The 57,671-nt window shown below is 67.4% G+C and carries 51 protein-coding genes (1 of these 51 cut by a window edge); 32 read left to right on the forward strand and 19 right to left on the reverse strand.

The genetic code is table 11. The features are described 5' to 3' along the window. The 3 genes from metE to G6034_RS06335 form a co-directional block, all read left to right on the forward strand. Window positions 1-1,494: the 3' portion of a 5-methyltetrahydropteroyltriglutamate--homocysteine S-methyltransferase gene (gene metE / locus G6034_RS06325; RefSeq protein WP_176634256.1), read on the forward strand. Its footprint begins 822 nt before the window's first position; 1,494 of the gene's 2,316 nt are visible here — the last part of the coding sequence; its start codon lies beyond the left edge, outside the window; it ends in the stop codon at window positions 1,492-1,494. Between the two features lie 291 nt (window positions 1,495-1,785). Further along, window positions 1,786-3,366 (forward strand): HNH endonuclease, encoded by a 1,581-nt coding sequence (locus G6034_RS06330; RefSeq protein WP_246295361.1) that lies wholly within the window; start codon window positions 1,786-1,788, stop codon window positions 3,364-3,366. Between the two features lie 9 nt (window positions 3,367-3,375). Then, window positions 3,376-4,935 (forward strand): aldehyde dehydrogenase family protein, encoded by a 1,560-nt coding sequence (locus G6034_RS06335; RefSeq protein ID WP_176634258.1) that lies wholly within the window; start codon window positions 3,376-3,378, stop codon window positions 4,933-4,935. On the opposite strand, the gene G6034_RS06340 is transcribed toward G6034_RS06335, so the two are convergent. Further along, on the reverse strand, window positions 4,932-5,069 hold the full coding sequence (locus tag G6034_RS06340) for a hypothetical protein (protein ID WP_176634259.1): 138 nt from the start codon (window positions 5,067-5,069) through the stop codon (window positions 4,932-4,934). The genes G6034_RS06335 and G6034_RS06340 overlap by 4 nt on opposite strands. A 14-nt stretch (window positions 5,070-5,083) precedes the next feature. Further along, window positions 5,084-6,016 carry a LysR substrate-binding domain-containing protein gene (locus G6034_RS06345; protein WP_176634260.1) on the reverse strand — a complete coding sequence of 311 codons (933 nt, stop codon included), beginning with the start codon at window positions 6,014-6,016 and terminating at the stop codon, window positions 5,084-5,086. A gap of 488 nt (window positions 6,017-6,504) precedes the next feature. Here G6034_RS06345 and nrdH point away from each other — a divergent pair, with 488 nt between their 5' ends. From nrdH to G6034_RS06375, 6 genes are all read left to right on the forward strand, one after another. After that, window positions 6,505-6,759, forward strand: a complete 255-nt coding sequence (gene nrdH, locus G6034_RS06350) for a glutaredoxin-like protein NrdH (RefSeq protein ID WP_176634261.1) — start codon at window positions 6,505-6,507, stop codon at window positions 6,757-6,759. Between the two features lie 125 nt (window positions 6,760-6,884). Further along, the gene (nrdI, locus tag G6034_RS06355) at window positions 6,885-7,361 is read left to right on the forward strand and encodes a class Ib ribonucleoside-diphosphate reductase assembly flavoprotein NrdI (RefSeq protein WP_176634262.1); all 477 of its coding nucleotides are present in this window, start codon (window positions 6,885-6,887) and stop codon (window positions 7,359-7,361) included. A gap of 14 nt (window positions 7,362-7,375) precedes the next feature. After that, on the forward strand, window positions 7,376-9,496 hold the full coding sequence (gene nrdE / locus G6034_RS06360; protein ID WP_176634345.1) for a class 1b ribonucleoside-diphosphate reductase subunit alpha: 2,121 nt from the start codon (window positions 7,376-7,378) through the stop codon (window positions 9,494-9,496). A gap of 17 nt (window positions 9,497-9,513) precedes the next feature. Further along, window positions 9,514-10,299: an NUMOD3 domain-containing DNA-binding protein gene (locus G6034_RS06365; protein WP_176634263.1), complete on the forward strand. Its 786-nt coding sequence runs from the start codon at window positions 9,514-9,516 to the stop codon at window positions 10,297-10,299. Between the two features lie 5 nt (window positions 10,300-10,304). Further along, entirely contained in the window at window positions 10,305-11,282 is a 978-nt protein-coding gene (gene nrdF, locus G6034_RS06370; RefSeq protein WP_176634264.1) for a class 1b ribonucleoside-diphosphate reductase subunit beta, read from the forward strand. A 3-nt stretch (window positions 11,283-11,285) separates the two neighbouring features. After that, window positions 11,286-11,828 carry an NUDIX domain-containing protein gene (locus G6034_RS06375; protein ID WP_218063648.1) on the forward strand — a complete coding sequence of 181 codons (543 nt, stop codon included), beginning with the start codon at window positions 11,286-11,288 and terminating at the stop codon, window positions 11,826-11,828. Here the strand turns inward: G6034_RS06375 and G6034_RS06380 are convergent. The 3 genes from G6034_RS06380 to G6034_RS06390 all read right to left on the reverse strand — a co-directional run bounded on the left by G6034_RS06380 (window position 11,818) and on the right by G6034_RS06390 (window position 15,097). Next, window positions 11,818-12,030 carry a hypothetical protein gene (locus G6034_RS06380; RefSeq protein ID WP_176634265.1) on the reverse strand — a complete coding sequence of 71 codons (213 nt, stop codon included), beginning with the start codon at window positions 12,028-12,030 and terminating at the stop codon, window positions 11,818-11,820. The genes G6034_RS06375 and G6034_RS06380 overlap by 11 nt on opposite strands. A 144-nt stretch (window positions 12,031-12,174) precedes the next feature. Beyond that, window positions 12,175-13,806 (reverse strand): AMP-binding protein, encoded by a 1,632-nt coding sequence (locus G6034_RS06385; RefSeq protein ID WP_176634266.1) that lies wholly within the window; start codon window positions 13,804-13,806, stop codon window positions 12,175-12,177. 40 nt (window positions 13,807-13,846) lie between these two features. Beyond that, window positions 13,847-15,097, reverse strand: a complete 1,251-nt coding sequence (locus G6034_RS06390; protein ID WP_176634267.1) for an FAD-dependent oxidoreductase — start codon at window positions 15,095-15,097, stop codon at window positions 13,847-13,849. A gap of 217 nt (window positions 15,098-15,314) precedes the next feature. On the opposite strand from G6034_RS06390, the gene G6034_RS06395 reads away from it, so the two are divergent. Genes G6034_RS06395 through G6034_RS06410 form a run of 4 tightly spaced genes read left to right on the forward strand, consistent with a single transcriptional unit; the run spans window position 15,315 to window position 17,794 of the window. Next, entirely contained in the window at window positions 15,315-15,668 is a 354-nt protein-coding gene (locus G6034_RS06395) for a DUF4262 domain-containing protein (RefSeq protein WP_246295363.1), read from the forward strand. Between the two features lie 43 nt (window positions 15,669-15,711). Beyond that, entirely contained in the window at window positions 15,712-16,257 is a 546-nt protein-coding gene (locus G6034_RS06400; RefSeq protein ID WP_246295354.1) for a DedA family protein, read from the forward strand. A gap of 20 nt (window positions 16,258-16,277) precedes the next feature. After that, window positions 16,278-17,090 (forward strand): thioesterase family protein, encoded by an 813-nt coding sequence (locus G6034_RS06405; protein WP_176634269.1) that lies wholly within the window; start codon window positions 16,278-16,280, stop codon window positions 17,088-17,090. Further along, a complete protein-coding gene (locus G6034_RS06410; protein WP_176634270.1) occupies window positions 17,087-17,794 on the forward strand; it encodes a lipoyl protein ligase domain-containing protein in 708 nt (235 codons plus the stop codon). Before G6034_RS06405 ends, G6034_RS06410 begins: the two co-directional genes overlap by 4 nt. Window positions 17,795-17,814: 20 nt before the next feature. On the opposite strand, the gene G6034_RS06415 is transcribed toward G6034_RS06410, so the two are convergent. The 3 genes from G6034_RS06415 to G6034_RS06425 all read right to left on the reverse strand — a co-directional run bounded on the left by G6034_RS06415 (window position 17,815) and on the right by G6034_RS06425 (window position 19,905). Then, window positions 17,815-18,423, reverse strand: coding sequence for an MBL fold metallo-hydrolase (locus G6034_RS06415; RefSeq protein ID WP_176634271.1), 609 nt, complete (start codon window positions 18,421-18,423; stop codon window positions 17,815-17,817). Further along, complete coding sequence (locus G6034_RS06420; RefSeq protein WP_176634272.1) at window positions 18,423-19,508, reverse strand: S-(hydroxymethyl)mycothiol dehydrogenase; 1,086 nt, start codon at window positions 19,506-19,508, stop codon at window positions 18,423-18,425. The genes G6034_RS06415 and G6034_RS06420 overlap by 1 nt, the downstream gene beginning before the upstream one ends. Before the next feature lie 139 nt (window positions 19,509-19,647). Then, window positions 19,648-19,905: a mycoredoxin gene (locus G6034_RS06425; protein ID WP_343037958.1), complete on the reverse strand. Its 258-nt coding sequence runs from the start codon at window positions 19,903-19,905 to the stop codon at window positions 19,648-19,650. A gap of 130 nt (window positions 19,906-20,035) precedes the next feature. Between G6034_RS06425 and G6034_RS06430 the strand changes: the two genes are divergently transcribed. After that, window positions 20,036-20,755, forward strand: a complete 720-nt coding sequence (locus tag G6034_RS06430) for an SOS response-associated peptidase (RefSeq protein ID WP_176634273.1) — start codon at window positions 20,036-20,038, stop codon at window positions 20,753-20,755. Window positions 20,756-20,869: 114 nt separating this feature from the next. Here G6034_RS06430 and G6034_RS06435 read toward each other — a convergent pair whose 3' ends face one another. Continuing rightward, complete coding sequence (locus G6034_RS06435) at window positions 20,870-21,514, reverse strand: hypothetical protein (protein ID WP_176634274.1); 645 nt, start codon at window positions 21,512-21,514, stop codon at window positions 20,870-20,872. Between the two features lie 13 nt (window positions 21,515-21,527). Then, complete coding sequence (locus G6034_RS06440) at window positions 21,528-22,856, reverse strand: LCP family glycopolymer transferase (protein ID WP_176634275.1); 1,329 nt, start codon at window positions 22,854-22,856, stop codon at window positions 21,528-21,530. 297 nt (window positions 22,857-23,153) lie between these two features. Between G6034_RS06440 and G6034_RS06445 the strand changes: the two genes are divergently transcribed. Next, window positions 23,154-24,050 (forward strand): class II glutamine amidotransferase, encoded by an 897-nt coding sequence (locus tag G6034_RS06445; RefSeq protein WP_176634276.1) that lies wholly within the window; start codon window positions 23,154-23,156, stop codon window positions 24,048-24,050. A gap of 44 nt (window positions 24,051-24,094) precedes the next feature. Here the strand turns inward: G6034_RS06445 and G6034_RS06450 are convergent, their stop codons facing one another. Together G6034_RS06450 and G6034_RS06455 are read right to left on the reverse strand one after the other, a co-directional pair. After that, the gene (locus G6034_RS06450; RefSeq protein WP_176634277.1) at window positions 24,095-24,526 is read right to left on the reverse strand and encodes a VOC family protein; all 432 of its coding nucleotides are present in this window, start codon (window positions 24,524-24,526) and stop codon (window positions 24,095-24,097) included. Between the two features lie 15 nt (window positions 24,527-24,541). Next, complete coding sequence (locus G6034_RS06455) at window positions 24,542-25,048, reverse strand: GNAT family N-acetyltransferase (RefSeq protein ID WP_176634278.1); 507 nt, start codon at window positions 25,046-25,048, stop codon at window positions 24,542-24,544. Window positions 25,049-25,320: 272 nt separating this feature from the next. Here G6034_RS06455 and G6034_RS06460 point away from each other — a divergent pair, with 272 nt between their 5' ends. The 6 genes from G6034_RS06460 (at window position 25,321) to pdxS (ending at window position 33,701) form a co-directional block, all read left to right on the forward strand. After that, window positions 25,321-25,662 (forward strand): DUF6504 family protein, encoded by a 342-nt coding sequence (locus tag G6034_RS06460; RefSeq protein ID WP_176634279.1) that lies wholly within the window; start codon window positions 25,321-25,323, stop codon window positions 25,660-25,662. After that, window positions 25,655-29,320, forward strand: a complete 3,666-nt coding sequence (locus G6034_RS06465) for a DNA polymerase III subunit alpha (protein WP_176634280.1) — start codon at window positions 25,655-25,657, stop codon at window positions 29,318-29,320. The genes G6034_RS06460 and G6034_RS06465 overlap by 8 nt, the downstream gene beginning before the upstream one ends. A gap of 149 nt (window positions 29,321-29,469) precedes the next feature. Further along, entirely contained in the window at window positions 29,470-31,479 is a 2,010-nt protein-coding gene (thrS, locus tag G6034_RS06470) for a threonine--tRNA ligase (RefSeq protein ID WP_176634281.1), read from the forward strand. Further along, entirely contained in the window at window positions 31,476-32,036 is a 561-nt protein-coding gene (locus G6034_RS06475; protein WP_176634282.1) for an HIT domain-containing protein, read from the forward strand. The genes thrS and G6034_RS06475 overlap by 4 nt, the downstream gene beginning before the upstream one ends. Before the next feature lie 29 nt (window positions 32,037-32,065). Next, window positions 32,066-32,692 carry a phosphatidylinositol phosphate synthase gene (gene pgsA, locus G6034_RS06480; protein WP_176634283.1) on the forward strand — a complete coding sequence of 209 codons (627 nt, stop codon included), beginning with the start codon at window positions 32,066-32,068 and terminating at the stop codon, window positions 32,690-32,692. 106 nt (window positions 32,693-32,798) lie between these two features. Then, window positions 32,799-33,701, forward strand: a complete 903-nt coding sequence (pdxS, locus tag G6034_RS06485) for a pyridoxal 5'-phosphate synthase lyase subunit PdxS (protein ID WP_176634284.1) — start codon at window positions 32,799-32,801, stop codon at window positions 33,699-33,701. A gap of 137 nt (window positions 33,702-33,838) precedes the next feature. On the opposite strand, the gene G6034_RS20275 is transcribed toward pdxS, so the two are convergent. The 3 genes from G6034_RS20275 to asnB all read right to left on the reverse strand — a co-directional run bounded on the left by G6034_RS20275 (window position 33,839) and on the right by asnB (window position 39,343). Further along, window positions 33,839-34,537 carry a GNAT family N-acetyltransferase gene (locus tag G6034_RS20275; RefSeq protein WP_176634285.1) on the reverse strand — a complete coding sequence of 233 codons (699 nt, stop codon included), beginning with the start codon at window positions 34,535-34,537 and terminating at the stop codon, window positions 33,839-33,841. A gap of 3 nt (window positions 34,538-34,540) precedes the next feature. After that, a complete protein-coding gene (locus tag G6034_RS06495; RefSeq protein ID WP_176634286.1) occupies window positions 34,541-36,565 on the reverse strand; it encodes a M3 family metallopeptidase in 2,025 nt (674 codons plus the stop codon). A 93-nt stretch (window positions 36,566-36,658) separates the two neighbouring features. After that, window positions 36,659-39,343 (reverse strand): asparagine synthase (glutamine-hydrolyzing), encoded by a 2,685-nt coding sequence (asnB, locus tag G6034_RS06500; RefSeq protein ID WP_176634287.1) that lies wholly within the window; start codon window positions 39,341-39,343, stop codon window positions 36,659-36,661. A 141-nt stretch (window positions 39,344-39,484) separates the two neighbouring features. Between asnB and pdxT the strand changes: the two genes are divergently transcribed. The 9 genes from pdxT to G6034_RS06545 all read left to right on the forward strand — a co-directional run bounded on the left by pdxT (window position 39,485) and on the right by G6034_RS06545 (window position 49,334). Continuing rightward, a complete protein-coding gene (gene pdxT, locus G6034_RS06505; RefSeq protein ID WP_425485469.1) occupies window positions 39,485-40,183 on the forward strand; it encodes a pyridoxal 5'-phosphate synthase glutaminase subunit PdxT in 699 nt (232 codons plus the stop codon). 2 nt (window positions 40,184-40,185) lie between these two features. Then, window positions 40,186-40,941, forward strand: coding sequence for a YebC/PmpR family DNA-binding transcriptional regulator (locus G6034_RS06510; protein ID WP_176634289.1), 756 nt, complete (start codon window positions 40,186-40,188; stop codon window positions 40,939-40,941). Between the two features lie 3 nt (window positions 40,942-40,944). Further along, window positions 40,945-41,532, forward strand: coding sequence for a crossover junction endodeoxyribonuclease RuvC (ruvC, locus tag G6034_RS06515; protein WP_176634349.1), 588 nt, complete (start codon window positions 40,945-40,947; stop codon window positions 41,530-41,532). A gap of 59 nt (window positions 41,533-41,591) precedes the next feature. Continuing rightward, on the forward strand, window positions 41,592-42,230 hold the full coding sequence (gene ruvA / locus G6034_RS06520) for a Holliday junction branch migration protein RuvA (protein WP_176634290.1): 639 nt from the start codon (window positions 41,592-41,594) through the stop codon (window positions 42,228-42,230). A 42-nt stretch (window positions 42,231-42,272) separates the two neighbouring features. Beyond that, window positions 42,273-43,355, forward strand: coding sequence for a Holliday junction branch migration DNA helicase RuvB (gene ruvB, locus G6034_RS06525; protein ID WP_425485470.1), 1,083 nt, complete (start codon window positions 42,273-42,275; stop codon window positions 43,353-43,355). A 150-nt stretch (window positions 43,356-43,505) separates the two neighbouring features. Further along, window positions 43,506-43,955: a preprotein translocase subunit YajC gene (locus G6034_RS06530; protein WP_343037960.1), complete on the forward strand. Its 450-nt coding sequence runs from the start codon at window positions 43,506-43,508 to the stop codon at window positions 43,953-43,955. A gap of 90 nt (window positions 43,956-44,045) precedes the next feature. After that, window positions 44,046-45,815: a protein translocase subunit SecD gene (gene secD / locus G6034_RS06535; protein ID WP_176634292.1), complete on the forward strand. Its 1,770-nt coding sequence runs from the start codon at window positions 44,046-44,048 to the stop codon at window positions 45,813-45,815. Beyond that, complete coding sequence (gene secF / locus G6034_RS06540; RefSeq protein ID WP_176634293.1) at window positions 45,815-46,807, forward strand: protein translocase subunit SecF; 993 nt, start codon at window positions 45,815-45,817, stop codon at window positions 46,805-46,807. Before secD ends, secF begins: the two co-directional genes overlap by 1 nt. Before the next feature lie 262 nt (window positions 46,808-47,069). Further along, a complete protein-coding gene (locus tag G6034_RS06545; protein ID WP_343037967.1) occupies window positions 47,070-49,334 on the forward strand; it encodes a RelA/SpoT family protein in 2,265 nt (754 codons plus the stop codon). A gap of 58 nt (window positions 49,335-49,392) precedes the next feature. On the opposite strand, the gene G6034_RS06550 is transcribed toward G6034_RS06545, so the two are convergent. From G6034_RS06550 to G6034_RS06560, 3 genes are all read right to left on the reverse strand, one after another. Beyond that, complete coding sequence (locus G6034_RS06550; RefSeq protein ID WP_176634295.1) at window positions 49,393-49,968, reverse strand: hypothetical protein; 576 nt, start codon at window positions 49,966-49,968, stop codon at window positions 49,393-49,395. A gap of 93 nt (window positions 49,969-50,061) precedes the next feature. After that, window positions 50,062-51,792, reverse strand: a complete 1,731-nt coding sequence (locus G6034_RS06555) for a DUF349 domain-containing protein (protein WP_176634296.1) — start codon at window positions 51,790-51,792, stop codon at window positions 50,062-50,064. A 124-nt stretch (window positions 51,793-51,916) separates the two neighbouring features. Then, complete coding sequence (locus G6034_RS06560) at window positions 51,917-52,717, reverse strand: peptidylprolyl isomerase (protein ID WP_176634297.1); 801 nt, start codon at window positions 52,715-52,717, stop codon at window positions 51,917-51,919. 249 nt (window positions 52,718-52,966) lie between these two features. On the opposite strand from G6034_RS06560, the gene hisS reads away from it, so the two are divergent. Both hisS and aspS read left to right on the forward strand, forming a co-directional pair. Next, complete coding sequence (gene hisS, locus G6034_RS06565) at window positions 52,967-54,316, forward strand: histidine--tRNA ligase (protein WP_176634298.1); 1,350 nt, start codon at window positions 52,967-52,969, stop codon at window positions 54,314-54,316. Between the two features lie 142 nt (window positions 54,317-54,458). Then, window positions 54,459-56,258: an aspartate--tRNA ligase gene (gene aspS, locus G6034_RS06570; RefSeq protein WP_176634299.1), complete on the forward strand. Its 1,800-nt coding sequence runs from the start codon at window positions 54,459-54,461 to the stop codon at window positions 56,256-56,258. 94 nt (window positions 56,259-56,352) lie between these two features. Here aspS and G6034_RS06575 read toward each other — a convergent pair whose 3' ends face one another. Next, window positions 56,353-57,639: a hypothetical protein gene (locus tag G6034_RS06575; protein ID WP_218063651.1), complete on the reverse strand. Its 1,287-nt coding sequence runs from the start codon at window positions 57,637-57,639 to the stop codon at window positions 56,353-56,355. Window positions 57,640-57,671: the final 32 nt, after the last annotated feature.

The raw sequence follows: 57,671 nt of genomic DNA on the forward strand, positions 1-57,671 counted from the left end.
GAGGCCCTCCACATCGACGCCTTCAAGGGTGCCGTCCCGTCCGCCGAGGAACTGGCCCTGCTGGCCGGCAAGACCGTGGTGGCGGGCGTGGTTGACGGGCACAACATCTGGCGCAACGACCTCGCCGAGTCCGCCGCCCGCCTGGACGCGCTGAAGGCCGCCGGCCTGGACGTGGCCGTCTCCACCTCCACCTCGACCCAACACGTCCCGCACGACGTGGACGAGGAAACGCAGCTTTCGGCGGAACTGCGCAGCTGGCTGGCGTTCGCCGACCAAAAGGTCGGCGAAGTGGTGACACTGGCCGCCTACGTGGGGGACCCGGCGTCGGCCGCCGGCGCCATTGCCGAGGCCTCCGCAGTCATCGCCTCCCGCGCGGCGGCAGCCGGTGTCAAACGCCCCGAGGTGCGTGCCCGCCTCGCGGCCCTGACCACCGCGGACTTCAACCGCTCCGACTACGCGGTGCGCGAGGCCGCGCAGGAGCAGTCCCTGCACCTGCCGCCCCTGCCCACCACCACGATTGGCTCCTTCCCCCAGACCAGCGAGATCCGCGGCGCGCGCGCCCGCGCCAACAAGGGCGCCATCACCGGCGAGGCCTACACGCAGTTGATGAAGGATGAGATCAAGCGCGTGGTGGACCTGCAGGAAGAGCTCGGCTTTGACGTGCTGGTGCATGGCGAGCCCGAGCGCAACGACATGGTCCAGTACTTTGCCGAAAACCTCGAAGGCTTTGACGTCACGGTGCACGGCTGGGTGCAGTCATACGGCAGCCGGTGCACGCGCCCGTCCATACTCTGGGGCGACGTCACCCGCGAGCAGGCCATCACCGTGGAGTGGGCGGCCTTTGCGCAGTCGCTGACGCAGAAGCCCATGAAGGGCATGCTGACGGGGCCGGTGACGATCCTGGCGTGGAGCTTTGTCCGCGACGACCAGCCGCTGGGCGAGACCGCCAACCAGGTGGCGCTGGCCCTGCGGGACGAGATCGCGGACCTGGAGGCCGCCGGGATCAAGGTCATCCAGGTGGACGAGCCCGCCCTGCGCGAGCTGCTGCCGCTGCGCCGCGCCGCCCAGCCCGCCTACCTGGACTGGTCCGTGAACTCCTTCCGCCTCGCCACGGCCGGCGCCGCCGACGGCACCCAGGTCCACACGCACCTGTGCTACTCCGAGTTCGGCGTGGTCATCGACGCCATTGACGGCCTGGACGCCGACGTCACCTCCATCGAGGCCGCCCGCTCCCGCATGGAGGTTGTCAACGACCTCGAAAGCCACGGCTTCGGCCGCGGGGTGGGCCCGGGCGTGTACGACATCCACAGCCCCCGCGTCCCCGGCCAGGCCGAGGTCTCCGAACTGCTCGGCAAGGCCGTCAAGCACGTTCCCGCCCGCCAGCTCTGGGTCAACCCGGACTGCGGCCTGAAGACCCGCGGATACGCCGAGACCGAGGAGTCCCTGCGCAACCTGGTGGCCGCCACCAAGGAAGTGCGCGCCCAGCTGGTGTAGCGTCCGGGCCTTTGGCCTTGGGCCCTGGGGCCTTGGGTCCTTTGCCTGAAGTGCGACGGCGGTCCCCGCCCCTCCCGCGGGAGGCGGGGACCGCCGTCGCACTTTAAGCCGACCCAGCTGTACCTGGCAGTCTCCCCTCCACAGGCCGTGCCGCGGTGCTGGAAGTGCACATTGTGGGCAATGGGGCTTTTGGCGCCGTTCCGGGAACGCAAGGATGGAAGAAAGGCGCGGGACTGCCGCAGGGGCGTCCCGGTTCCGGCAAGGTGCGGGGAGGAGGTGCGGCAGGTGGAGATGCCCGAGTGGTTGCAGGAAGGCGCCGACGCTGCTGGCGCCTCCGTGGAAGGCTCCGCCGCTGGCGTGGTTGAGCAGGCACGCTTCTTCGTTGCCGGCGTGGCGGACGGACTGGATGTGCGGCTGCTGGAACTGGCTGACAGGCAATTCGCCGACACAGTTGAATTGGCCTCCGGGGCACGCACGGGGGAGCCCGTCCCTGTTGACGGACGGGTCCGTGGGTTCGTCGAGGCTGCGGGACCGGTGCTCATTGACGCGATTCGCGAGCTGGAGAACGTCAAGAACGCCGCCTGCGCCGCCCAGGCCAAGGCCGAGGTGCTGTTCGAGGTCATCGAGCGGACACGCCAGGTCCAGGCAGGCGTCGGCGCGAGCGCGCTGGGGAGGGGGACGGTTCTGGCAGTGGCGTTCGCGCGCCGGGAATCGCAGTGGATGGCCAGCCGGCACATGGCCTCGGCCGCCCGGATCGTCCGTGAAATGCCGCGGACCCTTGAGGCGTGTTCGAACGGCATTCTCTCGGAGCGCCGGGCAGCGATCATTGTATCGGGCACTGACTATCTCACGCGGGAACAGCGCGGGGACGTGGACCAGGCGATTGCCGGGGACCCCGACACGCTGGAAGTCCTGGGGGACAAGGAACTCGACGCAGCGGTCAAGCAGATGGCCTACGCGTTTGACCGGGAAGCCTTCACCAAGCGCCTGCGCAAGGCGGAATCCGAGCGCCATGTGAATCTGAAGCCCGTGGCGGACGGCATGGCTGAACTGAAGGCGCTGCTGCCGCTCAAGCACGGCGTGGCCGTGCTCAAGACACTGACGGCTGTGGCCGAGTCCGCCCGGAATGCCGGGGACAAACGCACCAAGGGGCAGTTGATGGCGGACGTGCTGACGCACCGGCTGTGCCGGCACCTCCCGTGTGACGGCGAAGCTCAGGCAGGTCCGGCGGACCAGCGTGATCCCGCAGGGCAGGCTGCCGCCGTCGCGAACAGTGACTGCCTCACGGCCGGATCCGCAGACATCCACCTCGACCTGATCATGACGGACAGGGCGCTGTTTGACGGAGCCGCCGATCCCGCCGTCCTCACCGGCTACAGCCCCATTCCCGGCCCGGCCGGGCGGGAGCTGGTCTTGAACAGTGCGGGGCAGGCCCAGGTGTGGCTGAGGCGCCTCTATACGCACCCCGAAGCCAACGCCCTCATGTCCATGGATTCCAGAAGCAGGCTCTTTCCCGACACCATGAAGCGCTTCCTCTTCGACCAGGACCAGATCTGCGCCAACCCATGGTGCGGGGCACCCATCAGGGACTACGACCACATCAAGTCGTTCACGGCGGGAGGACCCACCGCAGTCTCCAACGGGCAAGGGCTTTGCCAGGGCTGCAACCTGGCCAAGGAAGCGCCAGGGTGGGAAAGCGTGGCTGCCGCCGGCCCGGACGGCCGCCCCATAACCCTGGTCAGGACCCCCACGGGGCACAGCTACAGCTCGACCCGGCCGGTCCTGCCGGGCAGGACTCGGCCGCGGGGCAGTCCGCGGCGCACTCCCCCCGGTCTGACTGATCCCCAGGCTGAGGGGCCAAGACCCGGGTAGATTGAGACCATGAGCACAGAGGAGTCGCGGGCCGACGACGTTGACGAAACCGCAGCCGATGGAGCCGGTGTTGGACCGGAAACTGTTGAATCCGCGACTGCCGGCCGGACGGTCGTCGACCCGGCTGGCGTGGACACGCCGGCGGCCCGGCCACCGGGGTCCGTCGGGTCCTTGGTGGCGGCCGCCCGGGCCGTCTTCGACTCCGGCGTGACCCGGCCGGTGGCGTGGCGGAGGGACAGGCTCAAGGCCATGAACCGGATGCTTCTGGAGCACCGCGGCGACTTCACGGCCGCACTCGCAGCGGACCTCGGCAAGCACCCTTCCGAATCCTGGCTGACGGAGCTCGGCTTCCTGGCCTCCGAGATCACCCACACCATCAAGCACCTGGACCAATGGCTCGCCCCGCGCAGGGCTGACGTCCCGCTGGCACTCCAGCCGGCCAAGGCGCACACCATCCTGGAGCCACTGGGCGTCGTGCTCGTCATTGCCCCCTGGAACTACCCGATCCAGCTGGTCCTGGCCCCTGTCATTGGGGCACTCGCAGCCGGCAACACGGTGGTGGCCAAACCAAGCGAAATGGCACCGGCCTGCGCCGCGGCGCTGGCCCGGTGGATTCCCGTCTACCTGGGCGGAGCCGTCACGGTGGTGGAGGGCGGGGTCCCGGAAACCAGTGCCCTGTTGGAGGAACGGTTCGATCACATCTTTTACACCGGCAACGGGCGTGTGGGCTCGATTGTCATGGCCGCAGCAGCCAGGCAGCTCACGCCGGTCACGCTGGAGCTGGGCGGCAAGTCGCCGGTGTACATCGACGACACGGTTGACATGAAGGCCGCAGCGGCGCGCATTGCCTGGGGGAAGTTCATGAATGCGGGGCAGACCTGCGTGGCGCCGGACTATGTCCTGGGGACGGCAAGCGCACTGTTCAACCTGGCGGCGGAACTGCCGCAGGCCATCCGCGCCATGTATGGCGGGGCACCCTCCAGAAGTGGTGCCTACGGGCACATGGTCAGCGACGCCGCGTTTGGCCGAGTTGCCGCCATGCTGGACCATGACCTGCGGCAGGACGGCACCAGGATGGTCACAGGCGGCCGCAGCGATCCTGCCACGCGCTACATCGAGCCCACGGTCCTCCATGTGGAGGCAGGGGCGGTGCTGATGGAGGAAGAGATCTTTGGGCCCGTACTGCCGCTCGTAACCGTCGAGTCGGCGGCAGACGCCGTCAGGTTCGTCAATGCGCGGGACAAGCCGTTGTCGCTGTACGTGTTCAGCGAGGACCGTGGTGTGCGGAAGGCATTTACGGAACAGACGTCGTCGGGCGCACTGAACTTCGGGGTGCCGGCGGCCCACCTGTCGGTTCCGGGACTGCCCTTCGGCGGGGTCGGCGGGAGCGGCATGGGCGCCTACCACGGGCAGCATTCCGTGGAGACGTTCTCCCACAGGAAGGCCGTGCTTGACAAGCCCCTGGCCCCGGACACCCTAGGCCTGATCTATCCGCCGTTCGGTGCCCTGAAGCGGCAGGTCATCAAGCGCTTCGTGGCGCCGGCCGGGAGGAGATTCGGAAAGAACTAGCACCCGCCGCGGCCAAGCGGCCCACAACGGGCGGCAAAGGTGATGTCGTCGACGATCGTGGTCCCGGCACCGGCTGATTCAACGGTGCCCACGAACCGGCGGGGGTGCCCTGCATCCTGGACCAAAGACGTCATGCGGAGGCGGACACTCATGCCGGCGGGTCCAGGGAGCTGGTGCGTGTCAGTTCGCCCAGGATGCCGGCCAGCCTGTCCATGAACACTTCCGTCCTGGCCGTTCCCCTGTCGTTGATCAGCAGGGCGAAAATGTTCCGGGCCAGCCTGATTTCCGGCACGTCAAGGACCACCACGTCGTTCGGGCGGCGGGCCAGTGCGAGTTCCGGGACCAGCGCCGCGCCAAGGCCCACCGAGGCCAACTGCAGGCTGGCGTTGAAGTCGTCGCTGTAGGCTGCAACGCGCGGGTGCAGGTTGCAGCTGGCGAACAGCCGCTCGATCACCGTGGCATCGCTGGTGCCGGGGTGGTGCATGATCCAGGGCATGTCCGACAACTGGGCGGCCGCGACTTTGGCGCCGGGCCGGATACCCCAGGCCTTGGGCAGCACGACCCGGAAATTGTCGTCGCCCACCCACTGGCGGTTGAGCGTGTGCGGCCACGCCAGTCCTGCCTGGCCCACCTGGTAGACGAGTGCCACGTCCAGGTCCCCGCCGATGCGCAGCCCGGAAATGGTCTGCTGCGGCTCGCCGACCGAGACGTGGAGGTTGATGCCGAGACCTGGCCAGTCGGGGCTGCGCAGCAGGCGGGGGAGCACATAGGTTGCCAGCGACGGGAAGATGCCCAGCCGCACCTCCTGTCCAGTGCCTTGCTCCGTCCGGGAGCTCGCGGCAAGCAGGGCATCGATGTCCGTGAGTACCTTGGAGGCGTGACGGCTCATCACCAACGCGGCTTCGGTGGGCGTGATGCTGCGGGCCGTGCGCTGGAAGAGCGTCACGCCGGAGTCGCGCTCCAGGGCGGACATTTGCTGTGATACGGCCGACGCCGTGTACCCCAGTGCGGCGGCGGCCGCGGCAAAAGAACCGCGGCGCACCACCTCCAACAGGGTTTTCAGGTGGATCGGGTTGATCACTCCGTGCTCCTTTTCTCGCCGCTCATGTGCCCAAGGCGCCTCTTTCACCGCTTTGGCCTGTCCTGCAAGCATAGGTGCGCGGGCGCTGGCGGGCAGGGGACCGAAACGCACCTTGCCGGCCGCCCTCGACACGGCGGTTGCGACACGCCGGGACTGCACGACACGCCGCCTTGAATTAAGTGTGGAACTACCCCACAGCCTGTGGACAGAGGCGGAATAAACGTTGGATTCCTGCGCTTTTAAGCCGCCGGGGCTGTGGACTACCGGTGCATAAAATGACATACTTGTAATACATCATCTTGGGGTCGTTTCCGGGAGCGTGCACTACATGTAGTATCGAGTACAGCAATTCAAGCAGTTCGGAACGTCATCCGAAACGCTGGCGAGGCCCCAGGCAACAGCTGTCAGGCCCCACCGACAGCGAGCGCGCCGTCCGCGGGACGCAAGTGCCAATTCCACACCGTTTTTATGAGAAGGGGATCTCAATCATGACCGTTACGGTTTACACCAAGCCCGCCTGCGTTCAGTGCAATGCAACGTACCGTGCCCTGGACAAAAAGGGCATCACGTACCAGAGCGTTGACATCACTGAAGATCCCGCAGCGCTGGAACGGCTGCTCGGCCTCGGCTACCAGCAGGCCCCTGTCGTGATAACGGACGCCGACCACTGGTCCGGCTTCCGTCCGGACAAGATCGCGGCCCTCAGCCAGCAGGGCGGAAACGAAGCGTCGAACGTAGCGTAGCCTCCCGCGGGCGGCCAGCCTGCGGGACCACAAAATTTCACGTGCCGCACGAGCACAAAGGGTGGGGCTGACCGTCAAATGGTCGGCCCCACAACAGCAAGCAAGTACCGCAGGAAGCGATGACCATGTCAGCCGTTGCAGCATCACCAGCTGTAGGCCGGGGGACCGGTAGGCGCACAAGCAGCAGCCTGATTTACTTCTCCTCGATTTCCACAAACACGCACAGATTTGTGGAGAAGCTCACCATGGATGCGGCCCGCCTGCCCATTTACACGCGGGACGACACGCTGGAAGCGCTCGAGCCGTATGTTCTGGTGCTTCCTACCTATGGCGGGGATTCGGGGCACGGGGCAGTTCCAAAGCAGGTCATCAAGTTCCTCAACATTCCCGGGAACCGGGAGCTGATCCGCGGCGTCATTGGCGCCGGGAACACAAACTTTGGTGAATCGTATTGTCTGGCCGGGGACATCATCTCGGTCAAATGCAAGGTACCGCATCTCTACCGTTTTGAATTGATGGGCACGTCGGAGGACGTGGACCGCGTTCACGAAGGATTGGAAGAATTTTGGACACGATTGTCTCAGCAGCAGACGCCCCAGTGAAGGCGTCCAAGGACATGCCGGCAGCCTGGGAAGGCCTTGGCTACCATGAGCTGAACGCCATGCTCAACCTGTACAACTCCGAGGGCAAGATCCAGTTCGACGCCGACCGCGCCGCTGCCCGCCAGTACTTCCTGCAGCACGTCAACAACAACACGGTGTTCTTCCATGACCTGGAGGAAAAGCTCGACTACCTGGTCAAGAACGACTACTACGAGCGCGAAACACTTGACCAGTACACGATGAACTTCATTCGCGAACTCTACAACCACGCGTACAAGAAGAAGTTCCGCTTCGAGACGTTCCTCGGCGCATTCAAGTTCTACACGTCGTACACGCTGAAGACCTTTGACGGCAACCGCTTCCTGGAGCGCTACGAGGACCGTGTGTGCATGGTTGCCCTGCACCTGGCCCGCGGCGACGAGGCGCTGGCCACCAAGATGGTGGACGAGATCATCGAGGGACGCTTCCAGCCGGCCACGCCAACGTTCCTGAATGCCGGCAAGAAGCAGCGCGGCGAGCTGGTCTCCTGCTTCCTGCTCCGCATCGAGGACAACATGGAGTCCATTGGCCGCTCCATCAACTCCGCCCTGCAGCTGTCCAAGCGCGGCGGCGGCGTGGCGTTCGCGCTGACCAACATCCGCGAGGTGGGTGCGCCCATCAAGCAGATCGAGAACCAGTCCTCCGGCGTCATCCCCGTCATGAAGCTCCTGGAGGACAGCTTCTCCTACGCCAACCAGCTCGGGGCCCGCCAGGGCGCCGGCGCCGTCTACCTGCACGCCCACCACCCCGACATCAACCGCTTCCTGGACACCAAGCGCGAGAACGCCGATGAAAAGGTACGCATCAAGACCCTGTCGCTGGGTGTCGTCGTTCCGGACATCACCTTTGAGCTGGCCAAGCGCGACGAGGACATGTACCTCTTCTCCCCGTACGACGTCGAAAGGGTCTACGGCGTGCCGTTCTCCGACATCTCGGTCACCGAGAAGTATTACGAGATGGTGGACGACGCCCGCATCAAGAAGACCAAGATCAAGGCACGCGAGTTCTTCCAGACCCTGGCCGAGATCCAGTTCGAGTCCGGCTACCCGTACATCATGTTTGAGGACACCGTAAACCGGGCCAACCCGATCGACGGCAAGATCATCATGAGCAACCTGTGCTCGGAAATTCTGCAGGTGTCCGCGCCAACCAGCTACAACGACGATCTTTCCTACGCGGACACCGGCAAGGACATCTCCTGCAACCTTGGCTCGCTGAACATTGCCAAGGCCATGGATTCCCCGGACTTCGGCAGCACCATCGAGACCTCCATCCGCACGCTGACCGCGGTGTCGGACATGTCCAACATCACCAGCGTGCCGTCCATCGCCAAAGGCAACGACCAGTCGCACGCCATTGGCCTGGGCCAGATGAACCTGCACGGCTACCTGGCCCGCGAGCGGGTCCACTACGGTTCCGATAAGGGCCTGGACTTCACGAACATCTACTTCTACACGGTGGTGTACCACTGTATCCGGGCGTCGAACCTGATCGCCATGGAGACCGGTTCCACGTTCGCCGGCTTTGAGAAGTCCAAGTACGCCAGCGGCGAGTTCTTCGACAAGTACACGGATCAGGAATGGGTTCCCCAGACCGCCAGGGTCGCCGAGCTGTTTGAGGGCATCCACATCCCCACGCAGGATGACTGGCGCGAGCTGAAGGCCTCGGTCATGGAGCACGGCATCTACAACCAGAACCTGCAGGCCGTCCCGCCCACGGGCTCCATCAGCTACATCAACAACTCCACGTCCTCCATCCACCCGGTGGCGTCGAAGATCGAGATCCGCAAGGAAGGCAAGCTGGGCCGCGTGTACTACCCGGCCCCGTACCTGACCAACGACAACCTGGAGTACTACCAGGACGCGTACGAGATCGGCTTTGAAAAGATCATCGACACCTACGCGGCCGCCACGCAGCACGTGGACCAGGGCCTGTCGCTGACGCTGTTCTTCAAGGACACCGCCACCACGCGCGACATCAACAAGGCCCAGATCTATGCCTGGAAGAAGGGCATCAAGACCATCTACTACATCCGTCTCCGCCAGCTCGCGCTGGAAGGGACCGAGGTGGAAAATTGTGTTTCCTGTGCGCTATGACGGAGTAATGCGTTGAAATGACTGAAACGACGGCGGCAACGGGCGGCTTGGTCTATGGCATTCGCCTTCGGGCGGATTTTGAGTACCGATATGTCGGTATCACGACCAAGACGGCCAGCCGACGGTTCCATCAGCATCTTCGCGTAGCGGCAGCGGGACGCAAGACGCCGTTCTACGACTGGCTCCGTAAATTTGATCCGTCGGACGTCACCGTGGACGAGCTGGACTGCGTCGAGGGGCTGCAGGAGCTCGGGCAAGCTGAGATCGACTGGATCAGTTATCTGCGGCGGGAAGGGGACAGGCTCCTGAACCTCTCCGAGGGCGGGCTGGGCCCGACCGGTGTCGTGTGGACGGATGCGATGCGTGAAGCGGCGCGGATCCGGTCCACTGGGCGCAAGATAGTCAGGGAGTGTGGGCCAGGGGCACCCTTCTTCGGCAAGCACCATAGCGAGGAGCAGAAGGAAAAGTGGTCCCGGGAACGCAAGGGGACCTATGTGGGTCCAGAGAATCCTAACTTTGGCAAGTTTGGGGAGGAGCACCCAGGCTTTGGCCATAAGATGTCGGACGAATCTCGAAAGCTGTTGTCGGAAGCGAGGTCGGGGCCGCTCAATCCAAACTTCGGAAAGACTGCAAGTGCGGAAACCAGGGCAAAACGATCCGCTGCCATGAAAGGGATACCGCGGCCAGCTAGCCAGCGGAACGCCCACACCAGGCACCACACGAACAAGAACGTCATTAAGATTGACTGCAAGTACTGCATTGAAGATGCAGCGGCGCGGAACCTTAGAGAAGAAAGCGAATAAATTCGATGACACCGGAGAAGCTGAAGTTGGCGAGCCACGTGACGGCCATCAACTGGAACCGCATCGAGGACGAGAAGGACGTGGAAGTCTGGAACCGCCTCGTGAACAACTTCTGGCTGCCGGAAAAGGTGCCGCTGTCCAACGACATCCAGTCGTGGGCCACGCTGTCCGCGGAGGAGCAGCTGCTGACCATGCGCGTCTTCACGGGCCTGACCCTGCTGGACACCCTGCAGGGCACGGTGGGCGCCGTCTCGCTGATCCCGGACGCGATCACGCCGCACGAGGAGGCCGTCTACACGAACATTGCGTTCATGGAGTCGGTGCACGCCAAGAGCTACTCGTCGATCTTCTCCACCCTGTGCTCCACGAAGGAAATCGACGAGGCCTTCCGCTGGTCGGTGGAAAACGTGAACCTGCAGAAGAAGGCCCAGATCATCGAGGGCTACTACTACGGCGACGACCCGCTCAAGCGCAAGATCGCCTCCACGCTGCTGGAGTCATTCCTGTTCTACTCGGGCTTCTACCTGCCCATGTACTGGTCCTCGCGGGCCAAGCTGACAAACACGGCAGACCTGATCCGCCTCATCATCCGCGACGAGGCCGTCCACGGCTACTACATCGGCTACAAGTACCAGAAGGGGCTCGAAGGGCTGTCCGAGGCGCGGCGCCAGGAGCTCAAGGACTACACCTTTGAGTTGCTGTTCGAGCTGTACGAGAACGAGGTCCAGTACACGCACGACCTCTATGACTCCGTCGGCCTGGCCGAGGACGTCAAGAAGTTCCTGCACTACAACGCCAACAAGGCCCTGATGAACCTCGGCTACGAGGCCATGTTCCCGGCCGCCGTGACCGACGTGAACCCTGCCATCCTCTCCGCCCTGTCCCCAAACGCCGACGAGAACCACGACTTCTTCTCCGGTTCCGGGTCCTCGTACGTCATCGGCAAGGCCGTCAACACCGAAGACGACGACTGGGACTTCTAGCCCTTGTCCACGCCTGACAAGTCAGCCGCGGCAGCCCGGTTCACCCGGGACGCCGCGGCTGCCGTGCGCCCGGGCCACCTCGCCGGCCCCCGCGACCCCGGCGACGCCTGGGTGGAAGGGGAGGCCGGCAAGTTCTGGGGCCGGTTCGGTTCCGCCGGACTCCTCGTGTTCGACGAAGGCCGCGGGATCCTGCTGCAGCACCGGGCGCTCTGGTCGCACCACGGCGGCACCTGGGGCCTGCCCGGAGGCGCACTCCATGAAGGCGAAGGTGCCGTGGACGGCGCCCTGCGCGAAGCGTGGGAGGAGGCCGGCGTGCCGAGGGAAAGCGTCGAGCTGCTCTTCACCGTCGTGTACGACGTCGGCTATTGGCGCTACACCACGGTGGCCGTCGACGCCGTGGTCCCCTTTGAACCGGTCGTCAGCGACCCCGAAAGCCTTGCCCTGGAATGGGTGCCGCTCGACGGCGTAGCCCGGCTCCCGCTGCACCCGGGCTTCGGGAACGCATGGCCTGCGCTGCGCGGGAGGTTGCCGGGACTCACCAGCTGATCCGTTCGAAGTCGCGGCGCAGGCGGAGCCCGCGGGCCCAGTTGAGCGATTCCATCCAGGCAATGCGTCCCAGCAGGTGGGCCCGGAAGTCCTGCCGGTCGGTGCGGTTCTGCGACTCCGGCCCGTGGATCACGCAGTTGTGCAGGGTGGCTTTCAGTGCGTCAAACTGCCGGCGCGGGGCGGTGGGGCGGACATTGACCACGACGCCGGTCACCTGCTGCCGGGCGCGCAGGCCCGCCTGTGCGGGTGGGCGGCTGCGCGTTGTGCATCTCCACCTCGCGGGAAGGCTTTCACCTGGACTCAGGCTGACGGATTCCGCCCCGGGCGGGAAGCCGTGGGGACCGGGTCAGCCCAAGCCCAGCAGCTCCACGGCCGTGGCGCGCATGTCCATCTTGCGCACCTTGCCCGTGACAGTCATGGGGAATTCATCCACCACCATCACGTACCGCGGGACCTTGTGCCGGGACAGGTGCCCCTCGCAGAAGTCGGCCACGCCGGCGGCGTCCAGCGGCGCGGCACCGGGCTTCATCAACAGCCATGCGCACAGCTCCTCGCCGTACTTTTCATCCGGGACGCCGATCACCTGGACGTCGGCAATGTCCGGGTGCGAGTACAGGAACTCCTCAATCTCGCGCGGATAGAGGTTTTCCCCGCCCCGGATCACCATGTCCTTGATCCTGCCCACGATGTTGACGTAGCCGTCGTCATACATGACGGCGAGGTCGCCGGTGTGCATCCAGCGGGCCGCGTCGATCGTGCCGGCCGTCTTCTCAGGGTCGTTCCAGTAGCCCAGCATGACGGAGTAGCCGCGCGTGCAAAATTCACCGGGCTCCCCGCGCGGCACGGTCAGGCCGGTGGCGGGATCCACGATCTTGACTTCGAGGTGGGGGTGCACCCGGCCGACGGTCTCGGTGCGGTGGGCCACGTCGTCGTCCGTCTGGGTCTGCATGGATACGGGCGATGTCTCAGTCATGCCGTAGGCGATGGACACCTCGGCCATGTGCATGTCCGTCATGGTGCGCTTCATGACCTCCACGGGGCACGGGGAGCCGGCCATGATGCCGGTGCGCAGGCTGGAGAGGTCGTAGCCGGCGAAGCCGGGCAGGTTGAGCTCGGCGATGAACATCGTGGGGACGCCGTACAGGGCAGTGCACCGTTCCTGCTCGACCGCCCGCAGCGTGGCGGCCGCGTCGAAGGAGGGGGCCGGGATGACGATGGCTGCCCCGTGCGAGGTGGCCCCAAGGTTGCACATCACCATGCCGAAGCAGTGGTAGAACGGCACGGGCACGCACAGCCGGTCTTCCTCGGTGAAGCTGATGGTCTCGGTGACGAAATAGCCGTTGTTGAGGATGTTGTGGTGGCTGAGGGTGGCACCCTTGGGCGAGCCAGTGGTCCCGGAGGTGTACTGGATGTTGATGGGATCGTCCGCGCCGAGGGTGGCCATGGCGTGTTCGACGGCGTCGGCCGGCACCGCGGCGCCGCCCGCCACGAGCGCATCCCAGGACGGGGTGCCGATGTAGACCACATCGGCCAACTCCGGGCACTCCGGGCGGACGGCGTCGATCATGGCCGCATAGTCCGAACCCCGGAATTCCGGCAGGGCCACGATCATGCGCATCCCGGACTGGCGCACGGCGTACTTCAGCTCATGCCGGCGGTAGGAGGGGTTGACGTTGACCAGGATGGAGCCGATCTTTGCCGTGGCGTACTGGATGAGCACCCACTCGGGAACATTGGGCGCCCAGATGCCCACCCGGTCGCCCTTGGCGACGCCGGCGGCGAGGAGCCCGCGGGCCAGGGCGTCGACGTCGTGATCCAGCTGCGCATAGCTCCAGCGGCGGCCGGACGGCACGTCCACCAGGGCTTCGCGGTCCGGGAAGCGGGCCGCGGACCGCGCAAGGTTCGCCCCGATGGTGTCGCCCAGCAGGGGGGTGGTGGAGGTTCCGGAAGTGTACGAGGCTTGAACATCGTTGGTCATGGTTTGATGCTAATGCCCGAATGGGCCGGTGGGCACCAACTCACCCGGGAAGTCTTCCATGCTCTCCGCCGTGCAGCCGTTCCGGCAGGAAGCCGCGCCCCACCAGCCTGGCCATGACCGGGCGTGCGGCCTTTGAGCCGAGCGTTGCCAGCCGGCCCTGCCACTGTGGCATGGCGTCAAGGTTGGCCGACGCGGCACTGGATATGACCTTGTGGACCTGCTGCTGGAGCGGCTGCATCAGCCGCACCGGCCACTCGCGGCGGCGCTGGATCCGGTGCATGGCCTGGTCCACGGGCCGGCCCGCCAGCAGCGGCGGGGCCAACTGCCGGGCGGCGGCGACGGCGTCCTGCACGGCGTAATTGACGCCCACGCCAAATACGGGGCTCATCGCATGCGCGGCGTCGCCAATGCAGAGCAGGCCGGGCACGGACCACTGCTTGAGGCGGTCCAGCTGCACGGACAGCAGCTTGACGTCCGCCCAGTCCCGCAGCGACTCCGCCGCCTCGCCAAGGAAGGGCGCATTGGCGCGGATGCGCTCGCGGAAGGCGCCCAGACCGAGCGCACGCATCCTGACGAAGCTTCCCTTGGGAATCAGCATGCCCATCTGGTAGTAGCCCGAGCGCGGGATGGTGATGAGCATGGTCCCATTGCGCAGGTAGCCCAGCGTGTCCGGCGGCCGTGACGGCGGTGTGGGAAGCCGGAACCACAGCACGTCTATGGAAACGCCCAGCGTCTCGGGTCGCAACCCTGCCGCGTGGCGGAGCCGGGAGGCGCGGCCGTCCGCCGCGACCGTCAAGGCAGCCTTGATGCGGAGCGGGCCGTCCGGTCCGGCGGCTGTGACCCCGGTGGCAATGCCGCGGCCGCGCAGCACATCCACAGCCTCGGTGCCCATGAGCAGCCGGAAGTTCTTCATGGCGGTGGCTTCCCGGGCCAGCAGGTCCAGGAAGTCCCACTGGGGCATGAGCGCGATTCGCTTGTTGGGGCCGCGCAGGGTGCCAAAGTCGACCGGGGTCAGCCGCGTGCCGCCGACCACAATGTCCAGCGTGGTGATGCTGTCCTGCGGAATCCGCAGGAATTCCGCACGCAGACCCAGCTGGTCGATCAAGTCCAGGGTGGAGGGGTGGATCGTGTCTCCGCGGAAGTCCCGGAAAAAGTCCGTGTGCTTCTCCAGGACGGTGACGTCAACCCCTTCGCGGGCCAGCAGGAGGCCCAGCATCATGCCCGCTGGCCCGCCGCCGGCAATGCAGCAGGTGGTCTCCACCGTGGTTGCAACAGGTACAGCTTCAGTCATGGGGAGCCTCCGGTGCCGAGCCTTGGCTTGCCCCTCCGATGCTACGCCCCGGCGCGGAGTTCGGCTGTGCCCCCGTTGGCTGTGCCCAATGGTCCCTGCACAATGCCAGGCGGGTGGCGGAGGATCCACAATCGGGTGCGCAGCCCTGCTGCCCTTCCTGCCGAAGGGGAAGACTTGAACCCTGAAGGCACAAAGGAAGGAGCGGGACGTGTGCGACATGTGCGACGGAATGTCATGGGAGCAGGTCCGTCAGCAGAACGGGAAACTGCTGGTCACCGGCCTGGACGCCAGGGCGGCCCAGGCGATGCTGGCCCTCTTTGCGACGATGGTGTTTTCTGGTCGGGAGTCGTTTGTCCCCGGACTGGCGCTGCTGGGAGATGAATGCTCAGTGTACTCGCTGAAGGTTGACCAGCCGGAAGACGTCTTGATTTGGGCACATGAGCTGTACGGGCGCCGCATGTCCGCCATCCAGTTGGTCTGGACCGACGAGGAGGGCCGTTTTCCCCGGGCCCCCGAACCGGCCATTAGGGGATCCCGGCGGGCGTTCGCTACCATGAAGGGGGCCAATTAGCATAGGTTTAAGTAGCCGAATTTTTTACGGGGGCAGCACACGAATGATGGAAAGGATCGGCTCCCTGCCGTTCATGTGGGCCTACCTGGCACTGTTTGTCATCGTCATGCTGCGCTCCAATGCGACCTATTGGGCGGGCCGGGGCATCGCCGCGGGAGGCCGCAAGACCCGGCTGCAGCGCTATCTGGACTCCCCGTCCGTGGCCCGGGCGGAAAAGGCCGTTGCCAGGTGGGGTGCCCCTGCCGTGAGCGTGAGCTTCCTGACCATTGGCGTCCAAACCGCCGTGAACCTGGCCGCCGGCCTGGGGCGCATGCCGCTGCGCCGGTACGTTCCTGCAACGGTGGCCGGTGCGTTTGCCTGGGCTGCCATATACGCCACCATCGGGCTGGCGGCGTTTGACGCGGCCGTCGCCGCGGCCGCCGGATCACCCCTGTCGCTCCTCATCCTGGTGATTCTGGCGGGGGCCGCCACCCTGGGCATCCACCTTTTCCGGGTCTCCCGGCGGCGCAGGCTGGACCGCGCGGCGGTGGCCGGCTGCCCCGCCCTGAAGCCGGAGCCGGGTTCCGGACCGTCCGCGACACAGCCCTGACGGGCGGTAAAGTCGTAGCCATGCAGGAAACCACCACACCCACCCAGACGCAGGCGTACTACCGCCGCCTGGGCGGCAACGTCTACGAGTCCACCATCCATGCCCAGGGTGCATGGAACGACCACGAACAGCACATGGCGCCCGTGGCGGGCCTGATGGTCCGGGCACTGGAGCAGTTCCAGCCGCGCGAGGGCATGCGGCTGACCCGGTTCAGCTTTGACATCCTGGGCCTGATACCTGCCGGTGAATTCAGCCTGGAAACCAGCGTGCTGCGCCCAGGCCGGACCATCGAGCTCCTGCAGACGGAGCTGGTGGCCGGCGGGCGGACGTCAGTGCGCGTCACTGCCTGGCGCATGCTCACCCTGGACACCACGGCCGTGCAGGCCCTGGAGGACGATCCGTTCCCCTCCCTCGCGGAGTCCGAGTCGTGGCACGGGCTGAACATCTGGCCGGGCGGCTTCATCGCCTCCCTCGAGGGCCGGACGGTTGACGGCCACCGGCCCGGCCGCGGCCGCGCGTGGCTGCGCACCCCGCATGGGATGGTCGACGGCGAACCCACCTCCCCGCTGGTGCGCCTCCTGGGGCTGGTGGACAGCGCCAACGGCATAGCCGCCCGCGTCCCGCCCGGGGCCGGCAGCTACATGTTCCCCAACGTCGACCTCTCCGTGCACGTCTACCGTGAGCCGGCGGGCGAATGGCTGGGGCTTGATTCAAGGGTCACCTTTGCCGGGGACGGCATCGGCCTGACGTCGTCGGTCCTGCACGACGTCAACGGTCCGTTCGGGCGCTCCGAGCAGATCCTGACAGTGCGTCCCATCCCGCACGCCAAGTGAACCGGCTTCTCTCGCCTCGCCTGGCCGTGCACCGGCAGGTGGAATCGCTTGGCGCCGAGGCGGACCTGAACCGGGGGCTGGACCTCCTGGCCGAGGTGAAGGCGGGGCGGACTCCGGCCATGCTGCGGCTCTACCGCCCGGAGCCGACGGTCGCCTTCGGCCAGCGCGACACCGGGCTGCCCGGGTTTGGGGAGGCCCGGGAGGCGTCGCTGGCGCGCGGCTTTGTCCCCGCCGTCCGGCGCGCCGGTGGACGGGCCGCGGCCTACCACCGCGGCACGCTCATTGTGGACCACATCCAGCCGCAGGAGGATGCCATTGCCGATGCCAAGGCCCGCTTTGGCTTCTTCGGGGACTTGTTCGCCGGTGCCTTGGCGGGCCTGGGCGTGGATGCGGGTGTCGGGGAGATTCCGGGGGAGTACTGCCCGGGGGAGTTCAGCGTGTTTGGCCGGGGACCGGCAGGGGCGCTCAAGCTGGTGGGAACCGCCCAGCGGGTCGTGGCGGGAGCCTGGTTGTTCAGCTCGGTGATCGTCGTCGAAGACGCGGCGCCGATCCGGGAGGTGCTGGTGGACACCTACGCCGCACTCGGCCTTGACTGGGACCCCCGCACGGCGGGCGCCGCCGAAGACCTGGTCCCCGGCATCACGGTCGACGCGGTGGAAGCCGCAGTCCTTTCGGCCTACGGCTCCCACGCGGAACTGTCCTGACGCTGCCCAGGCGCCGGCGCCTATTTGATCCCCGGCGCCTCCGCACCGATGGTGGTGGAGTCCCCGTGGCCCGTGTTGACCACGGTCTCCGGCGGCAGCACCAGCAGGCGCTCGGTGATCGACTTCACGATCGTCGGGTGGTCGCTGTAGGATCGCCCCGTGGCCCCGGGCCCGCCGTTGAACAGGGTGTCACCGGTAAGGACGGTGCCCAGCTGCGCCGCGTAGAAGCAGGTCGAGCCGGGGGAGTGGCCGGGTGTGTGGAGTGCCACCAGCCGGGTTCCCGCAACCTCAAACACCTGCCCGTCGGCGATGGGCGCGTCCGGCGTCGTGCCCGGATAGATGTCTTCCCACAGCATCTGGTCCGCCGGGTTCATCAGCACCGGCGCCCCCGCCAGCCGCGCGAATTCGCGGGCGTGGCGGATGTGGTCGTCGTGCCCGTGGGTCAGCACCACGGCCTTGACGGTTCTGCCGCCCACCGCGGCCAGGATGGCCTGCGGGTCGTGGGCGGGGTCGACCACCAGGACCTCGGCGTCGTCGCCCACCAGCCAGACGTTGTTGTCCACGTCCCACGTCCCGCCGTCGAGCGAGAACGTGCCGGAGGTGATCAGGCGTTCAATCCGTGCCGCCACTACAGCACCACCACCGATCGGAGCACGGAACCGTCGCCCATCTTCGTGAAGGCGGCCTCGATGTCATTGATGGTGATGCGCTCGGTGACGAAGGCGTCCAGGTCCAGCCTGCCCTGCTTGTACAGGTCGATCAGCGCTGGGAAGTCACGCGACGGCAGGCAGTCGCCGTACCAGGACGACTTGAGGGACCCGCCCCGGCCAAACACGTCCAGCAGCGGCAGTTCCAGCACCATCTCCGGGGTGGGCACGCCCACCAGCACCACGGTGCCGGCCAGGTCGCGGGCGTAGAACGCCTGCTTGTAGGTTTCCGGACGTCCGACGGCGTCTATCACCACATCTGCGCCGAACCCGCCGGTGAGTGCGCGGATGGCGGCCACGGCGTCCTCGTCGGTGGCGTTCACGGTGTCGGTCGCCCCCAGGGTCATGGCCTTCGTCAGCTTCCGGGGGTCGCGGTCCACGGCGATGACCGTGGTGGCGCCGGCCAGGGCGGCGCCGGCGATGGCTGCCGAACCCACGCCGCCGCAGCCAATGACGGCCACGGAGTCCCCACGCTTGACGCCGCCGGTGTTGATGGCCGCGCCCAGCCCGGCCATGACGCCGCAGCCAAGCAGCCCGGCGGCGGCGGGATCGACGTCGTCGTCCACCTTGGTGCACTGGCCGGCGGCCACGAGGGTCTTTTCAATGAAGGCGCCGATGCCCAGGGCCGGGGACAGGACGGTGCCGTCCTCGAGGGTCATCTTTTGGGTGGCGTTGGCGGTGTTGAAGCAGTACTGGGGCTGGCCCTTGGCGCAGGCCCGGCAGGTGCCGCACACCGCGCGCCAGTTCAGGATGACCCGGTCGCCGGGGATCACGTTGGTGACGCCGGGACCCACGGCACTGACCACGCCGGTGGCCTCGTGGCCCAGCAGGAACGGGAAATCGTCGCTGATGCCGCCCTGCTTGTAGTGCAGATCCGTGTGGCACACGCCGCTGGTGAGGATGTCCACCAGGGCCTCGCCGGGGCCGGGATCCGGGACCAGTACTGTCTGGAGGGTGACGGGGGCATCCTTTGAAAGCACCACGGCGCCTTGAACCTTGTGAATCACTTGCTTGCTCCTTGTTGAGTGAACGTGCCATGGCTTGTCTATCACGGGAGCAGCTAAAAGCCCATCGCCGCCGCGGCCCCATCGGGGAAGGGGTGGCGGCGGCGGCGGAGAGAACCGTGCGGACACGGTGTTGCGGGGGCTAAACAGCCAGCTTTTCCATGACGTCATTGAGCGACGGATTGGTGGCTGCGGAGCCGTCCGGGTAGATGACGGTGGGAACCGTCTGGTTGCCGTTGTTAAGCTTTTCGACGAGTTCGGCGGTCCCCGGGGTCTCCTCGATGTTGATTTCCGTGTAGCCGATGCCCTTGGCGTCAAGCTGCTTCTTGAGCCGCTTGCAATAGCCGCACCAAATGGTGGAGAACATGGTGATGGTGCCCGATTCCGGGGTGTACTGCACGGGTGGCTCCTTAGGTTGGGGGAGGGCGGGCGCGCACGGCGCCACGCCGCAGGGATCGCATTGTTTCCAACGCTGCCGCCCGTGTGGCGTATTCCCACCTTCAGGACTGTGTCCGTGGCACCATGGAGACATGTGTGGACGATACGTCATGGCCCGGGCCGTCGGCGACCTGGTGGCCGACCTCGAAGCGGAAGCCGACGCCAACCTTGAACTGCGGGCCTCATGGAACGTGGCACCCACCTCGGATGTTCCGATTGTGCTGGAGCGCCTGGTGGAGGGCAGGCCCCGCCGGCAGGTCCACGTGGCCAAGTGGGGCCTGGTGCCCCGCTGGGCCAAGGACCCCTCGGTGGGTGTGCGTTCGTTCAACGCCCGCAGCGAGACGGTGCTGGAAAAGCCCACCTTCCGCACCGCGGTCAGGTCCCGCCGCTGCGGTGTGCCGGTGGAGGGATACTACGAGTGGAAGAAGCTGCCGGACGGGACGAAGCAGCCCTACTTTGTGCATGCACCCGATGGCAGCCTGACCACTTTTGCCGGCCTGTACGAGTGGTGGAAGGACCCGGCCAAGGCAGACGGAGACAGCGGCCAGTGGCTGCTCTCCTGCAGCATTCTCACCATGGCCTCGCCGCCCGACGGCGAACTTGCCGCCCTGCACGACCGCCTGCCGGTGCCCCTGACCCGGGAAGGCCTGGCCGAGTGGCTCAATCCGGCGGCCGAGGATCCTGCCGCCGTGCTCGGTGCCGTCCTGGCCGACGCCCCTGGGGTGGCCGCCGGATGGCAGCTCGACCCCGTCGGCGCGGCGGTGGGGAATGTCCGCAATGATTCGCCTGAGCTGACCGTGCCGCTCAGGTAACGGCCCGGGAGCGCGCCACGGGAGCGGCCCGGGAGCGGCCCGGGAGCGCGCAGCGCGGTCAGGCAACAGCGGTCAGGCAACAGCGGCCAGGCTATTCCGGCCTGTGATTTGTGGTCAGGAAACCGTGAAGAAACAGGCGGCTAGGGTGGCCGCCAGCAGGGCCTCAAGGACGCCCAGCACGCGGGATGGACCCGGCGACGGTTTGCCCGGGGTCGCAAAAGCACCCAGCAGCCAGCCCATGGAGGCCAGCAGCAGGACTATCCACGCAATGACATGCTGGATCAGGCTGCCCAGCTGCCGGCTGGCTGGATGCGGCCCCAGTGCGTCCGCAAGGGAAACCGCAGCCCAGGCGGCCGCCGCCGTCAGAATCAGGTGGTAGAGCGCCGAACCCCGGCCGGAACCCGAGCCGTGGCCACCCGCCGGGGCGGGGCCGGGGGAGCCCCCCGAAGGCGCGGGGCCGGGGGAGCCCCCCGCCGGGGCGGGGCGCAGCGGAACGGAAGCGGGTGCGGCCACGCGGTAGGCAAACCACACGGCAATGGCACCCAGGGGTGCCAGCACCACGGGCCCGGCATTGTGCCACCCGAGGAGCACCAACGATGGGACAAGAACGGCGGCCCACATGGCCAGCGGGTCCACGCGGGCGGCGGCCGTCAGGGAAGCCTGCCCCTCGCCCCCGGCGCGCACGGGGGCGGCGGCGCGCACAACGGCCAGCACCAGGGCGGCGGCCAGCCCGGCAGCGACGAGGAGCGTGATCAGCATTTCCGGCCCCTTCCTACTTGACGCACGTGACTGAACCGCCCTGCAGGGCACCGGTCCAGTCGGAATAGGTGGTGGTGGCCGGAGCCTTGGCTGCCTTGCGTGCGGCGCCTGACGACGGACTGCTCCCCGGCGCGGCCCCGGACCCCGCGGCGGATCCCGGCCCGGAGGGCGAACTTCCGTTGGCTGCGGAAGTCCCGGATGCCGTGGATTTCGCGGTGGGCTTCCTGGCCGGGGCCGGCGGTGCCAGAAGCTGCTTGACGGTGGACTGCACCTGCGCCACGTCCACGGTGTTGATCGACTCCCCTGCGGGCGAGGTGCCGAACCCGGTGATGGGCAGCGTCGTGAAGGAAATGTTGCCTGAGGTGATGGAGCCGGCCTGCTGGGCCATTTCCAGGAGGTTCAGCCCCGAATCCACCACAATGTTGCTGCTGACGGCCTTCAGCACTGCCTGCATCTTGGGGATGTCGGTGAACGTTCCAGCCTGCTTGAGTTGGTGGATGACGGAGACGATGAAGGCCTGCTGACGGCGTTCCCGGTCCAGGTCGGTGAAGCTGTAGTCGGGATTGCCCGTGTCCCTGCGCTGGCGGACAAAGGCCATGGCCTGTTTGGCGTTGATCTGCTGGACGCCCTTGACGAAGTCGGCACCGGAGTACGTGTCCTGGGTGGCCTGGTTGACACAGACGGTGATGGGAGCCACGGCCTGGGCAACTTCGTAAAAGCCGGCCATGGTCACCTCGACGAAGTGGTCGATGTGGACGCTGCCGAGGAACGCGGAGACCGTGGCAATCTCGGCCCTGCGGCCCGCCTCCCTGGCCTGCTGGTAGGTGGCCTGGTCATTGGGCTTGCCGGCGGCCAGCAGCGCGGTTTGCTCCGCGGCGAGACCGTAGCCGTAGGCTTCCTTGATCTTGGCTTCGATGGGCTGGCCGGGGAGGCCTGCAAGCTGCACGTAGTCGTCGCGGGGGATGGAGATGGCCGTGGCCCTGGACCCGTTGGCGGGGATGTGGACCAGCATGAGCACATTGGCGTTGTAGCCGCCGGTGCTCTGGTTTCCCGCGTCAAGGGCACTGTAGACGGCCGCCGAGAGCGGCTTGCCCTGCTCATCGACGCGTGAATCCAGCCCCATGACCAGAATGTTGGTGTCCTTGCTCAGCTTGGCCACCGACTGTGCCCCGTTGAGCGCGTCCGACCTCAGGATGTTGTTGTTCGCCTGGACCAGGCTCACCACCACGAACCCCACCGCCACCACGACGGCGGCCACCAGGGCCGCCAGCACCGCCAGCGTGATGCGGCGCCGGCGCAGCCGCCGCCGGTCGCGGACTATCAACTGGTCGTACAGGCTCACGGGTTTGCTCCTTGCTGCGCGCCCCAAGCCGGGCGGATCCCTGGCCCGCCGCTGCACGGGCCCCTGCATCCCATCGTGACACGCAGTGGCGCGTGAACCCGACGAAACCCCCCAATTGTCGGGGAAGTCCCAGACGATTCCCAGCGGATCGGATGGGGCCGTGCCTGTGGGACCGCGTGCGTGCAGGTGCAGGGCATCGCGTTTGGGCCGGCACCGGCCGGACGTGGCGGGCTTTCTGCCATACTCAGGGCAGGGGCGCACGCACCGTGCATGCGCCGCACAGGAGGTGGCGGCCCCATGTGCCGACTTTTTGGGCTGCACGCGGGCACGGAGTCCGTCAAGGCCACGTTCTGGCTGTTGAAGGCCCCGGACAGCCTCGCTGCGCAAAGCCGCCGCGCCCCGGACGGCACGGGGATCGGCGTATTTGACGGGCCCCGCGCGCACAGCCTCAGCAAGCAGCCCATGGCCGCGTGGCAGGACTCCGATTTTGCCTCGTCGGCCAGGACCCTGCAGGGCACCACCTTCCTTGCCCACGTCCGGTATGCGTCCACAGGCGCACACACCCTCGAGAACACCCACCCGTTCGAACAGGACGGCCGGTTCTTCGCCCATAACGGGGTGGTGCACGGCCTGGCGGAGCTGGACGTCCGGATCGCGGAACTGGGGGCTGCCGGACTGGTCCGCGGCCAAACGGACAGCGAAAGGATGTTTGCGCTGGTCACGGCGGAGACTCGGCGCCACGGGGGCGAACTGGGTGCCGGGCTTGCCGCGGCGGTGGCGTGGATGGCGGACAATCTGCCTGTCTACAGCCTGAACCTGGTCATCACCACGGGCACTGAACTGTGGGCGTTGCGTTACCCCGCCACGCACGAACTCCACGTCCTGGAACGGCGCCCCGGCGGCCACGGACGCGGGGCCCAGCTCGAGGCGGGCAGCCAGAGGATCCACGCCCACAGCCCCGGGCTCGCCAACCACGCGTCCGTCGTCGTGGCGAGCGAACCCATGGACGCCGACCCGGGCTGGCGCCTCCTGGTGCCCGGGGAACTGATCCACGTGGATGCCGGGCTGTCGGTTGGCTCGACCTTCCCGCTTCCCGTCCGCCCCGCCCATCCCCTGACACTGGCGGACCTGGATGCCCGGGCGGCGGCATCGCAGCACCCGCACGCGAACCCGCTGCCGGCAACGCCCGCCTAGGCGTTGGCGGCAGCGGGCGGCACTGGCCCGAAGGCGGCCGGCGGTCAGACGGTGACGCGGCCGGCGTCGTCCACGGCCCAGCCCGGGTTGAACGCCACTTCCCAGCGGAAGCCGTCGGGATCGGCAAAATAGCCGCTGTACCCGCCCCAGGCCTGCTGCCGGGGGGAGCGGGCGACGTCGGCGCCCGCCTTCCGTGCCTGGCCCACCACGGCGTCGACCTCCCCGGGGCTGCCCACATTGTGGCTCAAGGTGACGGCAGCCGTGCCAGGCTGCAGATCCTCTTCGGCGACGCCGAGTTCGGCAGCCATCTGCGCACGGCTCCACAGGGAGAGCACCAGGCCGTGGTTGACCTGCAGGAAGATGACTTCCCCGGGCACCTCCAGGCGCGGGGTCCAGCCGAGGCCCCCGACGTAGAAGTCGCGGGACCGTGCTACGTCACGCACGCCCAGGGTGATGAAATTCAGCTGTTGTTCCATGGTCCGCCCGGCGTGCTAGTCCTCGTCGTCTTCCGGGGACCAGCGGCGGAAGTCGAGGGAGAGGTAGAGGGCCAGGGCCGCCGAATTGGTCTCCTCGACACGCAGCGCAACTTCCTGCTGGCCTTCGTTGAACAGGGTGTCCATGGTGGCCAGGACCAGGTCCTCGGCGAGGCCCTGGCGGCGGTGCTCGCGGTCCGTGATGAGTTCAATAATGAACGGCGTCTCCGGCGTGTCGTCCCCAATGGCGCGTTCCACGACGAGCACGGCAGCCACAATCTTGTCGTTTTCATCCAGTGCCACGTGTGATGCCTTGGGCAGGAACTGCCCGTACTTTCCGGCCAGGGAGGCGCGCATGTTGTCCATGGCGGCCTGCAGCGATTCACCGGCCACGCCGGGGTCATAGGCGGTGAAGTAGAGCTCGCCCAGGCGGGGAAGATCGGATTCCTCCACGGTGCGGGACGCGGTTTTGAGTTCGCGCTCAAGCGGCGTCGTCCTGGCGATGAGGGTGACCATGTCTGTCATGGAGCGCTCCTTAAATCGTTGAGGCGCCAGCAGCGCAAGTTGCGTCGGGGACATTGTGGATCCTGGACGCCGGTGCCGTGGCAGGTAACTGCTTAACGTCCGGCCGGCCGGGTAAATGCCCGTCCGCCGTGAAATTCTTCCCAATTGGCGACTTTCTTGCCGCGTGAAGTGAGCGTACACTAAATTTACTAGAACGTATTTTCTAATAATTAATTAATGCCGCGTACACACTGCATGGCAAGCGGTGCGGCAGGCGGAGGTGGCAGGCACGCATGGGCACGTTCAGCGAGCATCTTGAGGTGGCGGAGACTGCTGCCGGGACGCCGCTGCACCTGGCGTGGCGTGGCCGCCGCTACACACTTGCTGCCGAACCCCTGCGCTGGTACCGGCGGCGCAACTGGTGGGATGAGGAAACCCGCGCCGCACCAGGTGCGGGCGTGGGACTGGTGGACAGGGAAATCTGGCGGGTGCAGGTCCGCCGTGACGGGGCCGGCGGCGATGCCCCGCTGCTGACCCTTGACCTGGTCAGGTACCTGCCCGCGGGCCGGTGGAGGGTCATCAAAATTCATGACGCGTTAAACGAATCGGTGGAAGAGCTGGACCCCGGTGCCTAGTTTTGTGCATTTGCATGCGGCCAGCGCCTACAGTGCCCACTACGGGGTTTCCTGGCCCGAGGACCTGGTGCAGGCCGCAGCGGCCGACGGCGCCGACGCCCTGGCCAGCACCGACCGGGACGGGCTCTATGGTGCCGTCAAGCACGCCAAGGCCTGCATGGCAGCCGGGATTGACCCCATCCTCGGCGTCGACCTCGCCATACTGGAAGAAAGCGGCACGGCAGGGAAGGCCGGAAGCGCGCCAGCCGGGTCGGCCGGCAGCCGGACCACGGACACGGCCCGCGGCACCCTCCCGGCCCGTTCCCGGCAGCCCCTGGTGGAGGCCGGGCGGGTCGCCATCCTTGCCCACGGCGGCCTGTCCCTGCGTGCGGGGGCCGGGTATGCGGCCCTGTGCCGGCTGATTTCCACCGCCCATGCCCGCCCCCAGGGCCCGGTGGGCCTCACGCTGGCGGAACTGGCCGCCGGCGTGCTGGATCCGGAAACCGGTGAACCGGCCCTGACGGTCATGGTGGGCCCGTTCTCCGACGTGGCCCGGGCCATGGGCGGGCGGCGGTACCTGGCGCCCCGCACCAAATTCGCGGCCTGGAGGCACGCCCTGCCCGCCGGCACGCTGGCCGTTGAGGTGGTCAGCCACTTCAGCGAGCCCGGCAGCCCCCTGAGCACCGCCCTCGCAGTGCGCATGCTCAAACTGGCCGAGGAATTTGGCGTTCCGGCCGTGCTGAGCAACGCCGTGAGGTACTGCGCGCAGGACGACGCCCCCACCGCCGACGTGCTGGACGCCGCCCGGGCCATCATGCCCCTGGGGCGGCTGCCCGGGCTCCAGCCCACCGGGCAGGGGTGGCTGAAAAGCGGTGCGGACATGCACCGGGCGGGCCGGGAAATTGTTGGCCAGGGCGGCTACGGCGCCGTGGAACTGGGGCAGCTGTGGGCCAACACGCACAGGCTGGCGGACAAGTGCAGGCTGGATCCGGCGTCGGACCTGGGCTGGAAGAAGCCGGTTACGCCCGAGGCCGGCGTGCTGGGACTGTCCCGGGCCCCGGAAGCTGAACTGTGGCAGCGCGCCGAGGCGGGGCTGAACGTCCGCTTCCCCGGGGCCGGCGGCACCAGGCTGAAAAAGGTCCGGGACCGGCTCACCATGGAACTGGGCACCATCAACGAGCTGGGCTTTGCCTCCTACTTCCTGACCGTGGCCGAGGTCTCGGAAATGATCCGCGCCATGGGGGTGCGCCGGGCCGCACGGGGCTCCGGGGCGTCGTCGCTGGTGAACTACCTGCTGGGCATCAGCGCGGTGGACCCCATCGCCAACGACCTCCTCTTTGAACGCTTCCTCTCCCTCGACCGTTCCACCCTGCCGGACATTGACCTGGATGTGGAAAGCGCTGAACGGCACAATGTCTACCGGCGCATCTTTGAACGTTTTGGCGACAAGCGCGTGACGCTGATGAGCATGCAAAACGGCTACCGGGCCCGCGGCGCCGTCCGGGACGCGGGGCTGGCCCTGGGGATGGACCCGGAGGACGTGGACGGGATCGCCAAGCAGCTGTGGCGCTTCTCGGCCAGTTCCTTCCGGGAAGCCCTCGCGGAAAAGCCGGAGCTGCGCGACTTCGCCGCCCGGGTGGAACAGGCCCAGCAGCTTGGCGCCGGCACGCAGCTGGACCTGCTGGTGGACATCACCGAACGGCTGGACCGGCTGCCCCGGCACATTTCCATGCACCCGTGCGGGGTGATCCTGGGCGATGCCACCCTGCTGGACCGCACCCCCGTGCAGCCCAGCGGGATGGGCCTGCCCATGAGCCAGTTCGACAAACACGACATGGACCCCATGGGCATGCTCAAGCTCGATGTGCTCGGCGTGCGCATGCAAAGCGCCATGGCCTACGCCGTGCGGGAGGTGGTGCGGCTGCATCCCTCCAAGGCGGAGGTGGTGGCGGCCGGCCGGCACCCGGTGGACGGCGGCGGCAGGGGCCCCGACTACGTGGGGGAGGACGGCCACATTGACCTTGACACCGTCCCGCTCGACGATGAACCCACCTTTGAGCTGATCCGCAGCACCCACACGCTGGGCTGCTTCCAGATCGAGTCCCCGGGCCAGCGCGAGCTGGTGGGCAAGATGGCCCCGCGGGAGTTCAACGACCTCATCATTGACATTTCCCTGTTCCGGCCTGGGCCCATGAAGTCGAACATGGTCAAGCCCTACCTGGAAAACCGGCACGGCTTTGCCCCCGAACACTATGCACACCCGGACCTCAAACAGGCGCTGGCCGAGACGCATGGGGTGACGGTGTTCCACGAGCAGGTGCTGCGCACCTTCCACATCATGACGGGCTGTACCCTCTCGCAGGCCGACGAACACCGGCGGCGGCTGGGCAAGCCGGAGCAGGAACCGGCAGTGGAGGCCTTCTTCCGCACCAGGGCCCAGGCCAAGGGATACAGCCCTGAGACCATCGACGAGGTGTGGGGGACGCTGAAGGCCTTCGGCAGCTTCGGCTTTTGCAAGGCTCACGGCGCCGCCTTTGCCGTGCCCACCTACCAGTCGGCCTGGCTGAAGGCGCACCACCCGGCGGAGTTTTTGGCCGGTCTCTGGGAACATGACCCCGGCATGTACCCGCGCCGCCTGCTCGTGGCGGAGGCCCGGCGCATGGGCATCCCCATCCTGTCCCTGGACGTGAACGCCAGCACCGGCTCCTACCGGGCCGAGCGCGTGCCGGCCGGCCCCGGCGGGGAGGAATCGATCGGGATCAGGCTGAGCCTGGCGGACGTGTACGGCCTCTCCGGCACTGAACTGAAGAGGATCGTGGCCGGACAGCCCTATGACTCCCTGGCGGACCTGCGCAGCCGGGCCAGGGTGTCCCGGCCCATCCTCAAAAGGCTGGCCCAGCTGGGTGCCCTGGACTCCCTGCAGCGCAGCGCCCAGCTGGCCACCGGAAACACGGCCAACAGGGCGGATTTGATCGCCCATGTGAATAGCCTGCCGGCGCCGAAATCCGGCAGGGGCAGCACAGTCATGGCAGGGCAGCTGCACCTGCCGCTGGGGGAGCTGGAGCTGGGCGGACTGCCCGCAACGCTCCCGGAACCCACCCTGGCGGAGACCGTTCGCACGGAACTTGACCTGCTCGCGCTGGATGCCAGCGCCCACCTGATGGACAGCTACGCCCCGCTGCTGGCGGAACTGGGCGTGACGACGTCGGACAAGCTGCTGGGGCTGCGCAACAACACCGAGGTGCTGGTGGCCGGGGTGCGCGTGGCCACCCAGACCCCTCCCGTGCGCGGCGGGCGGCGCGTGGTGTTCATCAGCGTTGACGACGGCACCGGGTGCGTGGATGCCACCTTCTTCCATGAGGCGCAGGACCGCTCCGGCCCCCTGCTGTTTGGAACCCGGATGCTCCTGATCCGGGGCCTGACCCGGCGCACCGGCCCGCGCGGCATCAGCCTGCAGGCGCTGGAGGCCTGGGACCTGGGCCGCCCGGACACCCTGCCGGGGCCCGGCTGCCTCCAGGACCCGGCGAGGCCGCACGATTCCAGGTACCGGGATCCCGGCCAGCCTGTCGCCCTGCCTGCCGGCGGCGGGGGAGCAGGGCGGGGGCCCGCGCCGCTGCCATCGGTCGGCGAACTGGCCCGGCGCATGGCCGCCGAGGGCCTGGACCACCGGGCGGGCTGAGCGGCCCTGCCCGGGTGGGACACTGCCCGGGGACGGCCCCGGCCGTGTTGGATGGGGCTGTGCGGAACCGATACGATCAAGATGGCTCACAGCAACCCCCGTATGTTGCTGGGACTTGGGGCCACACATGACGAAACAAGGAGTCACCCATGCCAGTGGATACGCAGATCACCATTAAAGTCGACGGCGAAACGACGACGGTGGCCACCGGCACCACCGGCGCGGAGCTGTTCCTTGACCGACGCGACGTCGTTGTGGCCCGCGTGGACGGCGTCCTGACGGACCTGGACGCGCAGCTGGGCGACGGCGCCGACGTCGAGCCAGTCACGATCGACTCCCCGGACGGGCTCAACGTCCTGCGCCACTCCACGGCCCACGTCATGGCCCAGGCCGTGCAGCAGCTGCGCCCCGACGCCAAGCTGGGGATCGGCCCGTACATCACCGACGGCTTCTACTTTGACTTTGACGTCGCCGAGCCCTTCACCCCCGATGACCTGAAGACGCTCGAGAAGATGATGCAGAAGATCATCAACCAGAACCAAAGGTTCGCCCGCCGCGTGGTTTCCGAGGACGAGGCCCGCGAAGCCATGGCCAACGAGCCCTACAAGCTGGAGCTGCTGGGCAAGAAGTCCGACGCCGACACGGCCGGGGAGGGCGTCAACGTCGAGGTGGGGGCCGGGGACATCACCATCTACGGCAACATTGACCGCAAGAGCGGCGACGAGGTCTGGTGCGATTTGTGCCGCGGCCCGCACCTGCCCAACACCAAGCTGATTTCCAACGCCTTCGCGCTGACCCGCACCGCCGCGGCCTACTGGCTGGGCAACCAGGAGAACCAGCAGCTGCAGCGCATCTACGGCACGGCCTGGCCCACCAAGGAGGCCCTGAAGGCCTACCAGGAGCGCATCGCCGAGGCCGAACGCCGCGACCACCGCAAGCTGGGCGTCGAGCTGGACCTGTTCTCCTTCCCGGACGAGCTGGGCTCGGGCCTGCCCGTGTTCCATCCCAAGGGCGGGATCATCCGCAAGGAGATGGAGGACTACTCGCGCAAGCGCCACGTGGAGGCCGGCTACGACTTCGTCTACACCCCGCACATCACCAAGGGCAACCTGTACGAAGTTTCCGGCCACCTGGACTGGTACAAGGACACCATGTTCCCGCCCATGCACGTGGACGCCGAACTGAATAAGGACGGCACGGTGCGCAAGCCCGGCCAGGACTACTACCTGAAGCCCATGAACTGCCCCATGCACAACCTGATCTTCCGCTCCCGCGGGCGGTCCTACCGCGAACTGCCGCTGCGCCTGTTCGAATTCGGTTCGGTGTACCGCTACGAAAAATCCGGCGTGGTGCACGGGCTGACCCGCGTGCGCGGCATGACACAGGACGACGCCCACATCTACTGCACCAAGGAGCAGATGAAGGACGAGCTGACCACCACGCTCAACTTCGTGCTGTCCCTCCTCAAGGACTACGGCCTGGAGGACTTCTACCTGGAACTTTCCACGAAGGACCCGGAAAAGTTTGTCGGCTCCGACGACGTATGGGAAGAAGCCACCCAGACGCTGGCCGAGGTCGCCACGGCGTCGGGACTGGAACTGGTGGCCGATCCCGGCGGCGCCGCGTTCTACGGCCCGAAGATCTCCGTGCAGGCCAAGGACGCGCTCGGCCGCACCTGGCAGATGTCCACCATCCAGCTGGACTTCAACCTGCCCGAGCGCTTCGAGCTGGAATACCAGGCGGCCGACGGCACCCGCCAGCGCCCCGTCATGATCCACCGCGCCCTCTTCGGCTCCGTGGAACGCTTCATCGGCGTGCTGACCGAGCACTACGCCGGGGCCTTCCCCGCCTGGCTCTCCCCCGTCCAGGTGGTGGCCATCCCCGTCGCCGAGGCCTTCAACGACTACATGTTCGACGTCGTTGCCAGGCTCAAGGAGCAGGGCATCCGCGCCGAAGTGGACATCTCCAGCGACCGCTTCCCCAAGAAGATCCGCACGGCGAGCAAGGACAAGGTCCCGTTTGTGCTCATCGCCGGCGGGGACGACGCCGACGCCAACGCCGTATCCTTCCGCTTCCGCGACGGCAGCCAGGACAACGGCGTGCCGCTGGATGAGGCCGTGGCGCGGATCGTGGAAGCCGTCAGGAACCGCACGGCGTGAACGAACAGGGTGTGGCGTCCAGGCAGGACGACTTTGAGCTTCCGGGCGTTCCGGATGCCTTTCAGCGGCTCTGGACGCCGCACCGCCTGGCCTACGTCAAGGGCGGGCAGCAGCAGGTCACGGGGGAGCACAACTGCCCGTTCTGCGAGGCGCCCGGCCGCGGCGACGCCGAGTCGCTCATTGTTTACCGCGGCGCCCTGGTCTACGCGGTGCTGAACTTGTTCCCGTACAACCCGGGGCACCTGCTGGTGTGTCCCTACCGCCACGTGCCCGACTACACCGACCTGACCGTGGCCGAAACGGCCGAGTTTGCCGCTGTCTCCCAGCAGGCCATGCGCGTGCTGCGGGCGGTGTCCAACCCGTCCGGCTTCAACCTGGGCATGAACCAGGGCGAAACGGGAGGGGCCGGCATTGCCTCGCACCTGCACCAGCACATTGTGCCGCGCTGGGGCGGGGACGGAAATTTCCTGCCCATCATCGCCGGCACCAAGGCCATCACCCAGACGCTCGGCGACGTCCGCGAACAGCTTGCCGGCGCCTGGGGGAGCCACGGCTGACTGGCACCCACCATGACGAGGACCCCTCAATGCTGAACAAGTACGCCCGTGCGCTCTTCGCAGCCATCTTCACGCCGGTTGCGGCGCTGCTGGTGCGCCTGAAGGTGTCCCCGGACGCCGTCACCATCATCGGCACGCTGGGAGTGGCCGGCGGGGCGTTGATCGGCTACCCCATGGGCCAGCTGTTCTGGGGCACCGTTGTCATCACTGTCTTTGTCTTCTCCGACATCGTTGATGGCCTCATGGCGCGCATGCTGGACCGCTCGGGGAAGTGGGGCGCCTTCCTGGACTCCACCCTTGACCGCGTGGGCGACGGCGCCGTCTTCGCCGGCATCGTCATTTGGTTTTATACCGGCGGGCACAACACCTTCATTGCCGCCATGGCCCTGGCCTGCCTGGTCCTGGGTTCCATCGTCTCCTACGCGAAGGCCCGCGCCGAGGGCCTGGGCATGACCGCCAACGTCGGCATCGCGGAGCGCTCCGACCGGCTGGTGGTGGTGCTCGTGGCGACCGGGCTGGTGGGCCTGGGCATCCCGCAAGCCGTGCTCGCCGTCGTCCTGGTCCTGCTGGCCATCGCCAGCCTCGTGACGATTGTGCAGCGGGTGGCCACTGTACGCCGCCAGGCGCTGAACGGCAACCTGCCCGCGGGGCGGTGAGGCCGGTTTCAACGCCGGCACCCTGCGGGAATAGAATGAACGTACGCGTGTGGCGTGCCACGTGCGGTGCCAAGCAAATTTTTCGTACCTTCCCAGAGGGGTTTTTGTGTCTACTAGCGATGTATCAGCGGTGACCGGCAGCAGCCGGGTTAAGCGCGGGATGGCCGAGATGCTCAAGGGCGGCGTCATCATGGACGTGGTCAACGTCGAGCAAGCCAGGATTGCCGAGGATGCCGGCGCCGTGGCCGTCATGGCCCTGGAGCGCGTGCCCGCGGACATCCGTGCGCAGGGCGGCGTGTCCCGTGCCAGCGACCCGGACATGATCGACGCCATCATTGCCGCCGTCTCCATCCCGGTCATGGCAAAGGCCCGCATCGGCCACTTTGTCGAGGCCCAGGTCCTGGAATCCCTGGGCGTGGACTACGTGGACGAGTCCGAAGTCCTCACCCCGGCCGACTACGAGCACCACATCGACAAGTGGAACTTCAAGGTTCCCTTTGTCTGCGGCGCCACGAACCTCGGCGAGGCACTGCGCCGCATCAACGAGGGCGCGGCCATGATCCGCTCCAAGGGCGAGGCCGGCACCGGCGACGTCTCCAACGCCACCGGCCACATGCGCAAGATCCGCGCCCAGATCGCCAAGCTGGCCGCCCTGCCCGAGGACGAGCTGTACGTCGCCGCCAAGGAACTGGCCGCCCCGTACGAGCTGGTGAAGGAAATTGCCGCGACCGGCAAGCTCCCCGTGGTGCTGTTCACCGCCGGCGGCATCGCCACCCCGGCCGACGCCGCCATGATGATGCAGCTGGGCGCCGACGGCGTGTTCGTCGGCTCCGGCATCTTCAAGTCCGGCAACCCGGCGCAACGCGCCGCAGCCGTCGTGAAGGCCACCACCTTCTATGACGACCCCAAGGTCATCGCGGAGGTTTCCCGCGGCCTGGGCGAGGCCATGGTGGGCATCAACGTCGCCGACATCCCCGAGCCGCACCGCCTCGCCGAGCGCGGCTGGTAACACTCGCAGGGCACCGGCTGGGCCGGGTTTGTCGGAAAGCAAGTCTCGACAGGTCCGGCCCGGGCACGGCCTCCGGTTGCCGGACCAGGGAACCCATGGCGCATTTGCGCAGGCAGCGACCGCGGCGTTGAAGGAAGCTACTGCGGCAGGTGGTGCCACCAGGTGCGGCCCTTGCCGATGAGCGCGAAGCCGCGGTTCCGGTAGAGCTGGAGCCCCTCGGGAGTGGCGTTGAGCAGCAGGTGCTCCGCCCCGGCGTCGGCGGCGGTCCGCGCAAGGCAGCCCAGCAGGGCCGTGCCCAGTCCGGTGCGGCGGTGCTCCGGGGCCACGAACATGTCAAAGATGCCGGCCAGGTGCCTGGTGCCCTGGTTAGGCGGCACAAACGCATACGACTGCCCCGCCCGTTCCCCACCCACCCGGGCAGCTGCCAGCCAGGCCTGCGGGGGCTCGAGGGCGCAGACGCCGCCGGAGGGCACGTCGAGGCCCACCCGCGGGTCCGGGCCGGCATCCCCGGCATCCCGCAACAAGGCGTCCACGGGCGCCGTCATCCACCACGGCTGCCAGCCGCGCTCAAAGCGGCGGCGTTCCAGCTCCGTGGGCTTGACGGCCGCATTCAGCCAGACTCCCACGGCTGCGGCGCCGCGGCGCTCCGCCTCGGCCAGGGCGGGCAGGAGCCCTGCCTCGGTGATCTCGGTGGGGAACAGGCACAGCATTTCGCGGGTTTCCGGCAGCCACACCCAGTCCATGCGGTGCGTGCCGAAGGCGCGCCCGCCCGTCGCGGCGGCCTGGGCCCTGAACCAGGCGTGCTGCGTGCGTTCGCAGTCTGCGAGGGTCACCACGGGCTAGGCCAGCCCCCTGCGGGCCAGCAGCGGCGCCGTGTCCGCGTCCCTGCCGGCAAAGTCGCGGAAAGCCTGCAGCGGGTCGACGGAGAAGCCGCGGGACAGCAGCGTTGACCGGAAGCGGTCGCCGTTGGCGCGGGACAGCCCGCCGTTGGCCTTGAACCAGGCGACAGTGTCGGCGTCGAGGACCTCGCTCCACATGTATGAGTAGTAGCCGGCCGCGTAACCGCCGGCAAAAATGTGGTTGAAGTAGCCGGTGCGGTAGCGCGGCGGCACGGCGGGCAGGTCCACGCCGGCCGCGGCCAGCGCCGCGGCCTCGAATGCCAGCGGATCCTCCACCGTGGTCCCGGCGGGCAGCTCGTGCCAGGCCAGGTCCAGCAAGGCGGCGGCCAGGTATTCGGTGGTGGCGAAGCCCTGCCCCCACAGTGATGCGGCGCGCAGCCGCTCCGCCGTGCCGTCCGGCAGCGGCTCCCCGGTCTTGTGGTGCCGGGCGTAGTTGGCCAGCACCTCCGGCCACAGGATCCACATCTCGTTGACCTGGGAGGGATACTCGACAAAGTCGCGCGGCACGTTGGTGCCCGAGAACTTCGGGTAGCCGACGTCGGAAAACAGCCCGTGCAGGGCGTGGCCGAACTCGTGGAAGCAGGTCACCACCTCGTCATACGTCAACAGCGTGGGCTCCCCGGCCGGCGGCTTGGGGATGTTGAGGTTGTTGACGGCGACGGCAGAGGTCCCCTCAAGTGCAGACTGCTCCACGAACGAGTTCATCCAGGCCCCGCCGCGCTTGGTCCCGCGCGTGTAGTAGTCGCCCAGGAACAGTCCCAGGGCGGAACCATCCTCGTTGAACACCTCCCAGACGCGTACATCGGGGTGGTAGGCGGCCAGGTCGGTGCGCTCCGTGAAGCCCAGCCCGTACAGCCTGGACGCGGCGTAAAACACGCCGTTTTCCAGCACGGAATCCAGCTCGAACCAGGGCCGCAGGGCGGCCAGGTCCACGCCGAATTCGTCGCGCCGGACCTGCTCCGAGTAAAAGGCCCAGTCCCACGCCTCAATGGCGTGTCCGGCCACCGCGCCCAGTTTTTCGGCCTCGACGCGTGCATTCCGTGCCGCCGCGCCGGCAAGGGGGGTGAGCATGGCGTGCACGGCTTCCAGCGACGGCGCCGTCTGCGGCTCGATCGCGCGCTCCGCCTCGCAGCCGTGGCCCAGCAGGGCGGCCCGTTCGGCACGCAGCGTGGCCATCGTGGCGGCCAGCCCCAGCACGTTGGAGCTGTCGGTGCCGCTGCCGCGTCCCACGGAGGCCAGGTGCAGCCGTCGCCGCATGTCCCTATTGACGAGTACCTCAAGCGCCGGCTGCGCCGTCGGCAGGATCAGCGTCAGCAGGTACCCCGAGGCGTGCCCGGCAGCCCGCGCCGCGGCGGCCGCCGTGGCCAGGTCGTCGCGGCTGAGCCCGTCGAGTTCGGAGACGTCCTCCACGTGCACGGCTGCGTCGTTGCCGCCCTGCAGGACCCGCTGGGAATATTGGGTGCCGAGCGAGGACAGTTCGCCGTTGAGCTCACGCAGCCGTTCCTGCCCGGCGGCGTCCAGCCCCACCCCGGCCCGGGTGAAGGCCTTGCGGCCTTCGTCCAGCAGCCGCGCCTGCTCCGGGTCCAGGCCGTCCACGGGCACGTTGAGGAAGCGCTGGTGGAGCCCGGCATTGAGCAGCACCGCGTCTGCGTGGGCGGCCAGGCGCGGCGCAATCTGCTGCTCGATCTCCTGGATGGCAGGCGTGCCATGGGCGGCGGCGATGTTGAAGAACACGTTGGCCGCGCGTGTCAGCACGGCGCCGCTGCGTTCCAGGGCGGCCACGGTGTTGCCGAATGTGGCCGGCTTCGGGTTCGCCGTGATCGCCGCGATTTCCGCCAGCTGCGCGGCGAAGCCCGCCTCGAAGGCCGGCAGGTAGTCGGCGTCGCGGATGGCGGCGAAGTCGGGCAGCTGGCACGGGAGCGTGCTCGCGGCCAGGAACGGGTTGCTGGTGGCTTCCTCAGTCATGCTTCGACTCTTTCACGTTTTAAACCCAGGGACGACGGCGAAACGTGCGTTTCGCCGTCGTCCCTGGGTCGCGCGGGGCTTGCGGAGGCTTGGCTACTTCCGAGTAAACACGAGCGACATGGGGGTCGTTTCCGTGGTCTGGCCCTGCGGGTTGTCGCGGAAGATGTCCTGCAGCACCGACTTGGTCAGCGCGGTGTCGTGGCCCAGGGCCACCACACCGAGGTCGTTGGCGTCCATGACGGCCGTGCCGGCAAAGGTCGCGGCGTACTCGGCCGGCACCGTCCTGCGGACCAGGGCGCTCAGGCGGGCCGCCACGCCGTCGGGGTCCAGGGGCGCGTACTTCACCGAGTGGGTCGAGGTGCCCACCTGGTAGCCGGCGGCGCCGTCAATGGCGTTGATGTTGTGGCCCACCACCTCGTAGAACACGCCGGACTTGCCCTGCAGCTTGCCCAGCACGGAGCGGGCGGAGGCGTACATGATGCGGGGCAGGCCCACCTCGTCGATGGCCAGCTGCATGGACCACGGGCTGGCCAGGCCGATCCCGCCGGGGTTGCGGGTGACGAACCTGCTGAAGAACCGTGCGGCGCCGGAGACCTTGATGTCCCACACCGGGATGGAACGGCCCTGGGTCATGGCCACGATCTTTTCCGAGACAAACAGGTACCAGGGCGTGTCCGCCGTCGCGGTGCCGTGGTCGCCGCCTGCGGCGGGCAGGCCGTCAAAGAAGCGCCTGACGTACTGCACGACGGTGGGGTCGAAGTCGGTTTCCTTGTAGAACACCTCGGTGCGCAGCGGGTAGCGGCGGAAGGTGCCGGCGCCGCTGGGCACGGTGATGTCCAGCTGCTTGTCGGCGTTGGGAATGTAGTCGCTCTTGCCCTCGATGCCGGCCTTCACCTCCGGGACGTCGAAGAACTCGCGCAGCCACAATTCGGTGTTGATCAGGCGCCAGAACACCATGGTGGAGCCGGCACTCTTGCCGCTGAGGTATTCCTCGAAGGCGTAGATGACGGCGTCCTGGTTCCAGTACGGGCGGGCGCCGAAGGAGGAGGAGAGGAAGATCTCGTAGATCTTTTCCTTCATGAGCGAGAACCATTCGGCCTCGGGCGTGGTGAAGCCGATCTTGTTCCGGCGGTTGCTGATCATCTCCGGCAGCAGTTCGCGGGTGGCGTCGCGCAGGATGCGCTTGTTCCAGCCGCCCTTGATGATGGATTCGTCGTCGAGGCTGAAGAGGAACTTCACCACTTCCTTGTCCAGGAACGGCACGCGTCCCTCCAGGGAGAAGCGCATGGTGTTCTTGTCCTCGTAGCGCAGCACTGCCGGCAGCGACTTGTGGAAGAGGTCGTCGATGAGGCGCAGTTTCAAGTTGTCCGGGATGTTGGAGAAAGTCTCCGACTTGTACCTGGCGGTGAACTTCTTGTTCAACAGGGGCGTGATGCCGCTTGCCTTCTTGAACGTCAGGGCGCCCTGGATGCGGAAGCGGGCCAGGCGGAACAGGATGTCCGAGCTGGAGGCCAGCTCCTTCGCGAGCTTGGCGTTCTGCCCGTTCTTCTTCAGCTGGCGCAGGTACGCAAAGTAATAGGGGATGTAGCCGGCCATCATCTCGTCGGCGCCCTGGCCGTCGAGCAGCACGGTCACGTGCTTGGAGGCCTCGCGCATCACCTGGTACTGGGCGTAGGGGCCGGAGGAGATGATCGGCTCCTCCATGGTGCGCACGAAGTCCTCCAGGTCCTCCACGAATTCCGAAGCCTGCGGGCGGATCTTGTGGCTGGTGACGTTGCCCTCGCAGCGGGCCAGCACGGCGTCGGCGTATTTTTCCTCGTCGTTGAGGGAGTTCGGGAACACGGCGGAGAACGTCTGCTGCGTGGCGCCCAGGGAATCCGTGGCGGCAGCCTTTTCCTGCATCAGCTTGTTGATGGTGGCGACGACGGCGGAGGAGTCGAGGCCGCCGGACAGCGCGGTGCCGACCGGGACCTCGGACTGCAGGCGCAGCCGCACGCCCTCGGTGAACCGGCCGCGGTACTCGTCGATCACGGCCTGCGAGTAGGGGGTCTCGATCTTGGCCAGCTCGGCCAGCTCTTCCTTGAGGCGCGTGTACGGGCTGATGGTGATGGTGCCGGCCGGTCCGGCCTCAGTGGCCGTGGTGGTCAGGACCAGCTTCTCGCCCGGCATCAGCTTGTGGACGCCGGCAAAGAAGGTTTCGGCCTCCTCGTCATGGATGCGGAACTGCAGGTAGCGGAACAGGATCCGCTCGTTGACTTCCTTCCCCAGCTTGCCGGCGGCCAGCAGCGGCTTGATTTCCGAGCCGAACAGCAGGGTGGGTGCCGCGGCGGTGCCGGCGGTGGCGTAGTACAGCGGCTTGATGCCGAAGTGGTCGCGGGCCAGCACCAGGCGGCTGTTCCGGCGGTCGTGGATGGCCAGGCCAAACATGCCGTTGAACTTGTCAAAGGCGCCGTCACCCCACTCCTCGTAGGACTGCAGCACCACCTCGGTGTCCGACTTCGTCGCGAAGGTGCGGCCCAGGGCCTCCAGCTCGTGGCGCAGGTCAAGGTAGTTGTAGACCTCGCCGTTGTAGACCAGGACGGTTTCGCCGTCGGCGCTGTACATGGGCTCCTGGCCGTGCGCCACGTCGATGATGGAGAGCCTGCGGTGGGCCAGTCCTACATTGCCATGCGTGTAGACGCCCTCCCCGTCAGGTCCGCGGTGCACCATGCACGCGTTCATGTCCTGCAGGAGAGATTCGTCGTCCCCATAACCGTAGTAGCCGGCGATTCCGCACATACTGAAGGTTCCTCATCTGTTGTTCGAAAGTCCACGCACAATGCTACTTGCTTGGCGGCGGACAGCCGGCCAGGCCAACCGGTGCGCTGCCGTGCAGCATGTGACATGGCGCCCAACTATGATGGGAAAGTGACTGTCCTCATCCCTGAAAACCTCCCTTCATCCACCGCCGGCGGGCCCCTGGTCGGCATCCTTGCCCTGCAGGGCGACGTGCGGGAACACGCGCAGGCCCTGGAAGCGTGCGGGGCCCGGGTGGTGGCCGTGCGGCGCCCCAGCGAGCTGGCCGCCGTCGAGGGCCTGGTGCTCCCCGGTGGCGAGTCCACCACCATTGACAAGCTGAGCCGCATTTTTGGGCTGCGGGACCCGCTGCGCGAGCGCATCCGGGAAGGGCTGCCCGTGTATGGCAGCTGTGCCGGCATGATCCTGTTGGCCGATGAAATCGCCGATCCCGCCACCGACCTGGGCGGCCATGCCCAGCAGACCCTGGGCGGGCTGGACATCACGGTGCGCCGCAACGCGTTCGGCCGGCAGGTGGATTCCTTTGAAACCGAGCTGCACTTCACGCAGCTGGCCCGCGGCGGCAGGCCGGAAAAGCCCGTGCACGCCGTGTTCATCCGCGCCCCGTGGGTGGAACGCGTGGGCGCCTCCGTGGAGGTCCTTGCCAGCGTGGAAATCCCGGCCGGGGCGCACGCGCAGGCACAAAACGGTAGAATTGAGCCCGAGGTACGTGCGGTTGCCGTGCGTTCGCGGCACCTGCTTGCCACCTCCTTCCACCCGGAAGTGACGGGCGAGCGCCGCATCCACGAACTTTTTATTCGCATGATCAGAGGAGAAGCGTAACCATGTCAGGCCACTCCAAATGGGCGACCACCAAGCACAAAAAAGCCATCATTGACAGCCGCCGCGCCAAGTCGTTCGCGAAGCTGATCAAGAACATCGAAGTAGCGGCGCGTGGCGGCGGACCCGACCTGGCCGGAAACCCGGCGCTCGAGCTGGCCGTCTCCAAGGCCAAGAAGACCTCCGTTCCGGCGGACAACATTGACCGCGCCATCAAGCGCGGCGCGGGCCTCCTCGGCGACGCGGTCGACTACCAGACCATCATGTATGAAGGCTACGGCCCGCAGGGCACCGCGATCCTGATCGAGTGCCTCACCGACAACAAGAACCGCGCCGCCTCCGAGGTCCGCCTCGCCGTGGGCCGCAACGGCGGCAACATGGGCGACCCCGGCTCGGTGGCGTACATGTTCACCCGCAAGGGGATCGTCGGCCTGCCCAAGCACGGCCTCACGGAGGACGACCTCCTCATGGCCGTGCTGGACGCCGGCGCCGAGGAAGTCAAGGACGAGGGCGAGAGCTTTGAGATCATCTCGGACACCGCCGACCTCCCGGCCATCCGCGCGGCCCTGACGGAGGCCGGCATTGAGTACGAATCCGACGAAGCGGGGTTCGTGCCGTCCATGCAGGTGGAGCTGGACGTCGCGAACGCGCGGAAGTTCATGAAGCTCTACGACGCCCTGGAGGACCTGGACGACGTCCAGAACATCTACTCCAACGCCGACATGAGCGAGGAAGTCCTCGCCGCCCTCGGAGAGGACTAGGGCCTGCGCGTCCTGGGCGTTGACCCCGGCCTGACCCGCTGCGGGCTGGGCGTGGTGGACGTTGCCCCAAACCGCGCCGCCACCCTGGTGGGCGTCGGCGTGGTGGGCAGTTCCCACGAACAGTCGCTGGATGCCCGGCTGCTGGTCATCGCCAACGCGATTGACCAGTGGCTGGACGTGTTTAAACCGGACGTCCTGGCCATTGAGCGTGTTTTCGCCCAGACCAACCTCAGCACCGTCATGGGGGTGGCGCAGGTGTCTGGCGTGGTCATGGTGGCCGCCGCCCGCCGGAACATCCCGGTGGCGATGCACACGCCGTCGGAAGTGAAGGCCGCGGTGACGGGCAGCGGGCGTGCCGACAAGGCCTCCGTCACCGCGATGGTCACCCGCATCCTGCGCCTGGACGAGCCCCCTCGGCCCGCGGACGCGGCCGACGCCCTGGCCCTGGCCATCGCCCACGCGTGGCGCAGCGGCAGCGCCGTGGCCACGGGCTCCGCGGGGACGACGGCGGCCCAACAGTTGTGGCGCGACGCCGAGGCCAGGGCGAAACTCACCAAGAACAAGGAAAAGCCCGGCGCGGCCTGGCGCTAGGTGTTCGTAGTTGTGTTCGATAGGCTGTGTGCCAGGATTGTTTTATAAGGAGCAGCGCAATGATCAGTTTTGTCCGCGGTCCGGTGGCCCACCTTTCACTGGCGCAGGCCGTGATCGACGTCAACGGGGTGGGCATGCTGGTGCACGCCACGCCCAAGACGCTCGGCAACCTGAGGGTGGGGGAGGAGGGGACCCTGACCACCTCGCTGATTGTCCGCGAGGACTCCATGACGCTGTACGGCTTTGCCGACGCCGGGGAACGTGAGGTCTTCGACGTCCTCATGGGCGTCAGCGGGATCGGCCCCCGCCTGGCCCTGGCCGTGCTGGCCGTCCTGGAGCCGGAAAGCATCCGCCGGGGCGTGGCCGACGGCGACGGCAAGGTCTTCACGAAGGTCCCCGGGGTGGGACCCAAGGTGGCCGGGCGCATCGTGCTTGAACTCAAGGGCAGGCTCAAGCCCACGGGCCCGGGAGGGACGGCAACCGCGCCGGCTGCCAGCGCGCCGCCGGAGTGGAAGGACCAGGTGGTGGCGGCCATGACCAGCCTGGGCTGGAATGAAAAGGACGCCCTGAAGAGCATCGACTCGGCGCTGGCCGCGGAGCCCGGGCTGGCCGAGGGCGCCAATGTCCCCGCCATCCTGCGGGCCACGCTGCGCTGGCTGGGCCAGGACAGCGCCCGCCAAACAAGCCGGGTGCGCTAGGCCGTGGCCGAGCTGGACGACGCCGGGCTGCTCCCGGGACAAATGCGGATTGGGTTGGCCGGCCCCGCTGCCCCTGCCGGACCCTCCAGCGAACTGGCCCCGGCCGCCGAGCCCGAGGAACGCGAACTTGAGGCGGCGCTGCGTCCCAAGAACCTGGCCGACTTTGTGGGCCAGGAACGGGTGCGCAAGCAGCTGGCCCTGGTGCTGGCCGCCTCCCGGATTCGCGGACGCAGCGCTGACCACGTCCTCATGTCCGGTCCCCCTGGTCTGGGCAAGACCACCCTGGCCATGATCATTGCCGCCGAGATGAACGCGCCCCTGCGCATCAGCTCCGGCCCGGCCATCCAGCACGCCGGCGATCTGGCCGCGATCCTGTCCTCCCTCTCCGACGGCGAGGTGCTGTTCCTCGACGAGATCCACCGCATGTCCCGGCCCGCCGAGGAAATGCTGTACATGGCCATGGAAGACTTCCGTGTGGACATCATTGTGGGCAAGGGAGCCGGTGCCACGGCCATCCCGCTGGAGCTGCCGCCCTTCACCCTGGTGGGGGCCACCACCCGGGCCGGCCTGCTGCCGGGACCGCTGCGGGACCGCTTTGGCTTCACTGGCCACTTGGAGTTTTACTCCGTGGAGGAGCTGGAACTGGTGCTGCGGCGTTCGGCCGGAATGATGGACCTGAAACTCACCAGCGCCGGATTCTCCGAAATTGCCGGGCGCTCGCGCGGCACGCCCCGCATCGCCAACCGCCTGCTGCGCCGCGTGCGCGACTGGGCGCTGGTGCACGGCATCGAAACCATTGACGCCCGCACGGCGTCCGCGGCCCTTGACATGTATGAGGTGGATGTCCGCGGGCTGGACCGGCTGGACCGGTCCGTCCTGGAGGCCCTGGTCAACAAGTTCAACGGCGGCCCCGTGGGCCTCTCCACCCTGGCAATCGCCGTCGGCGAGGAGCCCGAAACCGTGGAAACGGTGGCTGAGCCGTTCCTGGTCCGCGAAGGGCTGCTGGGGCGGACCCCTCGCGGGCGCATTGCCATGCCGGCCGCCTGGGAGCACCTCGGCCTGAAGATGCCCGGCAACGCCGTCGCCGCGGCCATGCTGCCCTTCGACGACGACGCCGACGTCTAGGCAGTGCCGCTGCCCGCACGGGCCCGTCCGGGGGAACTGGCGGCCCCGCTTCACCCCATACCCAGAAATACCCCCTAGACTGGTATGACGTCCGGCACGCCACGCGCGTCCCTGGCACCACCTTGAATTTCTATGAATGGAACCCTTGCAGTGACCCTCAGTAGCATTTTGGCCGCCGACCAGGCCGCTCCCGCCGCCGGATTCAATCCGATGAACCTCGTGCTGTTCGCCCTGTTCGCCCTGCTCATCATCATGATGATCCGCAAGCAGAGGAAGACCAAGGCCGCGGCCCAGGAAAAGCAGTCCAAGCTTGCCCCCGGCGTCGACATCATGACCAACTTTGGCCTTTTCGGCCACGTCAAGGCCGTCGACACGGAAAACAACAAGATCCAGCTTGAGATCTCACCGGGCGTCGTGGTGGAGGTCCACAGCCAAACTGTTTCCAAGATCATCGAGCCGGAGGGCGCTGCCCTGGCCGACGACTCCGTTCCCGATGATGTCTCATCCCTGACCCGGGATTTGGACGCGCCTGATGTCTCGCACGAAACCGTTGAGGAAACCGTGGCCCGCTTGAACCAAGAAAACAAAAAAGACAACTAGGCATTTCGGGGTTGGCGCTGCTGCGGCGGGAGTTCCGTTGCGGCAGTTTTGCCATGTTCATTCACCCGTGACCAATAGAAGGATCCCTTGATGGCACGAACCGGCCCGACGTCCATGGCGCGCAGAACACTTCTGTGGCTTGGGGCGATCATCATCGTTTGCATTTTGGCCGTGGGGGGCGGGGTGCTCTCCGGAGCCGCCTCCTGGGCCCCCAAGCTCGGATTGGACCTTGAAGGCGGAACCCAGATGATCCTGGCGCCCAAGGTTGAAGGTGCCGGTTCCATTTCGGCGGAGCAGTTGAACCAGGCCGTGGCCATCATCCGCCAGCGCGTTGACGGCTCGGGCGTGTCCGAGTCCCAGATTTCCACCGAGGGCGGGCGCAACGTTGTTGTCCAGATGCCCGGCACGCCCACCAACGAGCAGCGGAACCTGATCAAGGCCTCGGCCAACATGAACTTCCGCCCGGTGATCGTCTCCAGCGAGGCCCCGGCCGGTGCCGTGCCGGTGGCGCAGCGCACCCCGGCCGACAAGCTGCCCAAACCCACTGCCAAGCCCACGAACGCCAGTGATCCCAACTGGGTGGACGCCGCCATCATGAAGCAGTACGAGGCCACCAGCTGCGTGGCACCCATGACGGAACCAGACACCAACGCGGACCCCGCCAAGCCCATGGTGGCGTGCGAGGCCGACAATGGCTTCAAGTACATCCTGGGGCCGGTGGAAATTCCCGGGAAGTGGATCCAGACGGCCTCGTACGGGCTGCAGACCGGCGCCCAGGGCGCCACCACCAACCAGTGGCAGGTGGCCCTGACGCTGGTCAAGCCCCAGGGCGCCGATGCGTTCAAGGCCGTGACCCAGCGCCTGTATTCGAAGTACCTCGCCAACCCGAACGACCCCCAGGCCCGCTTTGCAATCGTCCTTGACGGCAATGTGGTCTCCGCGCCCGCGTCGCAGGCGGTCATCACGGACGGGCAGTCCTCGATCACCGGCAACTTCACCGAGGCCAGCGCCAAGACCCTCGCCGACCAGCTGAAGTTCGGCGCACTTCCCATCAGCTTCGACATCCAATCTGATGAACAAATCTCCGCCACGCTGGGCCTGCAGCAGCTGGAGATGGGCCTGCTGGCCGGCCTGATCGGCCTGGGCCTTGTGGTGGTCTACTCGCTGTTCCAGTACCGGGCCCTGGGCTTCGTCACGATCACCTCCCTCATCATCGCAGGAGGCCTTACCTACCTGGCCATCATCCTGCTCGGCTGGGGTGAAAACTACCGGCTGTCCCTGGCCGGTGTCGCGGGCATCATCGTTTCCATCGGCCAGACCGCGGACTCCTTCATCGTGTACTTTGAACGCGTCAGGGACGAGCTCCGTGACGGGCGGGGGCTGGTGGCAGCCGTGGACAACGGGTGGATGCGCGCCAAGCGCACCATCCTGGCGTCCAAGGCCGTGAACATCCTCGCCTCGATCGTCCTGTACTTTGTCTCGGTCGGCAACGTCAAGGGCTTCGCTTTCACGCTCGGTCTGACGGCCGTGGCGGACCTCATCGTCGTATTCATGTTCACCCACCCCACGCTGCTGCTGCTGGCCCGCACCAGGTTCTTCGGCGAGGGGCACCACTTCTCCGGCCTGGATCCCGTCCAGCTCGGCGCCGTGCCCCTCTACCGCGGGGCGGGCCGCTTCCGCTCCCCTGAGGACACGCTCGCCGTGGCCAGGGGGAAGAACGCCCGGGCCGCCGGGGAGGCCGAACGCCGCCAGACGATCGCCGAGCGGCGGCTGGCCGCCAAGGAAGCGCAAATGGTGGGCAGTCGGGGTGCGGGCGCCAAGAAGCCCGAGCCCCGTGACGACTCCAAGGAGGGCAAGTAATGAAGAGTTTCGCCACTTTCGGCAACGAGCTGTACACCGGCGAGCGGACCTACCAGTTTGTCGGCAGGCGCAAGCTCTGGTTCGGGATCACGGCCGTCGCCGTCCTCCTGTCCATCCTGGTCCCCCTGCTCGGAGGCGGCTTCAACTTCGGCATCGAGTTCCGCGGCGGGTCCCAGTTCACCATCTCGAACGTGTCCAACACGAGCCCGTCCATCGGCGAAAAGGCCGTCTCGGAAGGCGCCCCCGGCACCGTGGCCGTGGTGACCAACATTGCCGGCAAGACCATGCAGGTGCAGACCGACCGCCTCTCCGACGACCAGACCATCAAGGTCAAGGACGCGCTGAAGACGGCGTACGGGGTTGCCGACAGCCAAATTGCCTCGACGTTCGTCGGTCCGTCGTGGGGCCAGGACGTTTCGCGCCAGGCCATCATCGGCTTCATCGTCTTCGTGCTGCTGGCAACCATCATGATGGCGCTGTACTTCCGCACCTGGCGAATGTCGATAGCGGCGATCGTCGGGCTCCTGGTGGTCATGGTTGTCACGGCCGGCGTGTACGCGGCGTCCAACTTTGAAGTGACGCCGTCGGCCATCATCGGCTTCCTGACCATCCTCAGCTATTCGCTGTATGACACGGTGGTGGTGTTCGACAAGATCCGGGAGAACACGGCGGACATCAAGTCCTCCACGCGCCGCACCTTCGGCGAGGAGGTGAACCTGGCCGTGAACCAGACACTGGTCCGGTCCATCAACACCATGATGGTGGCGGTGCTCCCCGTGGGGTCCATCCTGTTCATCGGCGCCATGCTGCTGGGCGCCGGAACGCTCCGGGACCTGTCCCTCGCCCTGTTCATCGGCATCATCGTCAGCACTTTCTCCACTGTCTTCGTGGCCGCTCCCATGTACGCGTGGCTGCGCGAGCACGAGCCGGAGCTGGTCAAGCAGGCCAAGAAGGTCCAGGCCAGGCGCGCGGCGGAGGCCGTGGACGCATAGCGCTGCGGGCCCAGGTCCGGGCAACGGGCCGGGGGGGCGGCGGGCGCCCGTCCCGGCCCGTCCCCACGTGGCCGGCACATGGCTGTGCCGGGATTACACTAGGTAAATGGCGTGGGTCCCGCGCCCGCCTGCCAAGGGCGGCCCGGGGCGGGATGGACGAGGGAGGTAGTGCGTAGTGAGCGATCCATCACCCTCGCATGGAATTTTGGCCGACAACGCCGGGGAAACCTACGCGGGCGCGGCGGACGCGCCGCACACGCCGGTGGACCTGCGGCCCACGTTTCCGGGACGCCGGGAACGAACACGCTCCCGGCTGGCGCGCCTGGCCGGCTGGTCCACGGAAAGCCATTCCCCCATTCTGGAACCTCTGCTGCGGATTGTCCGGGTCAACAACCCGAAGGAAGACTTCGAGCTGATCCAGCGCGCCTTCACCGTCGCGGAGAAATACCATGAGGGGCAAAAGCGGAAGAGCGGGGACCCCTACATCACCCACCCCGTGGCCGTTGCGACCATCCTGGCCGAACTGGGGATGAGCGGCCCCACGCTGGCCGCCGCCCTCCTCCACGACACGGTTGAAGACACGCCGTACAGGCTCGATGAGCTGCGGCACGACTTCGGCGACGAGATCGCCAAGCTCGTGGACGGGGTGACCAAGCTGGACAAGGTGGAGTTTGGCGACTCCGCCCAGGCCGAGACCGTCCGGAAGATGGTCATCGCGATGGCCCAGGACATCCGCGTGCTGGTCATCAAGCTGGCCGACAGGCTGCACAACGCACGCACCTGGCGCTTCGTCTCCGCAGAGTCCTCGGGCCGCAAGGCACGGGAGACCTTGGACATTTTTGCTCCCCTGGCGCACCGCCTGGGCATGAACACCATCAAGTGGGAACTTGAGGACCTCTCCTTCGCCGCCCTGTACCCCAAGGTTTATGAGGAACTGGTCCGCATGGTCCAGGACCGGACGCCGGAACGGGAAAAGCAGCTGACGGTCATCCGCCGCCAGATCAGCGACGACCTGCGGGGCGCCAAGATCAAGGCCGAGATCACCGGCAGGCCCAAGCACTATTACTCCGTGTACCAAAAGATGGTGGTGCGGGCCAAGGACTTTGACGACATCAATGACTTGATGGGCGTGCGCGTGCTGGTTGACACGGTGCGGGACTGCTATGCAGCCCTGGGCACCATCCACGCCCGCTGGAACCCGCTTCCGGGCAGGTTCAAGGACTACATTGCGATGCCGAAGTTCAACATGTACCAGTCGCTGCACACCACGGTGATCGGTCCGGACGGCAAACCGGTGGAGATTCAGATCCGCACCCACGAGATGCACCAGCGCGCCGAGTACGGCGTCGCCGCGCACTGGAAGTACAAGACCGGGAGCAAGAATCCCGTCTCCGGGCAGGAGGAGATGAGCTGGCTCCGGACGCTGGTTGACTGGCAGCAGGAGACGTCGGACCCCGGGGAGTTCCTGGATTCCCTGCGCTATGAAATGAACGCCCGCGAGGTGTTCGTCTACACGCCCAAGGGCCAGGTCATTGCGTTGCCCGCAGGCTCCACGCCCGTCGACTTTGCCTATGCCGTCCACACCGAGGTGGGCCACCGCACCATCGGTGCCCGCGTCAACGGCAAGCTGGTCCCGCTCAACAGCGAGCTGGAGCACGGGGACACCGTTGAAATCTTTACGTCCAAGGCGGAAGGTGCCGGGCCCAGCCAGGACTGGCAAAACTTCGTCAAGAGCGCCCGGGCCAGGAACAAGATCCGCCAGTGGTTCAGCAAGGAACGGCGCGAAGAGTCCATTGAAAAGGGCAAGGACCTGCTGACCCGGCAGATGCGCAAGCAAAACCTGCCGCTGCAAAAAATGATGACGCATGACGCCCTCATGGCCGTCACCCAGCACTTCCGCTACGTTGACATTGCCGGGCTGTACGCAGCCGTCGGTGACGGGCACACCTCGGCCCAGTCCGTCGTCGAACGCCTCATCGACGTGCTCGGCGTCAACGACGACATCGAGGACGCCGCCCCGCCGGTGGCCACCCACGTCTCCAACGCGCGCTCTCGGATATCGGACTCGGGCGTGATCGTGCACGGCGTGGGGGACGTGCTGGTTAAGCTGGCGCGCTGCTGCACGCCCGTGCCCCCGGACCCGATCGCCGGCTACGTGACCAAGGGCTCGGGCGTCTCGGTGCACCGCGAGAACTGCCCCAACCTGCTGCACCTGAAGAACACCGACCCCGGAAAGCTCGTGGATGTTGACTGGGCGCCCACCCAGTCCGGGGTGTTCCTCGTGGAGATCCAGGTGGAGGCACTGGACCGCAAGAGCCTGCTCTCCGACGTCACCCGCGTGCTGGCCGAAAGCCACGTCAACATCCTGGCCGCCAGCGTGAACACCTCGCGCGACCGGGTGGCACTCTCCCGCTTCGCATTTGAGATGGGGGACCCGAAGTACCTCCACCACGTACTGAACGCCGTGCGGCGCATCGACGGGGTGTTTGACGTCTACCGGACCTCCGGCTCGCAGCGCCGCAACTGACGCCCCGCGGCTCCGGGTCGTATCGGGCACCGCTCGCGTGGGTTTGGCATGCGGGCGGTCAACGTTCCAGGAGGCTGCGCAGGAGGTCCTGCGCCCGGCGCTTGCCAGGGACGTGGCGCGCCATGCCGACCGCCATGTTGATGCGTCCCAGCGGACAGTTCAAATCGGCGTTCCGCGACAGCGCCAGCAGCACGGGAACGGCCCTTGCCGCCGGTTCATGCATGGCGATGTCCACCGCGGTGCGCAGCGCGCAGGTGACCTGCGCACCGCCGAGCCGTTCGGCGTCGTAAGGTCCCAGCTGGACCTCGTGGACATTGCATCCGCTGAGCGGTGCCAGCGAGGTGGTGCGGTGTCCGCGGTCCAGGAGCAGGCAAATGGCCGGGGGCGGCGGAGCGCAGCCGTGGACCCACGCCGCGGATCCGCGGCCCAGCACTGCCCGCCCCGCGAGGGCCGCAGGCACGTGGTGTGCCAGGGCCGACGCACGGAGGGCAGCGGTTTCGGGCTCGGCCACGGAGCGGAACGCCTGGCCGAACACCCGCGACAGCACGCCGTCGCGTTCCATGGCGCACAGTTCCGCGATGGTGAACTGGCCGCCCGGGGCGAGGACGCCGCCGGGCTCAGTGAAAGTGTGCATGGGCCCAGCGTGCGCCCCCGGGCCGGGAGGTAGAAAGGCCCCCGGCCCGGATTGTGGACAACCCGGCCCGGAGGCCGCATGAAACTGTTCGGATCAGCTAAAGTCCTCGGCGGCCTTGCGGATCTGTTCCAGCCAGAGTTCCCTGGCCGCGAGGGCTTCCCGGGCCTGTGCGGCCTTGCGCGCGTCGCCCGCCTTCTCCGCGGACGCGAGGTCCTCCCTCAGCCCGGCGATGGTGGCCTCGAGCTGCGTCAGCGCGCTGCTGGTGCGGGCCTTGGCTTCCGGGTCGCTGCGGCGCCAGTTGTCGTCGTCGGCGGCCTTGACGGCGTCCTCCACCTTGCGGAGGGCGCCCTCCACGCGCTGCATGTCCGCCCGCGGCACCTTGCCTGCCGCTTCCCAGCGGTCGCGGATGGACTGCAGGGCTTTCTTGGCAGACGCCAGGTCCGTGACGGGCAGCAGGGCCTGCGCCTCGGTGATGAGGGCTTCCTTGACCACCAGGTTGGCTCCGAATTCCTCATCAATGGCCTCATTCGCGCTCTGGCGGGCCTTGAAGAACTTGTCCTGGGCGGCACGGAAACGGTTCCAGAGCGCGTCGTCGTCCTTGCGGCTGGCACGCGGGGACGCCTTCCACTGATCCATCAGGCGGCGGTACTCGCCTGCGGCGTAGCCCCACTCGGTGGAGGAGGAAAGTTCCTCGGCCGCCGCGATCAACGCCTCCTTGGCTGCCTTGGCCGTGGCATTGTTGTTGTCCAACTGGGAGAAGTACGCGCGGCGGTGCCGGTCAAAAACGGTGCGGGCGCTGCGGAACCGCTTCCACAGGGCTTCCTCCGTTGCCCGGCCCAGGCGCAAGCCCGTCTTCTGCGCCTGCTTCCAGGATTCAAAGAGCTCGTTCATGCGGGCGCTGCTGACCTTCCACATGACCGTGGACGGGTCCTCGGCCGCAATCGACTCGGCCTCGGCCACAATGGCTTCGCGGGCGGCAAGCTCCACGCCACGGGCGGCATCGTGGATCGCCCGTTCCGCCACCTGGAGCCCCTTGATGGCTTCCTCGAGGGCGGCGAGGCGCGAGAGTGCACCGTTGATGTCGCCAACACTGGTGCGTTCACCTAGCTGGGCCCGCAGGTGGTTCACCGTCTTGTTCATGTCGGTTGTGGCGGCCCTGGCCTCGACGCGCTGTTCAAGCAACGCGATCTGCGCGGCGATGTCCTCAAACTTGCGGGCAAAGTAGGCCAGCGCTTCATCCTTGCTGGCACCGGGGTATTGGCCCACCGGGAACTCTTCGCCATCCAGCTTCAGGAAAACGTGTCCGTCATCCTCGGCCCGGCCGAACTTCGCCGCTTCCTCAAGGTTCACGGCGGCAGCGGCGGGCGCCGGAGCCGTCAACGGGGCCGCGGCAGCGGCCTTCGGCCGGGCGGCAAAGGCAGCCGGGGACGGCGCCGCGGGGGACGGGACAGCCGGCGACGCGGGCGCGGGGGCCTCCACGGCGGCGGGAGCTTCCGCATCATCCACGGGGGTTTCAGCTTCAACGGCGCGGGCCCCGGCGTCAGCGGCCGCAACCTCCTCTTCAACGGCGGGGGCCTCGGCGGGCACCGCTGCGTCGGCCCCAACGGAAGCGGCCTCGACCGCAACCTCCGCTTCAGCCGGGTTCCCGTTTGCCTCGTTAACGGCCGCTTGCGGCGCGGCCTCGGGCGCAGCGCCGTTCCTGGCAGCAGGTGCCTCGGCAGCAGGTGCCGCGGATTCAGGGGCCGTCCCGTTGGCGGGTGCCGGGGCGTCCGCAGCCTCAGTGTTCAGGGCCGTTGTTTCGTCGGATTGTTGACTGTGTGTCACCGCTAAAAGTCTTTCGCGTCGAGGGAAATCTGGCAGGTCAAATACGCAAATCGATGTGGCCGGGATCGAATGTGCTGCGGTCCAGGGGGCGTTCCTGCACCCGGGACGGGGTGGCCTGTTGAAATTACTTCAGCGTAAGCGAGTCTATCGTCACCTTGGACTTGGGCGCACCGTCCGTGGCGCCCGAGGCTCCCGGGGTGATGCCCGCGGCGGCGATCCTGGCCACGACGTCAAGCCCGCTGGTGACCTTGCCCATGAGGGTGTAGCCGCCGGTGGTCTGGGGGAGGGTGGTGTCCTTGTAGGTGATGAAGAACTGCGTGCCGTTGCTGTAGGTGCTGGAACCGCGGGCCACGGCAATGCTGCCGGCCCGGTAGACGCCGTTGGCGGGGGAGTTCTCCACCGGACCCCACTGGTAGTTGGGGTCGCCGGCGCCGTCGCCCTTGAGGGAGCCGCACTGCAACAGCGCAAAGTTGGCGGCATCCGTCAGGCGGTGGCAGGTTTTGCCCTTGAAGAAGTTGCTGTCCGCCAGCGACTTGAACACGGCGGCGGCCTGTGGTGCCTTCGTGCCGTCAATCAGCACACCCAGTGGCTGGCCGTTGAGTGTGAGCGTTCCCGTGAACGTCCTGCCCGCCGCTGTGGCCGCCTTGGGGACGGTGGGGCTGTTGGTTTCCACGGGCGCACTGGCGGTGGGGGACGCGCCGGTGGTGGCGGTCGGGGTGTCCGTGGCCACGGCGTCGTTCCTGGGGCCGGAAAACACCGTCAGGGCAAGGACCACGGCGACGGCGATGGCGACGGCCATGGCGGCGGCGGCCACGATGTTGTCCCGCTTGCGCCGGGTAACCTGCTCCCGGTGCAGCTGCTGGTTGGCCGCCATGCGGGCCACCCGTGCCTTTGCCTCCCGGCCGTCCTTCTTGTTGTTAGCCAACGGTGGTTCTCCATGGTTTCGTCGCGTGGCCCGCGCCCGCACAGACTGCAGGCGGCGGGGACTGGTTGGGGCGGCCCGCCAAACCTTATAAAATGGCAGCCGGATGTCAGTTTACCCATGGATCTGCCTTGCGGAGGCCGGACACGGTGGCTGGATCCGGAACACGATCACTTTGCTCGGCGGACCGCGCCTGCCCTGGATTGCCCGGGGTTGTGCCACCCCGCCCCCCTCGTTAGGAGAGTTCCACCCATGGCACGCAACGCCTCCCTGTCAGGTTTCCCCGAGTGGCTGCCACAGGAGCGGCTGGTGGAGCAGCATGTGCTGGACACGCTCCGGCGCATCTTTGAACTGCACGGCTTCAGCTCCGTGGAGACCCGCGCCGTGGAGACCGTGGGCCAGCTCCTGCGCAAGGGCGAGATCGACAAGGAGGTCTACGCCCTCTCCCGCCTGCAGGACGACGACGGCGCCGCCGCGTCCGGTGCCAGGGAGGACCCCCACCAGCTGGCGCTGCACTTTGACCTCACGGTGCCGTTTGCCCGGTACGTGGTGGAAAACGCCGGCTACCTTTCCTTCCCGTTCCGCCGCTACCAGATCCAGAAGGTGTGGCGCGGCGAGCGCCCCCAGGAGGGCCGCGCGCGCGAGTTCACCCAGGCGGACATCGATGTGGTGGCCGACGGCGACCTTCCCTTCCGCTACGACGTGGAACTTGCGCTGGTGATTGCGGAGGCCCTGTCCGCCCTGCCGATCCCCGCGTTCAAGCTGCGCATCAACAACCGCAAGCTGGCCGAGGGCTTCTACCGGGGGATCGGCCTGACCGATACGGCTGGCGTGCTGCGCAGCATCGACAAGCTGGAAAAGATCGGCGCGGAGAAGGTCGCGGAACTGCTCAAGTCCGAGCTCGGCGCCACGGCCGAACAAGCCGCCCAGGCCCTCGCCCTGGCCTCAATCCGCACCGAGGACACCTCCTTTGTGGCCAGGGTGCGCGAGCTGGGTGTCACCGATGAACTGATGGAGGAGGGCCTGAACGAACTCGAGCAGGTCATCGCCGCCGCGGTGAAGAGCGCGCCGGGCTCGGTCGTGGCGGACCTCTCGATCGCCCGAGGCCTGGACTACTACACGGGCACCGTGTACGAGACGGTCCTGGTGGGCCACGAGGCGCTCGGATCCATCTGTTCCGGCGGCCGCTACGACGCCCTGGCGTCCAAGGGCAGCCGCAAGTTCCCCGGCGTCGGGCTGTCCATCGGCGTGACGCGCCTGGTCTCGCGCATCCTCAGCCAGGAGTTCGCCACGGCCTCCCGCAGCGTCCCGACGGCGGTGCTCATCACGCTGGCGGACGACGACAGCTGGACCGGCGCGCAGGAAGTCGCCGCGGCGCTGCGGGCCCGCGGCATCTCCACGGAGGTGGCGGCCAGGGCCGACAAGTTCGGCAAGCAGATCAAGTACGCGGACAAGCGCGGCATCCCCTTCGTGTGGTTCACCGACAACGAGGGCGTGCACCAGGTCAAGGACATCCGCTCCGGCGAGCAGCTCCCCGCCGACCCCGCAGCCTGGATGCCCCCCGCCGAGGACCTCAAGCCGCGCATCGTCGTAGCCGGTTAATCCAGGGCCGCCCAGGCCGGCGGGCGACAGCGCGCGCACGACGGGCCCGACCACCGGGCATCGGATTCACCGGTAAACTCGAGCGGAGACAAACTCATGGCCCGTCAGGCACGGGCCGGTCACCACGATTGGAAGGAATGTTGTGCTGCGCACACATGACCTGGGCTCCCTGCGGGCTGAGCACATTGGACAGACTGTAACCCTTGCGGGGTGGGTGGCCCGCCGCCGCGACCATGGTGGCGTTGCGTTCCTTGATTTGCGTGACGAGTCGGGCGTGTCGCAGATCGTCGTCCGCGAGGAGGACGTGTTCCACGCGCTGCGCAACGAATACGTCCTGCAGGTCACGGGCACCGTCTCACGCCGCCCGGGGGGCAACGAAAACCCGGCCCTGGCCACGGGCGGGATCGAAGTGGTGGCCGACGACGTCGTCGTGCTTAACGAGGCGGCCCCGCTGCCGTTCCAGCTCGACGAGCACGTGGAGGTCGGGGAGGAGGCGCGCCTGAAGCACCGCTACCTGGACCTGCGCCGCCCATCCATGCAGCACAACCTGCGCCTGCGCTCGGAGGCCAACCGCGTGGCCCGCGAGCTGCTGCACCGGGAGGGTTTCGTGGAGATTGAGACCCCCACCCTGACACGTTCGACGCCGGAAGGTGCCCGGGACTTCCTGGTCCCCGCCCGCCTGGCACCGGGCTCCTGGTACGCACTGCCGCAGTCCCCCCAGCTGTTCAAGCAGCTGCTGCAGGTGGGCGGCTTTGAAAAGTACTACCAGATCGCCCGCTGCTACCGTGACGAGGACTTCCGCGCGGACCGCCAGCCCGAGTTCACCCAGCTCGACATCGAGGCCAGCTTCGTCGACCAGGACGACATCATCGCCCTGGGCGAGAAGATCGTCTCGGCCCTGTGGAAGCTGATCGACGTCGAGATTCCGCTGCCTATCCAGCGCATGACCTACCGCGATGCCATGGCCCGCTTCGGCTCGGACAAGCCCGATCTTCGCTTCGGCCTGGAATTGACCGAGATGACGGAGTTCTTCAAGGACACCGAATTCGGCGTCTTCAAGGCTCCCTACGTGGGCGCCGTCGTCATGCCCGGCGGAGCCGCACAGCCCCGCCGCCAGCTCGACGCCTGGCAGGAATGGGCCAAGCAGCGCGGCGCCAAGGGCCTGGCCTACGTGCTGGTCAAGGATGAGGGCGAGCTGACCGGCCCGGTGGCCAAGAACCTGACGGACACCGAGCGCGCCGGCCTGGCCGGCGCCGTGGGCGCCAAGCCCGGCGACTGCATCTTCTTCGCCGCCGGCGAAGTCAACCCCTCGCGCGCCCTGCTGGGTGCCGCCCGTGTCGAGATCGGCCACCGGACCGGCCTGATCAACCCGGCCGACTGGGCCTTTGTGTGGATCGTGGACGCCCCCATGTTCGAGCGCGCGGCGGACGCCGTGGCCTCCGGGGACATTGCGGTGGGCAGCGGCCAGTGGACAGCCGTCCACCACGCTTTCACCTCGCCCAAGCCCGAATTCCTGGACACCTTCGACAAGGACCCGGAAAGCGCCCTGTCCTACGCCTACGACATTGTCTGCAACGGCAACGAAATTGGCGGCGGCTCCATCCGCATCCACCAGCGCGAGGTGCAGGAGCGCGTGTTTGAGCTCATGGGGCTGGACAAGGAGGCCGCGCAGACCAAGTTCGGCTTCCTGTTGGAAGGCTTCAAATTCGGCGCCCCGCCACACGGCGGCATCGCCATCGGCTGGGACCGCGCGGTATCCCTGCTGGCGGGCGTCGACTCGATCCGCGACGTCATCGCCTTCCCGAAGTCCGGCGGCGGCTACGACCCCCTGACCGCGGCACCGGCACCGATCACGGCGCAGCAGCGCAAGGAAGCCGGCGTGGATTTCAGGCCCGAAGCCAAGGCGGAACCCCAGGTTGTCGCACCGGCGCCGGCCAAGTAGCAGCGATAGGCCCCGCCCCGATGGTGCCGGCCTCCCACCAGGGAGGCCGGCACCACTGCCTTGACTGCCTTGACTGCCTTGACGCCGCCCTGGCCTAGCGTCCCTCGATGGTAAGGCCCGCGAGGGCCGCCGCCAGCTCCGGGCCGGCCCGCACGACGTCGGACCTCTCGCCTGCCGCCGTCACCGTGCCTCCCACGCTGATTTCGTCCAGCGATCCCTCCAGTTCCATGGCCGGCACGCACGCGCCTTCGGTGCGCACGTCCCCGCCCACCGAGGCCGTGCCGATGCGACCGCCCGGCTTGATGCTCAAGGCGATGGCGGACAGGGGAAGCAGCACCCCCTTGACGAGCGATTCGCCGGTGCCGCCCTCCGTGCGCAGGTCCCCCCGGATGGTCAGGCGGGGCACCTCGCGGCTGACCTGCACGCCCACGGAACCGTCCCCGTGGGTCGTGATGGACTCGAAGACGGCCTCCCCGAGCGACCCGTCGTAGACGTTGAATCCGCGGGCGCCCAGGCCAAAGGTTTCAACCGGCGCCTCGATCGAAAGCGTGCTGATCTCGCCAAAGTTCACAAAGCCGATCCCGCTGGGCCCCCAAGACGTCACCGCGCCATGCGCCTTCCAGGCCGTGACGGCGCCCCAATTGTCCAGGACCATGTCGTTTTGGCCATAGGTGGTGGTGGTGCCCAGGTTGCGCACCTCCGCAACGTTGGCGCCGCTGATGACAAAGACGCCGCCGCTGATCAGGTCAGGCGTGCCCGGGGCAATGCCCCCGTTGGAGAAGACATCGCCCGTGGTGAGCAGTTCGACGTCGACCGTCCCGCCGTCGGCCTTCCCTGCCGTGTCACCGTGGCCGCCGACAAACACGCCGCCGCCGTGGACCGGCTCGCTGGCGCTGCCGGCCGAAATGCGCTCCAACCGGGCCGTGAGCCGCACAGCCGGGTCCGGCTGCCGGTTCCAGAGAGTGAATGCGCCCTGCAGGGCCTCCACGCCGAAGCCTGTGGGCCGGTGGAAGCGCCCCCGCGTATCGGCCGCGGTGACGTGGACGCCGTCGGCCTCGATGCGCCCGGCACGGACCTGGTTGTCGGCGGCGAGGTAGACCTGCCCGGTGGTGGTGACATTGGCCAGCGCCAGCGTGCCGAGGTCGGTGACAGCGGTGTCGTTGTAGATGGCCACCTCATGCGGTGCCGTGGTGATCGTGATGTCCTGCACCGTGTTGTTGCTCGTGAGCCGCAGCCCCTTGGCGCCAAAGCCCAGCGATCCGCCGCGCAGCGACGCTCCCGGTGGCAGCGTCACGGACGGCATTGCGCCCAGGCGGCCGACCACTTCGATGGCCAGGGCCCCGGACCCGAGCGCTTCCACGAATTCCCTGGCGCTTGTCACTCTTATCCATTCCATGCTGATCCGTCCTTTGT

The sequence above is a fragment of the Arthrobacter wenxiniae genome, from assembly GCF_013376105.1.
In the GTDB taxonomy this organism is placed as follows: Bacteria; Actinomycetota; Actinomycetes; order Actinomycetales; family Micrococcaceae; genus Specibacter; species Specibacter wenxiniae.

Excerpts from the sequence above, each read along its gene's own strand:
- G6034_RS06385 (WP_176634266.1), bottom strand. The coding sequence starts at position 13,806 with ATGACCAACGATGTTCAAGCCTCGTACACTTCCGGAACCTCCACCACC.
- hisS (WP_176634298.1), top strand. The coding sequence starts at position 52,967 with ATGGCACGCAACGCCTCCCTGTCAGGTTTCCCCGAGTGGCTGCCACAG.
- thrS (WP_176634281.1), top strand. The coding sequence starts at position 29,470 with ATGCCAGTGGATACGCAGATCACCATTAAAGTCGACGGCGAAACGACG.
- G6034_RS06495 (WP_176634286.1), bottom strand. The coding sequence starts at position 36,565 with ATGACTGAGGAAGCCACCAGCAACCCGTTCCTGGCCGCGAGCACGCTC.
- G6034_RS06395 (WP_246295363.1), top strand. The coding sequence starts at position 15,315 with ATGTGCGACGGAATGTCATGGGAGCAGGTCCGTCAGCAGAACGGGAAA.
- secD (WP_176634292.1), top strand. The coding sequence starts at position 44,046 with ATGGCACGAACCGGCCCGACGTCCATGGCGCGCAGAACACTTCTGTGG.
- G6034_RS06390 (WP_176634267.1), bottom strand. The coding sequence starts at position 15,097 with ATGACTGAAGCTGTACCTGTTGCAACCACGGTGGAGACCACCTGCTGC.
- ruvB (WP_425485470.1), top strand. The coding sequence starts at position 42,273 with ATGCGGATTGGGTTGGCCGGCCCCGCTGCCCCTGCCGGACCCTCCAGC.
- G6034_RS06450 (WP_176634277.1), bottom strand. The coding sequence starts at position 24,526 with ATGGAACAACAGCTGAATTTCATCACCCTGGGCGTGCGTGACGTAGCA.
- G6034_RS06335 (WP_176634258.1), top strand. The coding sequence starts at position 3,376 with ATGAGCACAGAGGAGTCGCGGGCCGACGACGTTGACGAAACCGCAGCC.
- ruvA (WP_176634290.1), top strand. The coding sequence starts at position 41,592 with ATGATCAGTTTTGTCCGCGGTCCGGTGGCCCACCTTTCACTGGCGCAG.
- G6034_RS06550 (WP_176634295.1), bottom strand. The coding sequence starts at position 49,968 with ATGCACACTTTCACTGAGCCCGGCGGCGTCCTCGCCCCGGGCGGCCAG.
- G6034_RS06435 (WP_176634274.1), bottom strand. The coding sequence starts at position 21,514 with ATGCTGATCACGCTCCTCGTCGCTGCCGGGCTGGCCGCCGCCCTGGTG.
- G6034_RS06405 (WP_176634269.1), top strand. The coding sequence starts at position 16,278 with ATGCAGGAAACCACCACACCCACCCAGACGCAGGCGTACTACCGCCGC.
- G6034_RS06365 (WP_176634263.1), top strand. The coding sequence starts at position 9,514 with ATGACTGAAACGACGGCGGCAACGGGCGGCTTGGTCTATGGCATTCGC.
- G6034_RS06330 (WP_246295361.1), top strand. The coding sequence starts at position 1,786 with ATGCCCGAGTGGTTGCAGGAAGGCGCCGACGCTGCTGGCGCCTCCGTG.
- G6034_RS06400 (WP_246295354.1), top strand. The coding sequence starts at position 15,712 with ATGATGGAAAGGATCGGCTCCCTGCCGTTCATGTGGGCCTACCTGGCA.
- asnB (WP_176634287.1), bottom strand. The coding sequence starts at position 39,343 with ATGTGCGGAATCGCCGGCTACTACGGTTATGGGGACGACGAATCTCTC.
- nrdE (WP_176634345.1), top strand. The coding sequence starts at position 7,376 with ATGCCGGCAGCCTGGGAAGGCCTTGGCTACCATGAGCTGAACGCCATG.
- nrdH (WP_176634261.1), top strand. The coding sequence starts at position 6,505 with ATGACCGTTACGGTTTACACCAAGCCCGCCTGCGTTCAGTGCAATGCA.
- G6034_RS06430 (WP_176634273.1), top strand. The coding sequence starts at position 20,036 with ATGTGTGGACGATACGTCATGGCCCGGGCCGTCGGCGACCTGGTGGCC.
- nrdI (WP_176634262.1), top strand. The coding sequence starts at position 6,885 with ATGTCAGCCGTTGCAGCATCACCAGCTGTAGGCCGGGGGACCGGTAGG.
- nrdF (WP_176634264.1), top strand. The coding sequence starts at position 10,305 with ATGACACCGGAGAAGCTGAAGTTGGCGAGCCACGTGACGGCCATCAAC.
- pgsA (WP_176634283.1), top strand. The coding sequence starts at position 32,066 with ATGCTGAACAAGTACGCCCGTGCGCTCTTCGCAGCCATCTTCACGCCG.
- G6034_RS06340 (WP_176634259.1), bottom strand. The coding sequence starts at position 5,069 with ATGACGTCTTTGGTCCAGGATGCAGGGCACCCCCGCCGGTTCGTGGGC.
- G6034_RS06460 (WP_176634279.1), top strand. The coding sequence starts at position 25,321 with ATGGGCACGTTCAGCGAGCATCTTGAGGTGGCGGAGACTGCTGCCGGG.
- secF (WP_176634293.1), top strand. The coding sequence starts at position 45,815 with ATGAAGAGTTTCGCCACTTTCGGCAACGAGCTGTACACCGGCGAGCGG.
- G6034_RS06445 (WP_176634276.1), top strand. The coding sequence starts at position 23,154 with ATGTGCCGACTTTTTGGGCTGCACGCGGGCACGGAGTCCGTCAAGGCC.
- G6034_RS06510 (WP_176634289.1), top strand. The coding sequence starts at position 40,186 with ATGTCAGGCCACTCCAAATGGGCGACCACCAAGCACAAAAAAGCCATC.
- G6034_RS06455 (WP_176634278.1), bottom strand. The coding sequence starts at position 25,048 with ATGACAGACATGGTCACCCTCATCGCCAGGACGACGCCGCTTGAGCGC.